The organism is Arthrobacter sp. NPDC056886 (assembly GCF_042788715.1).
In the GTDB taxonomy this organism is placed as follows: domain Bacteria; phylum Actinomycetota; class Actinomycetes; order Actinomycetales; family Micrococcaceae; genus Arthrobacter.
Genome location: NZ_JBHUBT010000003.1, coordinates 55096 through 111780 on the forward strand (window position 1 = coordinate 55096; position 56685 = coordinate 111780).

At 65.2% G+C, this 56685-nt stretch carries 56 protein-coding genes and 1 tRNA gene (2 of these 57 cut by a window edge); 38 read left to right on the forward strand and 19 right to left on the reverse strand.

The window, feature by feature from the left end; translation table 11 throughout:
- From asd to ACFRJ8_RS06045, 10 genes are all read right to left on the reverse strand, one after another.
- On the reverse strand, positions 1 to 450 hold the 5' portion of the coding sequence (asd, locus tag ACFRJ8_RS06000) for an aspartate-semialdehyde dehydrogenase (RefSeq protein WP_377985248.1). 693 nt of this gene lie to the left of the window's left edge; only the first 450 of its 1143 coding nucleotides appear in the window; its start codon is at positions 448 to 450; its stop codon lies beyond the left edge, outside the window.
- Between the two features lie 54 nt (positions 451 to 504).
- Positions 505 to 723 carry an NF038396 family protein gene (locus tag ACFRJ8_RS06005; protein WP_090575192.1) on the reverse strand — a complete coding sequence of 73 codons (219 nt, stop codon included), beginning with the start codon at positions 721 to 723 and terminating at the stop codon, positions 505 to 507.
- Positions 723 to 1316, reverse strand: coding sequence for a dihydrofolate reductase (locus tag ACFRJ8_RS06010; RefSeq protein WP_377985249.1), 594 nt, complete (start codon positions 1314 to 1316; stop codon positions 723 to 725). Before ACFRJ8_RS06010 ends, ACFRJ8_RS06005 begins: the two co-directional genes overlap by 1 nt.
- Positions 1313 to 2116, reverse strand: coding sequence for a thymidylate synthase (locus tag ACFRJ8_RS06015; protein ID WP_377985250.1), 804 nt, complete (start codon positions 2114 to 2116; stop codon positions 1313 to 1315). Before ACFRJ8_RS06015 ends, ACFRJ8_RS06010 begins: the two co-directional genes overlap by 4 nt.
- Positions 2117 to 2148: 32 nt before the next feature.
- A complete protein-coding gene (locus tag ACFRJ8_RS06020) occupies positions 2149 to 2553 on the reverse strand; it encodes a GntR family transcriptional regulator (protein WP_377985251.1) in 405 nt (134 codons plus the stop codon).
- A complete protein-coding gene (locus tag ACFRJ8_RS06025; protein ID WP_377985252.1) occupies positions 2550 to 4247 on the reverse strand; it encodes a hypothetical protein in 1698 nt (565 codons plus the stop codon). Before ACFRJ8_RS06025 ends, ACFRJ8_RS06020 begins: the two co-directional genes overlap by 4 nt.
- Positions 4248 to 4343: 96 nt before the next feature.
- Positions 4344 to 5321, reverse strand: a complete 978-nt coding sequence (locus tag ACFRJ8_RS06030) for an NUDIX domain-containing protein (protein WP_377985253.1) — start codon at positions 5319 to 5321, stop codon at positions 4344 to 4346.
- Positions 5322 to 5332: 11 nt separating this feature from the next.
- Positions 5333 to 7597, reverse strand: a complete 2265-nt coding sequence (locus ACFRJ8_RS06035) for an RNA degradosome polyphosphate kinase (RefSeq protein ID WP_377985254.1) — start codon at positions 7595 to 7597, stop codon at positions 5333 to 5335.
- 87 nt (positions 7598 to 7684) lie between these two features.
- Entirely contained in the window at positions 7685 to 8707 is a 1023-nt protein-coding gene (gene mshD, locus ACFRJ8_RS06040; RefSeq protein ID WP_377985255.1) for a mycothiol synthase, read from the reverse strand.
- Positions 8708 to 9139: 432 nt separating this feature from the next.
- Positions 9140 to 9838, reverse strand: coding sequence for a response regulator transcription factor (locus tag ACFRJ8_RS06045; protein ID WP_277526303.1), 699 nt, complete (start codon positions 9836 to 9838; stop codon positions 9140 to 9142).
- Between the two features lie 244 nt (positions 9839 to 10082).
- Between ACFRJ8_RS06045 and ACFRJ8_RS06050 the strand changes: the two genes are divergently transcribed.
- The 7 genes from ACFRJ8_RS06050 (at position 10083) to ACFRJ8_RS06080 (ending at position 16418) form a co-directional block, all read left to right on the forward strand.
- Positions 10083 to 10817, forward strand: coding sequence for a permease (locus ACFRJ8_RS06050; protein ID WP_377985256.1), 735 nt, complete (start codon positions 10083 to 10085; stop codon positions 10815 to 10817).
- A gap of 168 nt (positions 10818 to 10985) precedes the next feature.
- Positions 10986 to 11600: an FABP family protein gene (locus ACFRJ8_RS06055; RefSeq protein ID WP_277526301.1), complete on the forward strand. Its 615-nt coding sequence runs from the start codon at positions 10986 to 10988 to the stop codon at positions 11598 to 11600.
- A 68-nt stretch (positions 11601 to 11668) separates the two neighbouring features.
- A complete protein-coding gene (locus ACFRJ8_RS06060; protein ID WP_377985582.1) occupies positions 11669 to 12415 on the forward strand; it encodes a flavodoxin family protein in 747 nt (248 codons plus the stop codon).
- Between the two features lie 96 nt (positions 12416 to 12511).
- On the forward strand, positions 12512 to 13594 hold the full coding sequence (locus tag ACFRJ8_RS06065) for a YgfZ/GcvT domain-containing protein (RefSeq protein WP_377985257.1): 1083 nt from the start codon (positions 12512 to 12514) through the stop codon (positions 13592 to 13594).
- Positions 13591 to 14031 carry an ankyrin repeat domain-containing protein gene (locus ACFRJ8_RS06070; protein ID WP_377985258.1) on the forward strand — a complete coding sequence of 147 codons (441 nt, stop codon included), beginning with the start codon at positions 13591 to 13593 and terminating at the stop codon, positions 14029 to 14031. Before ACFRJ8_RS06065 ends, ACFRJ8_RS06070 begins: the two co-directional genes overlap by 4 nt.
- A gap of 160 nt (positions 14032 to 14191) precedes the next feature.
- Complete coding sequence (locus ACFRJ8_RS06075; protein WP_377985259.1) at positions 14192 to 14755, forward strand: PadR family transcriptional regulator; 564 nt, start codon at positions 14192 to 14194, stop codon at positions 14753 to 14755.
- An 82-nt stretch (positions 14756 to 14837) separates the two neighbouring features.
- Positions 14838 to 16418 (forward strand): MFS transporter, encoded by a 1581-nt coding sequence (locus ACFRJ8_RS06080; protein WP_377985260.1) that lies wholly within the window; start codon positions 14838 to 14840, stop codon positions 16416 to 16418.
- Positions 16419 to 16435: 17 nt separating this feature from the next.
- Here ACFRJ8_RS06080 and ACFRJ8_RS06085 read toward each other — a convergent pair whose 3' ends face one another.
- The 5 genes from ACFRJ8_RS06085 to ACFRJ8_RS06105 form a co-directional block, all read right to left on the reverse strand.
- Positions 16436 to 17146 (reverse strand): GNAT family N-acetyltransferase, encoded by a 711-nt coding sequence (locus tag ACFRJ8_RS06085; protein WP_377985261.1) that lies wholly within the window; start codon positions 17144 to 17146, stop codon positions 16436 to 16438.
- A gap of 123 nt (positions 17147 to 17269) precedes the next feature.
- A complete protein-coding gene (locus tag ACFRJ8_RS06090; RefSeq protein WP_277526295.1) occupies positions 17270 to 18295 on the reverse strand; it encodes a 6-phosphofructokinase in 1026 nt (341 codons plus the stop codon).
- Positions 18296 to 18504: 209 nt separating this feature from the next.
- A complete protein-coding gene (locus ACFRJ8_RS06095) occupies positions 18505 to 18759 on the reverse strand; it encodes a PspC domain-containing protein (protein WP_377985262.1) in 255 nt (84 codons plus the stop codon).
- A 3-nt stretch (positions 18760 to 18762) separates the two neighbouring features.
- Positions 18763 to 19026: a hypothetical protein gene (locus tag ACFRJ8_RS06100; protein ID WP_377985263.1), complete on the reverse strand. Its 264-nt coding sequence runs from the start codon at positions 19024 to 19026 to the stop codon at positions 18763 to 18765.
- Between the two features lies 1 nt (position 19027).
- Positions 19028 to 20518, reverse strand: coding sequence for a PspC domain-containing protein (locus tag ACFRJ8_RS06105; protein WP_377985583.1), 1491 nt, complete (start codon positions 20516 to 20518; stop codon positions 19028 to 19030).
- A 266-nt stretch (positions 20519 to 20784) separates the two neighbouring features.
- On the opposite strand from ACFRJ8_RS06105, the gene ACFRJ8_RS06110 reads away from it, so the two are divergent.
- Positions 20785 to 22182, forward strand: a complete 1398-nt coding sequence (locus tag ACFRJ8_RS06110) for a PspC domain-containing protein (RefSeq protein WP_377985264.1) — start codon at positions 20785 to 20787, stop codon at positions 22180 to 22182.
- A gap of 77 nt (positions 22183 to 22259) precedes the next feature.
- Entirely contained in the window at positions 22260 to 22892 is a 633-nt protein-coding gene (locus ACFRJ8_RS06115) for a LuxR C-terminal-related transcriptional regulator (RefSeq protein WP_377985265.1), read from the forward strand.
- Between the two features lie 84 nt (positions 22893 to 22976).
- On the opposite strand, the gene ACFRJ8_RS06120 is transcribed toward ACFRJ8_RS06115, so the two are convergent.
- Entirely contained in the window at positions 22977 to 24194 is a 1218-nt protein-coding gene (locus ACFRJ8_RS06120; protein WP_377985266.1) for a pyridoxal phosphate-dependent aminotransferase, read from the reverse strand.
- Between the two features lie 277 nt (positions 24195 to 24471).
- On the opposite strand from ACFRJ8_RS06120, the gene ACFRJ8_RS06125 reads away from it, so the two are divergent.
- From ACFRJ8_RS06125 to ACFRJ8_RS06170, 10 genes are all read left to right on the forward strand, one after another.
- A tRNA-Trp gene (locus tag ACFRJ8_RS06125) sits at positions 24472 to 24544 on the forward strand.
- Between the two features lie 79 nt (positions 24545 to 24623).
- The gene (secE, locus tag ACFRJ8_RS06130; RefSeq protein WP_028276538.1) at positions 24624 to 24908 is read left to right on the forward strand and encodes a preprotein translocase subunit SecE; all 285 of its coding nucleotides are present in this window, start codon (positions 24624 to 24626) and stop codon (positions 24906 to 24908) included.
- A 112-nt stretch (positions 24909 to 25020) separates the two neighbouring features.
- Positions 25021 to 25890, forward strand: coding sequence for a transcription termination/antitermination protein NusG (nusG, locus tag ACFRJ8_RS06135; RefSeq protein WP_377985267.1), 870 nt, complete (start codon positions 25021 to 25023; stop codon positions 25888 to 25890).
- 129 nt (positions 25891 to 26019) lie between these two features.
- Positions 26020 to 26451 carry a 50S ribosomal protein L11 gene (gene rplK / locus ACFRJ8_RS06140; protein WP_018773647.1) on the forward strand — a complete coding sequence of 144 codons (432 nt, stop codon included), beginning with the start codon at positions 26020 to 26022 and terminating at the stop codon, positions 26449 to 26451.
- A gap of 183 nt (positions 26452 to 26634) precedes the next feature.
- Complete coding sequence (gene rplA / locus ACFRJ8_RS06145; protein WP_277526288.1) at positions 26635 to 27342, forward strand: 50S ribosomal protein L1; 708 nt, start codon at positions 26635 to 26637, stop codon at positions 27340 to 27342.
- 200 nt (positions 27343 to 27542) lie between these two features.
- The gene (locus ACFRJ8_RS06150) at positions 27543 to 28655 is read left to right on the forward strand and encodes a GNAT family N-acetyltransferase (RefSeq protein ID WP_377985268.1); all 1113 of its coding nucleotides are present in this window, start codon (positions 27543 to 27545) and stop codon (positions 28653 to 28655) included.
- Positions 28656 to 28824: 169 nt separating this feature from the next.
- Positions 28825 to 29934: a GNAT family N-acetyltransferase gene (locus ACFRJ8_RS06155; RefSeq protein WP_377985269.1), complete on the forward strand. Its 1110-nt coding sequence runs from the start codon at positions 28825 to 28827 to the stop codon at positions 29932 to 29934.
- Positions 29935 to 30293: 359 nt separating this feature from the next.
- The gene (gene rplJ, locus ACFRJ8_RS06160; RefSeq protein WP_377985270.1) at positions 30294 to 30887 is read left to right on the forward strand and encodes a 50S ribosomal protein L10; all 594 of its coding nucleotides are present in this window, start codon (positions 30294 to 30296) and stop codon (positions 30885 to 30887) included.
- A gap of 76 nt (positions 30888 to 30963) precedes the next feature.
- Complete coding sequence (gene rplL / locus ACFRJ8_RS06165) at positions 30964 to 31335, forward strand: 50S ribosomal protein L7/L12 (RefSeq protein WP_028276543.1); 372 nt, start codon at positions 30964 to 30966, stop codon at positions 31333 to 31335.
- A gap of 238 nt (positions 31336 to 31573) precedes the next feature.
- On the forward strand, positions 31574 to 33433 hold the full coding sequence (locus ACFRJ8_RS06170; RefSeq protein ID WP_377985271.1) for a bifunctional metallophosphatase/5'-nucleotidase: 1860 nt from the start codon (positions 31574 to 31576) through the stop codon (positions 33431 to 33433).
- Positions 33434 to 33502: 69 nt separating this feature from the next.
- Here the strand turns inward: ACFRJ8_RS06170 and ACFRJ8_RS06175 are convergent, their stop codons facing one another.
- Entirely contained in the window at positions 33503 to 33991 is a 489-nt protein-coding gene (locus tag ACFRJ8_RS06175; RefSeq protein ID WP_377985272.1) for an aminoacyl-tRNA deacylase, read from the reverse strand.
- A gap of 102 nt (positions 33992 to 34093) precedes the next feature.
- A complete protein-coding gene (locus ACFRJ8_RS06180) occupies positions 34094 to 35293 on the reverse strand; it encodes an acetyl-CoA C-acetyltransferase (protein WP_377985273.1) in 1200 nt (399 codons plus the stop codon).
- Positions 35294 to 35744: 451 nt separating this feature from the next.
- On the opposite strand from ACFRJ8_RS06180, the gene rpoB reads away from it, so the two are divergent.
- The 7 genes from rpoB to ACFRJ8_RS06215 all read left to right on the forward strand — a co-directional run bounded on the left by rpoB (position 35745) and on the right by ACFRJ8_RS06215 (position 48599).
- A complete protein-coding gene (rpoB, locus tag ACFRJ8_RS06185) occupies positions 35745 to 39260 on the forward strand; it encodes a DNA-directed RNA polymerase subunit beta (protein ID WP_277526280.1) in 3516 nt (1171 codons plus the stop codon).
- Between the two features lie 119 nt (positions 39261 to 39379).
- Positions 39380 to 43279 (forward strand): DNA-directed RNA polymerase subunit beta', encoded by a 3900-nt coding sequence (locus ACFRJ8_RS06190; protein ID WP_377985274.1) that lies wholly within the window; start codon positions 39380 to 39382, stop codon positions 43277 to 43279.
- A 563-nt stretch (positions 43280 to 43842) separates the two neighbouring features.
- Positions 43843 to 44217: a 30S ribosomal protein S12 gene (gene rpsL, locus ACFRJ8_RS06195; protein WP_018773658.1), complete on the forward strand. Its 375-nt coding sequence runs from the start codon at positions 43843 to 43845 to the stop codon at positions 44215 to 44217.
- 1 nt (position 44218) lies between these two features.
- Positions 44219 to 44689, forward strand: a complete 471-nt coding sequence (rpsG, locus tag ACFRJ8_RS06200; RefSeq protein WP_011692813.1) for a 30S ribosomal protein S7 — start codon at positions 44219 to 44221, stop codon at positions 44687 to 44689.
- 69 nt (positions 44690 to 44758) lie between these two features.
- Positions 44759 to 46873 (forward strand): elongation factor G, encoded by a 2115-nt coding sequence (fusA, locus tag ACFRJ8_RS06205; RefSeq protein WP_091563357.1) that lies wholly within the window; start codon positions 44759 to 44761, stop codon positions 46871 to 46873.
- Between the two features lie 265 nt (positions 46874 to 47138).
- Positions 47139 to 48329 carry an elongation factor Tu gene (tuf, locus tag ACFRJ8_RS06210; protein ID WP_090575294.1) on the forward strand — a complete coding sequence of 397 codons (1191 nt, stop codon included), beginning with the start codon at positions 47139 to 47141 and terminating at the stop codon, positions 48327 to 48329.
- Between the two features lie 144 nt (positions 48330 to 48473).
- Positions 48474 to 48599 (forward strand): hypothetical protein, encoded by a 126-nt coding sequence (locus ACFRJ8_RS06215; protein ID WP_302847324.1) that lies wholly within the window; start codon positions 48474 to 48476, stop codon positions 48597 to 48599.
- Positions 48600 to 48630: 31 nt separating this feature from the next.
- Here ACFRJ8_RS06215 and ACFRJ8_RS06220 read toward each other — a convergent pair whose 3' ends face one another.
- Positions 48631 to 50055: a GH1 family beta-glucosidase gene (locus ACFRJ8_RS06220; RefSeq protein ID WP_377985275.1), complete on the reverse strand. Its 1425-nt coding sequence runs from the start codon at positions 50053 to 50055 to the stop codon at positions 48631 to 48633.
- Positions 50056 to 50536: 481 nt separating this feature from the next.
- On the opposite strand from ACFRJ8_RS06220, the gene rpsJ reads away from it, so the two are divergent.
- The 12 genes from rpsJ to rplN all read left to right on the forward strand — a co-directional run.
- On the forward strand, positions 50537 to 50845 hold the full coding sequence (rpsJ, locus tag ACFRJ8_RS06225; RefSeq protein WP_003803825.1) for a 30S ribosomal protein S10: 309 nt from the start codon (positions 50537 to 50539) through the stop codon (positions 50843 to 50845).
- 17 nt (positions 50846 to 50862) lie between these two features.
- Positions 50863 to 51513, forward strand: coding sequence for a 50S ribosomal protein L3 (gene rplC / locus ACFRJ8_RS06230; protein ID WP_377985276.1), 651 nt, complete (start codon positions 50863 to 50865; stop codon positions 51511 to 51513).
- Positions 51514 to 51517: 4 nt separating this feature from the next.
- The gene (rplD, locus tag ACFRJ8_RS06235) at positions 51518 to 52138 is read left to right on the forward strand and encodes a 50S ribosomal protein L4 (protein WP_377985277.1); all 621 of its coding nucleotides are present in this window, start codon (positions 51518 to 51520) and stop codon (positions 52136 to 52138) included.
- Complete coding sequence (gene rplW / locus ACFRJ8_RS06240) at positions 52135 to 52440, forward strand: 50S ribosomal protein L23 (protein ID WP_018773664.1); 306 nt, start codon at positions 52135 to 52137, stop codon at positions 52438 to 52440. Before rplD ends, rplW begins: the two co-directional genes overlap by 4 nt.
- Before the next feature lie 30 nt (positions 52441 to 52470).
- A complete protein-coding gene (rplB, locus tag ACFRJ8_RS06245; protein WP_091563104.1) occupies positions 52471 to 53310 on the forward strand; it encodes a 50S ribosomal protein L2 in 840 nt (279 codons plus the stop codon).
- Between the two features lie 12 nt (positions 53311 to 53322).
- Complete coding sequence (gene rpsS / locus ACFRJ8_RS06250; RefSeq protein ID WP_018773666.1) at positions 53323 to 53604, forward strand: 30S ribosomal protein S19; 282 nt, start codon at positions 53323 to 53325, stop codon at positions 53602 to 53604.
- A gap of 38 nt (positions 53605 to 53642) precedes the next feature.
- Positions 53643 to 54008 (forward strand): 50S ribosomal protein L22, encoded by a 366-nt coding sequence (gene rplV / locus ACFRJ8_RS06255; protein WP_003803798.1) that lies wholly within the window; start codon positions 53643 to 53645, stop codon positions 54006 to 54008.
- Positions 54009 to 54845, forward strand: a complete 837-nt coding sequence (gene rpsC, locus ACFRJ8_RS06260; protein ID WP_377985278.1) for a 30S ribosomal protein S3 — start codon at positions 54009 to 54011, stop codon at positions 54843 to 54845.
- Entirely contained in the window at positions 54846 to 55262 is a 417-nt protein-coding gene (gene rplP / locus ACFRJ8_RS06265; protein WP_018773668.1) for a 50S ribosomal protein L16, read from the forward strand.
- Positions 55263 to 55264: 2 nt separating this feature from the next.
- Positions 55265 to 55594 carry a 50S ribosomal protein L29 gene (gene rpmC, locus ACFRJ8_RS06270; RefSeq protein ID WP_091563107.1) on the forward strand — a complete coding sequence of 110 codons (330 nt, stop codon included), beginning with the start codon at positions 55265 to 55267 and terminating at the stop codon, positions 55592 to 55594.
- Complete coding sequence (gene rpsQ / locus ACFRJ8_RS06275) at positions 55591 to 55899, forward strand: 30S ribosomal protein S17 (RefSeq protein ID WP_377985279.1); 309 nt, start codon at positions 55591 to 55593, stop codon at positions 55897 to 55899. The genes rpmC and rpsQ overlap by 4 nt, the downstream gene beginning before the upstream one ends.
- Positions 55900 to 56506: 607 nt before the next feature.
- Positions 56507 to 56685, forward strand: the beginning of a protein-coding gene (gene rplN, locus ACFRJ8_RS06280) for a 50S ribosomal protein L14 (protein WP_003803789.1). It continues 190 nt past the right edge of the window; only the first 179 of its 369 coding nucleotides appear in the window; it begins with the start codon at positions 56507 to 56509; its stop codon lies off the right edge, out of view.

Sequence of the window (56685 nt, forward strand, 5' to 3'; positions counted from 1 at the left end):
CAGCATGCAGGACACCGTGCAGTTGCCGCCGATGAAGTCCTTCACCCCGCCGGAGAGGCCGGCGTCGATGACGTCCCGGTTAATGGGGTCCAGCACGATGATGGAGTCCTCATTCATGCGCAGCGTGGAGGCGGCGTCGATCCAGAGGCCGTCCCAGCCGCGGCTGCGGAGCTCGCCGTGGACCTGTTTGGTGTAGTCCCCGCCCTGGGCGGTCACAATAATGGGCAGCTTCGCCAGCGTGTCGAGGTCGAACGCGTCCTCGAGCTTGCCGGCCGCGTCCGCGGCAGCACCGGCGATGGCCGGGGCGGCACCGCCCGCGTTCGAGGTGGAGAAGAAGACGGGGTTGATGGTGGCGAAGTCGCCCTCGTCCTGCATGCGCTGCATCAGGACGGAACCGACCATGCCACGCCAACCGACCAGGCCGACGGACGGGGTAGCTGCTGTAGTCATGGGCCCAGTTTAGACTTCACAGCCCGCCCGGCGCAGTCGGTTACGTCACGGGTTTTATTCCCCGCGCGGCTCTTCCAGCAGCGCCGCCTTGCGCCGGCGCAGCGCAAAGACCGCCCCGAAAGTGAAAACCTGGGTGACCACCACCAGCACGATCGCGCCGAGGATCTTGTTGCCGCCCAGGATCATGGTCAGTCCCACGATGGCCGAGAGCAGCGCGAGCAGGGGCAGGAGCATGTACCCCAGGACAAAGAGTGTCTCCGGCTTGCGCAGCATTACTTGGGCTCCGTCCGGCGCCACAGCGTGATCCGGTAGCGGGTGCCGTTGGCGGAGGTCATCCAGCCGGTGGCCGGGAGGCTGGCGGAGGCGGTCCAGTCGTAGCCGAGTTCGGGAGCGAAGGTGTCCCCCTCGGCGGAGGTGTCGATGGTGGTCACGACGGCGGCGTCGGCAAGGTCCAGCGCCTGCGCAAAGATCTCGCCGCCGCCTATGATCCAGACCGTCTCATGGCCGGGCACGAACTGGGATTCGAGCAAAGCGTCGTCGAGCGACGCGACCGCGACGGCGCCAGCCGCGCCGGGGGTGTCCCGCCAGGCGGCCTGGCGGGTGATGACGATGTTTGTCCGGTCGGGCAGCGGGCGGTACTTGTCCGGGAAGGACTCCCAGGTCTTGCGTCCCATGATGACCGGGTGCCCGGAGGTGAGGCTGCTGAAGTGCTTCATGTCCTCGGGCAGGTGCCACGGCATGGCACCGGCCTGGCCGATCACCCCGGTATTTGTCTGGGCCCAGACCAGCCCCAGGCCAGTGGTGGACGCGCGGAGTTGCTCAGTGAAATCGCCGGGCTGAACGCCCGGGGTGGCTTCTTGGCTCATACGGCTATCGGGGCCTTAATCGTCGGATGGTGCTGGTAGCCGACCACTTCGAAGTCCTCGAGGGTGTAGTCGAAGATGGAGTCCGGCTTGCGGGTGATGTTCAGCTGGGGGTATTCGTAGGGCTCGCGGGCGAGCTGCTTGAGGACCTGGTCCATGTGGTTGTCATAGATGTGGACGTCCCCGCCGGTCCAGACGAATTCGCCCGGTTCCAGGCCGGTCTGCTGCGCGATCATGCGCGTGAGCAGGGCGTAGGACGCGATGTTGAACGGCACGCCCAGGAAGGTGTCCGCCGAGCGCTGGTACAACTGGCAGGAGAGCTTGCCATCGGCCACGTAGAACTGGAAAAACGCGTGGCACGGGGGCAGTGCCATGTCCTTGAGTTCGGAGACATTCCACGCCGAGACGATGTGCCGGCGCGAGTCCGGGTTGGACTTCAGGTTCTCGATGAGTTCGGCGATCTGGTCGATGTGGCCGCCGTCGGGCGTGGGCCAGGAACGCCACTGGACCCCGTAGACGGGACCGAGTTCGCCGTCGGCGTCGGCCCATTCGTCCCAGATGGTGACGCCCTGGTCCTGCATCCATTTGACGTTCGTGTCGCCGCGGAGGAACCAGAGCAGCTCCACGGCCACGGACTTGAAGTGCACCCGCTTGGTGGTGATGAGCGGGAAGCTCTTGCTCAAGTCAAAGCGGAGCTGGCGGCCAAAAACGCTGAGGGTGCCGGTTCCGGTGCGGTCTGATTTGTGCGTGCCGTGCTCGAGCACGTCGCGCAGGAGGTCTTCATAGGGCGTAGGAATGCTCACGGTTCCAGTCTACTGAGAACTCGCCGGCTCCCTTATTCGTGTGACCATCCCTGCCTCGCCCGGAGGATCTCCAGCAAGGCGGCGTCGTCCAGCCCGGCACTGCGGCCTTCCGCAATGACGCGGTCGACGGCGGCGATTACCGCCGCGGTGGCAGTCCCGCGCCCCGGGGCGACCGGACGGGCCGGCAGGGCAGGCGCCCCCGCGACCACCGTGCCGTTGCGCCGCCGGGTTTCGGTCAGTCCCGCCAGTTCGAGTTCCTTGTAGGCCCGCGCGACTGTCCCGGCCGCTAGACCCAGGTCCGACGCCAGGCTGCGGACTGTCGGCAGCCGGGTTCCCGGTGCCAGCGTCCCGACGGTGATGAGGGACGCGATCTGCGCCCGGATCTGTTCGAAGGGGGGAACGGGGGATCGCAGGTTGACGGAGATCCCTGCGCTCACGTGGCGGGCTCCTTATCCGGCCGCCGGGACTGAATGGTCCGTGCCCGGGCCAGCGTTCGGACCGGGATGACGGCGATGACCAGGGCCGCGGCGCCCAGGACGGAGCCCGCCAGGGTTGCCGGCCACCACGTTGCGGCGGCCGGATCGACGGTCCCGAACGCGTCTGGCCCGAACACTGCCGCCCACGCCTGGCTCTGGGTCAGCAGCAGTGCTGCGGCCTGGGCGGTGAGGGTGGCTGCGAGGGTGCGCACGGTCCGGTGGAGGGTGATCGCGCGCAGGGCGGCGTCCAGGCCGGGCGGGGCGTCGCGGACACCGTGGCGGGACCTGGCCGTGAGGAACGCGGGCAGGGAGGCAGCGCATGCTCCGACCGTGAGCAGCCCGGCCGGCACCCAGCCCGGGCCTTCGGCGAGGCGCGCCTGCCCCGCCGCCGTAACACTCAGGACGGCAAGGAAGGCGAGCAGCGCCAGGACAGCCGTGGTCAGCAGTGCGGGGCTCACCGGTTGCCGCGGCCAGCCGCGCGGCGCTTCGGGACTGCCGTAGTTGCGCTGCACCAGGAACTCGCCGGCGGCAATGACCAGCAGCACGGAAGCGGCGGTTAGCGCCACGACGCCCGCAAGTCCGTAGCTGCCGGCGGCCGTGAGGAGCGGGGAGAGGAAGGCGGCCGCGGCCAGCGGCACCGCGGCGGCCAGGCCCAGCAGGGCCCCGAGGGACGAGACCAGCCTGGCAGCCGGGTGCTGGCGGCCAGTGGCAACCCCTGATTCCGGCCGGTTCCGGACACCCAGGCCGGCGGCCGCGAGCCGAGGGGGGCGCCACCACCACATGACGAGGAGGACCACGGTGGCCGCGAGGCCGGCGAAGTTCGACCACGACGTCACCCCCTGTGCAGGATCGGGGCGGGACGCGAAGTTCCCCGCGATCACTGCCAGCCCGGCAGCCACCGTCGACACGGTGCGCAGCAGCCGGTTCATCGCGATGGTCCGCAGTACAGCGTTGTCGGCGGCGTCGAGGGACTCCAGCTGGCGGCGGCGGGCGATCAGCCACAAAACCAGCCACGTCCCGACGGCCAGCACCAGCAGCGCGCCGCCGAGCCAGGCGGCCTCCTCCGGTCCGGGGATGCGGCCGTCGCCGCCGCCGGTGTAGTAGTAGTCGGAGTTGCCGACGTCGTCGGAGTTGCCGCTGTTGTCGTAATTTTCCGGGCCGTCGCTGACAACGCTGGGAGCCACGGCGGCGAATCCGGGCAGCGTGGCGGTCCGGGCGATGGCCGCGGCGGCCGAGACGAAGATCGCAGCCGTGGTCAGTGCCAGCCTGCGGGGCAGGAAGTCCCTGATGCGCCGCACGGACAGCACGGCCTCCCGCCGCATCCGCCGCGGACCCGGGTAACTGACCTGGCCCAAGGCATGCACGGTCAGGCAGCCCAGGACCGGCCATGCCAGGGCCGGGACGATCGCCTCGGCGTTCACCATGGAAACTGCCGCTGACGGATTGGCAGGGATGATGCCAAGAGTCATGGCACCCTGGAGCGAGCTCGTCAACCAGCCGATCACACCCACCCACAGCCCGTGTTCCGATACGCTCTGCGGCGAGGTTCCGGCCCCGGGCGGCCAGATCACCCACCGCAGCACGGCGTAGACGAGCAGTGCCGCGATTGCCGGGCCGAGCAGCAGCATCGGCGGCAGGTAGAACAGGACCGGCATGGAATCCCCCAAGATTCAGCAGTAATGTACCAACCTATTGATACAAACTAGGCTCTTGATACAAACTAGGCTCGGGGGCCCCGGGGGTCAAGGACCTTAGTCGTCGAACGGCTTGAAACGCTCCACCGCAACCACTTTGTGCTTGCTGCCGCGCGCCACATGGCAGACCACGATCTCGCCCGGTGCCAGGTACGGGTCCGAGGACGGCAGCAGATCCCGCAGGCGGGAGTTCATGTGCTTGGCGAGTTGCTTCAAGACGGTCGGCAGCGCCGGGCGGTGCGTGCACACGGCCACGGCCCGCTGCTTGTCGAACAGCGCCTCGACCACGGCGGCCGTCTTCTGCGGGCTGCGCCCGTGCCGGTGCTCGGTGAGGGCCTCGTTGAGCTTCACCTTGGCGTCGGCCGCCTTTGCGTACGGTGCGATGGTGGCCACGCAGCGCAGCCACGGACTTGAAACGATCCGCGCGGGCTTCCACGCCTGCAGGAGCCGCCCCACCGCCTGCGCCTGCCGCATGCCGGTAGCTGCCAGCGGGCGGTCGCCCTCGGCTTTGGACCACGACGAGCGCGGCTTGGCCTTCGCGTGGCGCACGATCAGCAGCGGCCAGGTCCCCAGTTCCCCGCGGTCGTGCGCGTTCACGAGGTGCTGGAGCGGTTCGATGTCGCTCGGGTTGCTCAGGAGGCGGGCTGCCTTCTCGGGCGGGCACCACATGACGGAGTCGACTTCACTCCCGTCGGGCAACAATGCAGCGCCGTCGACGTCGACGGCCCAGTAGTGGACCACCTTCAGCCCGGCCGCCACATGATAGTGGATGGGCGGAAGCGGGATTCCCAGGGGAGCGGTGAGTCCGATCTCCTCCTCCACCTCGCGGACTGCGCACTCCGGGATGGTCTCGCCGGGGTCGATTTTGCCTTTGGGCCAGGACCAGTCGTCATACCGAGGGCGGTGGATCAGCAGGACCTCGAGCTGGTCCTGGGTGGCCGAATTGAGGCGCCAGGGAATGGCGCCCGCGGCCGTAACGGCAATCTCTTCGCCGGGATGGTCCGTCTGGTCCACAACCAGTGCATCGCTGCTCACACTCACGATCCCTACCGCAGGCTGGTCGAGCGCTGGCGGGACCGGGAAGCGAGCAGCCAGGACTGGACGTCCTTGAGGTTCTGGCCGTCTTCTGCCAGGTGATGGCGGGTCCATTCGCCCTGCCGGTCCAAATGCCAGCTGGCGGTTTCCGGATCCATGTAGCGGTTGAGCAGATCCAGGACATAGCTCGTGTCGTCGCCGCTCGCCAGCTGCACGAGGGCCTCCACCCGGCGGTCGAGGTTGCGGTGCATCATGTCGGCCGAACCGATGTAGACCACCGGGTCGCCGGCATTGGCGAAGGCGAAGACGCGGGAGTGCTCCAGGAAGCGGCCCAGCACGGAGCGGACCGTGATGTTCTCGCTCAGGCCGGGAACGCCGGGCCGCAGGGAGCAGATGCCGCGGACAATGACGTCCACCTGCACGCCGGCCTGGGACGCACGGTACAGGGAATCGATGATGGCCTCATCCACCATCGAGTTGACCTTGATCTGGACGCGGGCGGCGATGCCGGCGCGGGCGTTCCTGATTTCGGTTTCGATCCTGTCGATCAGCCCGGACCGGACCGAGCGCGGCGCCACGAGCAGCCGCTTGAATGTGGACTTCGGCGCGTAGCCGGAGAGCTGGTTGAACAGCTTCGAGAGGTCTTCGCCGACCTGTTCGTTCGCCGTCAGCAGGCCCAGGTCCTCGTAGTAGCGGGCCGTGCGCGGGTGGTAGTTGCCGGTGCCGATGTGGCAGTAGCGGCGCAGCCCGTCCACTTCCTGGCGTACCACGAGAGAAAGCTTGCAGTGGGTCTTCAGGCCCACAATGCCGTACACCACGTGGACGCCGGCCTGTTCCAGTTTCCGGGCCCAGGAGATGTTGGCCTGCTCATCGAAGCGGGCCTTGATCTCCACGAGGGCCAGGACCTGCTTGCCGGCCTCGGCGGCATCGATCAGGGCATCGACAATCGGGGAGTCCCCGGAGGTGCGGTACAGGGTCTGCTTGATGGCTTGGACCTTGGGGTCCGCGGCCGCCTGCTCCAGGAACGCCTGGACGGACGTGGAGAACGAATCGTACGGGTGGTGCAGGAGGATGTCCCGGCGCCGCATGGCGGCAAAGACGTTGGCCGCCTTGGAGGTTTCCGATTCGTTGAGGTGCCGCGAGGTGTGCGGGACGTGCTTGGGGTAGTGCAGGTCCGCCCGGTCGATCCCGGCAATCACCGAGAGCCCGCGGAGGTCCAGCGGTGCCGGGACGGAGTAGACCTCGGATTCCTCGACGCCGAGCTCGCGGATCAGCAGGGCCCGGATGTTCGGGTTGATGTCATTGGTGACCTCGAGCCGGACCGGCGGGCCGAACCGGCGGCGCAGGAGTTCCTTCTCCAACGCCTGCAGGAGGTTCTCGGCGTCGTCCTCTTCCACCTCGACGTCCTCGTTGCGGGTCACGCGGAAGATGTGGTGCTCCAGGACTTCCATGCCGGCGAACAGCTGGTCCAGGTGTACGGCGATGACTTCTTCGAGCGCGATGAACCGTGCCACACGCCCGGGAACGGAGCCGGCGCGGGCGCCGTCGATGGAGATCAGCCGCGGGAGCTGGTCAGGGACCTTGACACGGGCGAAGAGTTCCTTGTCGCTGACCGGGTTGCGGACCACCACGGCGAGGTTCAGGGACAGCCCGGAGATGTAGGGGAACGGGTGCGCCGGATCCACGGCCAGCGGCGTCAGGATCGGGAAGACCTTTTCCGCGAACATGGCACTGAGCTGGTCCTTGGCCTGGGAGTCGAGTTCCTCCCAGTGCATGAGGTGGATGTGCTCGTACGCAAGGGCGGGACGGATCTGTTCGGCATAGACCCGGGCGTGGCGCTGCTGGAGGCGGTGGGCTTCCTCGCCGATCTGCTCCAAAACCTGCATGGGGCTCAGCCCGGCGGGGGAGGGGACGGCGAGGCCCGTGGCGATCCGCCGCTTCAGCCCGGCCACCCGGACCATGAAGAACTCGTCCAGGTTGGAAGCAAAGATGGACAGAAAGCTGACCCGCTCCAGCAGGTACAAGTTGGGGTCCTCGGCCAGTTCCAGGACCCTGGCGTTGAACGCGAGCCAGCTCAGCTCCCGGTCCAGGAACCGGTCGGGGCGGATGTCGCCCTCCGGTTCCAGGTTCGGCGCGAACTCCGGAATGTCGATCCGGTCCTGGGTGGCGCGTGAGGCCGGCACTTCGGAGGAGCCAAAGCGCGCACGTACCGGACGCGCCCGCTTTTCCGGCGTTGCTGGTTCAGACGTGGATGTCCGGGCAGTATCCCGTGGCATAGGGTCTCCTCAATGCTGGCGCGATGTAGCTTCAACCTTACAAGCAATCATGGCCGGATGACCCAGATTGCGGCGCGGTCCGGGCGGTCATCCGCCGACTTGACTAACGCCGTCGGGCGCGGGGGTGACGGCCGGTGATTGCTGCTGCGGCAGCGGCGCGTACATGACATCGACATCCCAGCGCGTGAATCCGAGCCGGCGGTAGAGGGCGACGGCGGGCGCGTTGTCGGCGTCGACGTAGAGCATGACCGCCCGGAGCCCGAGGTCCTGCAGATGCCTGATGCCGGCGACGGTGAGGGCCTTGCCCAGTCCGGAGCCCTGGGCATCCGGGGTCACGCCCACCACATAGACCTCCCCGATCGCGGGGTGATCACCGTGCCGGGGGTGCACCTTGGTCCAATGGAACCCCAGGAGCCGGTCCGCCGCGTCCACAGCCAGCAGGAAGCCTGCGGGATCAAACCAGGGTTCGGCCATTCGTGCGTCCAGATCGGCGCGCGTCATGTTGCCCTGCTCCGGGTGGTGGGCAAAGGCGGCCTTGTTGGCGGCCAGCCAGGCGTCCTCGTCCCGGCCGGGCACAAAAGTGCGGAGCTGTACGCCCTCTGGGAGCTGGACCTCCGGCAGGGCCGCCGCTGCCGTCATCAGCCGCATTTTCCACAGCTCGCGGACGGCGCCGTAGCCGTAGCGGGCCGCGAGGTCCGCCGCGGCCTCGTGGTTTCCGTGGGACCAGGCTTTCAGGCCCGCGAAGCCGCGGACGCTTTTCAGTTCGCGCACCAGGCGGTCGCCCACGCCCTGGTTGCGGTAGCTGGGGTGGACGGCGATCTCGAGGATTCCCGTGCCGTCGGGTTCCCCAATGACAACGGCGACGCCGGCGAGGTCCTGCGCCGTGGCCGGATCCAACTTCTCGTCCGGGGCGTAGAGGGCCAGGGCCAAGACCGAATGCCCGCCCGCCTCGGCGGCGCGGAGCGTGACAAGGGTCTGTTCGGACAGCGGCGGATTGCCGTCGGACTCCTCCGCGGCGGCGACAAGGGCGGCGACATCCCGCAGCAGCTTGCTGTCCACGGTTCCTTTGACAGCAAGCACGGGCCAGTTTTCCGGGTGCGCAGGGCTCATGGTGCAAGGCTATCGGGTTGGCGCAAGGCTATCGGGTTGGGGCAAGGTATCGGGTGCCCGGCCACCGGCTGCCGATTTTGTTGAACTCCGGACGGCTGTGTATAGTCGTTATCTCGTCCGGCGTTGCGCCAGATGCGAGGGGGATCCACCACTGGGGTGGCCTCGATACGTTCGACCCGTATGTCCTCCACTGAGAATGCTTAATCAAATAAGTTTGTGTGCCGACCGGTGCACAAGAAGGCCCCGAACTCTGGATTCCAGTGTCAGGGGCCTTCTGCGTTAACCCCGCTTTTGTGGCAGGGTTATGCGGTCCGGGGGCACTTTGACGGGACACGCCGCGGACACCGGATCCGAGGGGCGCAGTTATGTCCGAAGGCGCCCCGGGCAGTGACCGGCGGGCAGTGCTTCCGGGTTCGTGCGGGCGTGGTGCGCTCAGGCCTCGGTGAGTTCGTCCTCGGGCTGGCGGACCAGGGTCAGGCGGTAGCCGACGTTGCGGACGGTGCTGATCAGGTTCTCATGGTCGGCGCCCAGTTTGGCGCGCAGCCGCCGGACATGGACGTCCACGGTGCGGGTGCCGCCGTAGTAGTCGTAGCCCCAGACTTCGGTCAGCAGCTGCTGTCGGGTGAACACCCGGCCGGGGTGCTGGGCCAGGTACTTCAGCAGCTCAAATTCCTTGAAGGTCAGGTTGAGCGCGGCGCCGTTGACCCGTGCGGTGTAGCTCGCCTCGTCAATGACGACGCCGGCGGCCCGGATCTCGGTCGGCACGTCCTCCTTGTCCGGCACGGCGCGCGCGACGCCGAGGCGGATCCTGGCTTCGACTTCGGCGGGGCCAGCGGATTCCAACAGGATGTCGTCCACGGCCCACGCCGAGGAGACGGCGGCCATACCGCCCTCGGTGAGGATCAGCATCAAAGGGGCGCTGAGGCCTGTGGCCTTGAGCAGCTGGGTGAGGGAGCGTGCGCCGACCAGATCTTTGCGGGCATCCAGCAGGACGATGTCGCAGGGGTCGGTCTCAAGCAGCGCGGTGGGTTCGGCCGGCAGGATATGCACCCGGTGGTTCAGCAGTTCCAGAGCAGGCAGGACGTCCACTGATGTTCCGGTGCTGTTCGTCAATAGCAGGATGTGCGACATTGTTCCTCCAAGGGGTGTCCGCGCATCATTGGGCGTCTTGTTGCTGATCCCGAGTATACCTAAAGGCCGCATTCCGGCCATGGTCCCGTCACCTCCGGCCACTGCTTTTGCGACACATATCGTTCATATAAGGCAGGATTGAATCGTCAGGGCCCGCGGCCCGTTGAAATTGAGCCGAGTCGAATTGGGGTCCGCAGTGAGCGAAGGTACGAACCATGGTGGGTCTGCCGATGGCGAGTAGACAGTGAAGCCGTGGAGCGTCGGGATCATCGGCCTGGCCGGCCTCGCGGCCATAGTTGCCGGCGCCTACGCCTCGCCCGAGGTCCTCCTGGCCGTCGCGGTCCTCTTCGCCGTCGGCATTGGTGTCGGCTGGCCTTACTTTCTTGGCATCCCCGCGAAGAAGACTCTCGCGGCCTTGATTGGCCTGCCCGGCGTGGGGTCGGCCGTGGCTGCGACCTATCTGCCGGCTCCCGGCTTCCTGGACTGGACGCCGTCGTTCATGGCGGTCGGGGTCATGGCCATCTTCGTCATGCAACTGATCCGGGGCACCGGGCAGGCCCAGCGGCTCGAATCCACCCTGGGCTCGTGCTCCGGTGTCCTGCTGTCCTGCCTGGGCGCCGGCTGGATTGCCAGCTCGCGCTTCAACGGCGTCCGCGAAATGATTCTCGTCGCCGCCGTCAGCGCGGCCATTGCCCTGCTGGCGGGGCTGATTCGCTGGCCTGACCGGATCGTGGCGCCGCTGGGCATCGTGGCCGCGGGGCTCGCCGGGCCGCTGGCAGGCCTGGTGTTCTCCGACATCGCCGTGCTGCCGGCCGCGATCGCCGGCGTCGTAGTGGGCGCGGTTCTGGTAAGTTTCCGCCGACTCGTCATCCTCAGCGGTGAGAGCCTGAACGTTTTGGCGGCCGTGGGCATGGGCCTGGGGCCGGTGTCGGCGGTCGGTTCCCTGGCCTACTTCATAGACAAACTACTCATCTACTAAGGGTTAGGATGGTCATCATGTCCGTACTTGCATATGAGATCTTCTTCCTTGTCCTGCTTGGCGTGGCCAGCCTGTCCATGGCGTGGTTTGCCGGCTTTGTCGTGTACCGCCTCTTCAAAGGCCAGAAGTAACACGTTCCAGACCCCGTAGCTTCCAGAGGTAGATGCTGTGCCGATTGAAATCCCTACTGATCTGACCCCCGAAATCGTTCCGCTGTCCTGGCTCATTGGTGAGTGGGAGGGCCGCGGCCGGCTGGGGGCCGGGGACGAGGACTCCGAGCACTTCCTGCAGCACGTGTCGTTTACGCACAACGGCCTGCCGTACCTGCAGTACCGCGCCGAGAGTTGGCTGACTGACGATGAGGGCACCAAGCTGCGTCCCCTGACTGTCGAGACCGGCTTCTGGGCCCTCGAACGCAAGCAGCGCGAGGAGGACGGCGGCCCCGGCCTGATCCCGGCGGACATCGTCCCGGTGCTCAGGAGCGCCGACGAGGTGGAGGCCCTGCGCAACAGCGACGGGGGCTTCGACATCTCGGTCTCCATCGCCCACCCCGGCGGGATCTCTGAGCTGTACTACGGCCAGATCAAGGGACCCCAGATCCAGCTCAGCACCGATATGGTGATGCGCGGCAGCCACTCCAAGGAGTACACGGCGGCCACCCGGATCTTCGGGCTGGTGGAAGGGAACCTGCTGTGGCGCTGGGACGTGGCCACCGGCAAGAACTCGGCGTCCGGCGGCGGCCTGGAAGCCCACGCCTCGGCCATCCTCGCCAAAGTAGGCTAAAGGCCCGGGTTCACTGATTTTTCCGTTGTCAGCATCGACCCAGGAGAAAAGCCGTGAGCGACGAAGCCATGAGCACAGGCACCAGAACAGCCCCCAACAGCGACGCCGGTGACGCCAGCTACGCCGACCTCAAGGCCGTGTACTTCAACGGCACCCTCAAGAAGTCCCCGGATGAGTCCAACACCCAGGGACTGATCGAGGTCAGCCGCCGGATCATGGAAAAGCAGGGCGTCACCACCCGGGTGATCCGCACGGTGGATCACGACATCGCCAGCGGTGTCTATCCGGACATGCGCGAACACGGCTGGGCCACCGATGAATGGCCGGAACTCTACCCGGCCGTCCAGGAAGCGGACATCGTCGTCGTCGCCGGGCCCATCTGGCTGGGGGACAACTCCTCGCAGACCAAGAAACTCATCGAGCGCCTCTACGCCCACTCCGGGCAGCTGAACGCGAAGGGCCAGTGGGCCTTTTATCCGAAAGTGGGCGGCTGCCTCATCACCGGCAACGAGGACGGGATCAAGCACTGTGCCATGAACGTCCTGTACAGCCTCCAGCACATCGGCTTCACCATCCCACCGCAGGCCGATGCCGGGTGGATCGGCCCCGTGGGGCCCGGACCCAGCTATCTCGACGAGGGTTCCGGCGGTCCGGAGAGCGATTTCACGAACCGCAACACCACCTTTATGACCTGGAACATGCTGCACCTGGCACGGACGCTCAAGGACGCCGGCGGCATTCCCGCCTACGGAAACCTCCCGGACGCCTGGAAGGCCGGCACCCGCTTCGACTTTGAAAACCCGGAATACCGCTAGGGCCGGCTGGCCCCACAGTCCGGCAAGACCCCGGCAACCCCCGACACTCTATGCCGGGGCCGGAATACGCGCAGAGCTAAGGACGTTCCCTTCAATATGACTATCAAAAGCCCCCTGTTGTCGCGCCCGGCCGCGGTTGAGGCCGGCGGTCCCGACGCCGGCGTCGCCGCCCACTATGGCGAGCCGCTCCGGGAGCAGCGGGCGCTGGCTGCCGGCAACGCCGTCGTGGATCTCTCAAACCGCGGCGTGGTCGCGGTCATCGGGCCGGACCGCCTCAGCTGGCTCAACACCCTGTCCTCCCAGCAGCTCACTTCCCTGGCCCCCGGCCAGTCCACCGAACTGCTGTTGCTGAGCGTGCAGGGCCGGATCGAGTTCGACGCCCGGGTGGTGGACGACGGCGCAACCACCTGGCTGATCGTCGAGGGAGCCGAGGCCGGCCCGCTCGCCGAATGGCTGAACAAGATGAAGTTCATGCTCCGGGTCGAGATCGCCGATGTCTCCGCGGACTGGGCCGTGCTCGGCTCCACCCAGCGCATCCCCGAATGGTCTGCACTGCAGGTCTGGGAAGACCCGTGGCCGCATGTCGGTGCCGGCGGCTACTCCTACGCGGTGGTGGGCGAGGACGCCCACCCCGGACTGGAACGGCCGTGGTTCGAGTACCTCGTCCCCGCGGCTGATCTGGTCGCGACGGTTGGCGAGCGCGCCCTCGCCGGCACCCTGGCTTCAGAAGCGCTGCGGATTGCCGCGTGGCGGCCCCGATGGGGCGCGGAAACCGACGACAAGACCATCCCGCACGAGCTCGACCTCCTCCGCACCGCTGTGCACCTGGCCAAGGGCTGCTACAAGGGCCAGGAGACGATCGCCCGCGTCCACAATTTGGGCCACCCGCCGCGGCGGCTCGTGTTCCTCCAGCTCGACGGCTCCCAGCACACCCTGCCCGCCGCCGGCAGTGAAGTGCGTAACGGCGACCGCAAGGTGGGCACCGTGACGTCCGTGGCGCAGCACTACGAAATGGGCCCGGTGGCCCTGGCCGTGATCAAACGCTCCGTCGCCCCGGCCGACGTCCTGACCGTGCTGGACGGCGACGAGCCCTACGCCGCGGCCCAGGAAGTCATTGTGGCTCCCGACGCAGGCCAGGTAGTGGGCCGCCAGACCGGCTTCCTGCGGGGCACCCGATGAGCGGCGAGTCCCCGCTGGACTCGTCCCAGGGCTCGTCCCCGCAGGACAGCGCTGGCGCCGCGCCCGACGACGAGACGCTGGCGCTGGCCCACACGCTCTTCGACGCGGCCCGTGAGGGCAACTCCGCGCTGTTGGGCAGCTATCTGGCCGCCGGCGCGCCGGCCACGCTGACCACTTCTTCCGGCGACTCCCTCCTCATGCTGGCGGCCTACCACGGTCACGCTGGCACCGTCCGGCTGATCCTGGATCACGGAGGCGACGCCAACGCGCCCAACGACCGCGGGCAGACGCCACTGGCCGGTGCCGTTTTCAAGGGCTACACGGACGTCGCCCGGGAGCTGTTGGACGCCGGGGCCGACCCCGACGCCGGCACCCCCACAGCGCGGGCCGCCGCGCAAATGTTCGCCCGCACGGAGATCCTGGCCCTCCTCGGCTGACGAAACCCGGACGAAACCGAGGTCCGGCCACCCCAAGGTGAGGGCCGGCCGGGACGGATTCGGGGAAGATTGCCCCCAAATACTCCACGTGGAATAATCGGTGTGGAGTAATCGCCGTTCAGGCCGACGAAAACAGTTTTAGACCGAAGAGGACAGCACCATGGCCCGGGCAACCGCACTGACACCGCTGGGTGTCGCCGCACTCTCCCTGCTCGTGGAAGAGCCGATGCATCCCTACGAGATGTACCAGCTCCTGATCGCCCGGCACGAGGACCGGCTGGTCAAGGTCCGGCCAGGAACGCTCTATCACGCCGTCGGGCGGCTCGAAGAGCAGGGCCTGGTTGCAGCGACGGGAACGGACCGGGGAGGCAACCGCCCGGAGCGGACCACGTACACGATCTCTGCAGGCGGCCGTGCGGCGTTCACGAAGTGGCTGCAGGACATGCTCGCCGCCCCGGTCAACGAATACCCGTCCTTCCCGCTGGCCATCTCCGAGGCCTACAACCTGCCCGCTGGCGTCGTCGTCGAACTCCTCGACCGGAGGCTCCAAGCGTTGCAGGAGCAGCTCGACTTCCTGGTCTCCGGCGAGGAACTGCTGAAGAAGAAAGGCGTGGAGCGCAAGTACTGGATCGATGTCCAGTTCCAGCAGTACACGCTGCAGGCCGAAATCGCCTGGATCCGCAGCCTTCAGGACCAGCTCCGCTCCGGCGAACTGCCGTGGTGAACCCTTGCAGAACCCCCGGCCGGGACCCGGCCGCCCCAACACTTAGTCCGTCCAACGTTCACGCCAGCCCCTAAGGAACCCCATGGAAAACGTAGCCCGGCCATGGCCGGCACTCTGGTCCCTGGTGATCGGCTTCTTCATGATCCTGATCGACACCACCATCGTCTCGGTGGCCAATCCGAGCATCATGGAGGGCCTTAACACTGACATCAACTCGGTGATCTGGGTGACCAGCGCCTACCTGCTCGCCTATGCCGTGCCGCTGCTCATCACGGGCCGGCTCGGCGACCGGTTCGGACCGAAGAAGCTCTACCTGTCCGGACTCGTCGTCTTCACCATGGCATCGCTGTGGTGCGGCCTCTCCGGCGACGTCCAGACCCTCATTGGCGCCCGCGTGGTCCAGGGCCTCGGCGCTGCCATGATGACGCCGCAGACCATGGCCGTCATCACTCGGATCTTCCCCCCGGACCGCCGCGGCGCCGCCATGGGCATCTGGGGCGCCACCGCCGGCGTCGCCACCCTGGTCGGCCCGATCCTCGGAGGGGTGCTGGTGGACGGCCTCGGCTGGGAATGGATCTTCTTCATCAACGTCCCGGTCGGGATTGCCGGCTTCATCCTCGCCCAGCGTTTTGTCCCTTCGCTGACCACCCACCCGCACAAGTTCGACATTCCCGGCGTGCTGCTCAGCGCCCTCGGCCTGTTCCTGCTGGTCTTCGGCATCCAGGAGGGCGAGACGTACAACTGGGGCACCATCGCCGGCCCCATCACCGTCTGGGGCCTGATCATCAGCGGCATCGCCGTGCTGGTGGTCTTTGTCCTGTGGCAGCGGTTTAACAAGGGCGAACCGCTGTTGCCACTGTCCCTTTTCAAGGACCGGAACTTCTCGCTCGCAAACATTGCGATCACCACCGTGGGCTTCACCGTTACGGCGTTCAGCCTGCCGTTGATTTTCTACTACCAGATCGTTCGCGGCCTGACGCCGACGCAGTCGGCGCTCATGATGGTGCCGATGGCGCTGATCTCGGGCGGGCTCGCACCCGTCGTCGGCCGGATCATCGACAAGGTCAATCCGAAATTCATCACCGCGGCCGGCCTGGTATTGATGTCCGTGGCGCTGTTCTGGAATGCCCTGCTGATGCACCCGGACACGCCCATCTCGCTGTTCCTGCTGCCGAGTGCAGTGCTGGGCTTCGCCAATGCCGGCATTTGGGCTCCGTTGAGCTCCACCGTCACCCGCAACCTGCCGCCGCGGCAGGCCGGCGCCGGCTCGGGCGTCTACAACACCACACGCCAGATCGGCGCCGTGCTCGGCAGCGCCGCCATCGCCGTCCTCATCCAGGCGCGGCTGGCGGCCGAGCTCCCCGCCCGGCCCGGAGAGGGCGCAGACGCCAGCCCGATGGGCTTCGGCGGTGCGTTGCCCGACGCGCTCCATGAGGGGTTCTCGACGGCGATGGCCCAATCCATCGTGCTGCCGGCGGCGGTCATCCTGCTCGGCGCTGCCGTGGCGCTGTTCTTTGCCAAGCCCAAGCCGGTCCAAGGCTGGGGCGAGCCGGGCGCGGCCGCAGCTGAGGGTAAGGAGTCAGGCGCCGATTCCGATGCAGTTTCAGGCGCCGGCGCGACTGCCGGTGCGGGCACGGAGAAGGCCGCCGCGGAGCGCGGCTAGCCTGGCGGGCATCCGGATCAGCCCAGCAGCACGCTGGTCTGGATGCCGCCGGCGGAGAAACCCAGGCTGCGGGCCAGGGCCAGCGAACCTTTGTTGCTGACCTCTGAACGCCACTGCAGCGTCAGTCCGGCGGCCAGGGCTTCGTGGGCGGCTATCGAGGCTGCCAGCTTGCCCAGACCGCGGCGCCGCCATTCGGGCGCAACGAGCACGCCCAGGTGGGCCAGGAGCCCTTCCCACTCGGTGTAGGCCCCGCAGGCCACGGGCGTGCGGCGCCCGTCTTCCAGATGCAGGACAGTGAAGCGGTGTTCGAGCTCGGCGAGGCCCACCTCATTGACGTCATCGGGCGGGCAGAACGTCTCCAGCTCGATCGCTTCCGGGTTCCCGTGCGAGACGGTCAGTTCCTCGGAGGGCTGCTGCAGGGGGAGGTCGTCGGCGAAAAAGAGTGCGGCGGCGCCCAGCCCGTGGCCGCCGTGCCCGCGGGTGATGGTCAGGAGCGTCACGTGCTGGGCCAGTTCCTCGTCGGCGAGACCGACGGCGGCGTCCAGCGCCCATTGCGGGCCCACCAGGGCGGAGTTGCCGAACAGGCGGACGAACTGCACCGTCCGGGCGCTCTCGTCCGCCCGGGTGAGCCGTACGCCGGCGGCAGCTGCGAACGCGCCGTCGTCCAACCCCAAGCGACGCGCCCATGCAAGCTGGACAATTTCAGCAGAACCGGGCTCAAGAGTCATGAATCAACCCTACCCACCAGGGGCCGGGCTACCGGCCGGATCGTGAAGTCGACCCGGTGCAGTCCACCCGATCCGGCGGCCTGATCCGGGCCGGCCTGCGAGCCGCTTGGCCGATGAGGCCGCTTAGCCGAAGAGGACAGCGGCCTCGTCGTAGCGGCTCTGCGGCACGGACTTGAGGTTGCCGAGCGCGGCGTCGAATCCGACGTGCACAATATCCGTGCCGTGCAGCGACACCATCGTGCCCCAGCGCTTTTCCACCACCGAGTCGATGGCCGCCATGCCCAGGCGGGTGGCCAGGACGCGGTCGAACGCCGTCGGGACGCCACCGCGCTGGATGTGGCCAAGGACCGTTGCGCGGGTCTCGATGCCGGTGCGTGCCTCCAGCTCGGGCGCCAGCATTTCGGCGATGCCGCCGAGGCGCGGGCGGCCAAAGGTGTCCAGGCCGCGTTCCGAGTGCGGGGACTCCTGGCCTTCGGGCACGAAGCCCTCGGCGACCACTAGCAGCGGGGCGCGGCCACGATCGTGGGCGGAGATGACCCACTCGGCGATCTGTTCCATGGAGGCCTTCTGCTCCGGGATCAGGATGGCGTGGGCGCCGGAGGCCATGCCGGCGTGCAAGGCGATCCAGCCCACGTGCCGTCCCATGACTTCAGCAATCATGCAGCGGTGGTGGGACTCTCCGGTGGTGCGCAGCCGGTCGATTGCCTCGGTGGCGATTTCCACGGCGGTGTCGAAGCCGAAGGTGTAGTCCGTGGCGTCGAGGTCGTTGTCGACCGTCTTGGGCACGCCCACGATCTTGAGGCCGGCGTCGGTGAGCCGCTTTGCGGCAGCCAGGGTGCCTTCGCCGCCGATGGCGATGATGGCGTCGATCCCGAGCCGGTCCATGTTGGCCTTGATGACGTCCGGGCCGCCGCCGTTCTCAAACGGGTTGGTGCGGGACGTGCCGAGGATGGTGCCGCCCTGCTTGGCAATGCCGCGGACCATGGTGCGGGGAATCTCCACGATGTCGCCTTCAACAACGCCGCGCCAGCCATCCTTGAATCCCACGAACTGCTGGCCGTGGACCGCGATTCCCTTGAGGACGGCGCCGCGGATGACGGCGTTCAGGCCGGGGCAGTCTCCGCCGCTGGTGAGGATTCCAATTTTCATGTCTGGCTCAAATCCTGGTTTGAAGGGGTACAGGCAGAGCGCTACGCTGAGCTCACCTAGAGTCTAGTGGCGCGTGTGGGGCAGGACACAAACGGTTACAAAAGGGTGCCCCCGCCTTCAAGCGGGGACACCCTTTCGTGGTGCGGTGCAGCTACCGGGCCCAAGGCCGCGGGGCCGGGACGGCCTGTGTTTGCGGCCTGTGATCGACGTCAGGGCCGGGAGGAACGCTTCGAGAGGAAGCTTTCGAGGACGATCGCGTTGCGCTGGTCCGGAAGGAGCAGCCACGCCACGATGTAGACCACGAATGCCGGGCCGGGGAGCAGGCTCAGGAGCAGGTAAGCGATCCGGACATAGGCCACATCAACATTGAGTTTGGCGGCAATTCCGCCGCAGACGCCGCCAAGCCAACGCTGCGGACCACGTTTCAGGCCGAAGCCCCGGATGGTGTCGAAGAATTTATCCATGGTTCAAGACTTCCCTGTCGTTGGCCTATTGTCACGCCTGCGTGCCGAGACCAGGCCGCCCACGATCAAGGCGGCACCGGCTCCGATCATCAGGCCGATCAGGACATAGGTGCCGTCGAGGGCCACGATGCCGAGCCGGGAAATAATGATCAGCGCGGCCAGTGCCACCACTGTCAGTCCCCAGACCACCGTGCCCACCCGGGCGGGGGAGCCCGCTTCCCGGTCCTGCTCGGCGGCGTCCGGCCGCGAGTCGTCATAGCTGCTCATGTCAGTTGCCTTCCTTGATGGTCACGTTGCTGACGGTGCCGGAGATCTTCAGGACCATCCGGGCGCCGGGCTGCGAGGCGTTGTAGTCGGTTTGCTGCTTCGTCATGCCGCCGCGGTCCTGGTTGCCGTCGTGGAGGTTACCCATGGTCATGTCCGCCTGGACCTGCACGGGGACGGTGGTGGGGATGACGACGGTGAGGTTGCTGGCCGTGGCGTCGATCGGAACAACGACGTCGGAGCCCAAGGGCGGATTCAGCGCCAGCTTGGTCAAGTCAACGGTTCCGGCGCCGCCGGTGATTTCGAAGCCGCCGCTGGCCTGTTCAATACTCGACGGCGTCCAGTCGGCGTTCTGGAAACGGAACCGGTCCCCGTGCGGGACCACGCTGAAGATTGCGCCGATCAGCAGGGCCACCACCGCGAAGAACCCCAGGATCCCGGAGGTCCGGCCCCGCAACCCTGCGACCAGGATCCCGAGACCCAGGATGGCCGCGCCGATGGCCCAGACCAGGGCATTGCCGGCGTCACCGAGGTCGATCACGTTGGCGGCGTCGAGGGCCTTGATGCCGCCGCCCACCAGGAGGGCGGAGCCGACGGTAATGGCGACGGCCGGGGTGCCGGGACCAGGACTGCGGGGTGCGGCGGGAGGGGGCGGAGTGGCCCCGGATCCCGGGCCATACCCGCCGGGCGGAACAGGCCCGGGCGGGATGGGGCCCGACGGCGGGGGCGGACCCCAGTCCGGGCCGGAACCGGAGACTCCGGAGCCGTCGACGGGGTGGCCATATGCCAGGCCGCCGCCCTGCGGGAAGCTGTCAGCGGACTGCTGCCCGGCGCCGGTGCGGGAGCTGCCCGCAAAAGTCGCGGCGCCGGCCGGGCTGCTGGACTCGTAACGCGATGGCATGGGAGTGGCTCCGTTCCGGATCTTATTGCGCTGGGTCAGGTAGTAGACGAGGTAGATGGCGCCGCCCACCCAGAAGACGGTCCAGACGAAGGCGCCAAAGCCGAAGCGGTCCCAGCCCCAGACACCGCTGCCCAGGCTGGGGAAACCGATAACCGAGGTGATGAGGGCGCCGGTCATGCCGGCGGTCCACCGCCCTGCCGCGGCCTCCTGGACGTGAATGCGGCCGTCAGGTTCGGGCAGCAACGCCCAGGCGAGACCGTAGGCGAGGACGCCGATTCCGGCGAAGACGGTCAGGACGATCAGGACGCCGCGAATGATCAGGGGATCGACGCCGAGCCGGTGTGCTATGCCGCTGGCCACGCCGCCGATCCAGCGGTCGCGTCCGCGGTAGATACCCTGGCTGCGGATCCAGTCGAAGAAATTCTGGGTTTCTCGGGCGGGGAACGGTCCATTAGGGTCGCCGGGCGGGTAAAGCGGCGGGGGCTCTAGCGGCGGCGGCCCCGTCGGCGACGGGCCGACCGGATCGGAGCCTGCCTGAGGTCCGGCCGGCTGGTTTGTGGCTGAACGTTCTGTGTCCGGAGCCTCTGCGTGCAGAAGTTCAGTGTCCGGACGTTCTGTGTCCGGACGTTTGGTGTCCGGAAGTTCTGAGTCTGGACGTTCTGCGGAGGTTCCATCCGTGGTCGGCCGGTCTGCGGAGGCCGGGCCTTCATCGGGGTGCGGAGTGTGCGGGTTCATACTTCGATCCTTCCCGTTCCCGGCGCGGGGCTCTACTGGGGAACACCCTGAACGGTCCCTGAGTGGCCCCCGGGTTGGGCCCTCAAACGCGTCCGGGGAACCCCGATCCGTGCTTGGATTGATGCATGACAACCGCGCCCGCCCGCCCGCCGCTGGTCCGCAGCAGCGATCGCGTGATTGCCGGCGTGTGCGCAGGCCTCGCCACGCATCTGGGCTGGCCGGTGCGCATGGTCAGGATCGGCATGGCGGTAGCCGCGCTCGCGGGCGGCGCCGGGGTGGCCTTCTACGCCTGGCTCTGGATCATGGTCCCCACGGCGGATGAAAGCGCCCGCCGCAACGCCCGTCGCCCGGCGTCGCCCATCGCCCCGGCAGTCAGCTCCCCGGACGCCCTCGGGATTCCCGGTGCCCTTGCAGCCCCCGGCACCCCCGGAGTTCCGGCAGGGTCCGGGACCGCTGGCACACCCGGGACGCCAACTCCAGGGTCCTGGTGGTCCAAGGTGCCGGGCATGCCCTTCGGTAAGGAGATCCTGCTGGGCGCAGGCCTGCTGCTGGCCGCCGGGATCCTTATCGCCCGGCTTCTCGGCGTCGACGTGCCCCTCGGCACCCTGATCCCGGTTGCGGCCATCCTGGGCGGTGCCGCGATCGCCTGGATGCAACTGGACGAGACCCGCCGGGCGGGGCTGGTGGACAAGACCAAGGCAGACCAGGCCGGCGGCTGGGCGCGCCTCGCAGCCGGGCTCGCCCTCGTGGTGGCCGGCGTCCTGGTGATGGTGTCCGGCTCGGGATCCTGGGAACAGACCTGGCTGGCCCTCCTGGCCTCGGTGGCCGTGCTCGGCGGCGTGGCCCTGGTGCTGCTGCCCTGGGGGCTGAAGTTCTGGCGCGACCTGGAGACCGAGCGCGCCGGGCGAGTACGCGCCACCGAGCGTGCCGAGATCGCCGCCCACCTCCATGACTCCGTGCTGCAGACCCTCGCCCTGATCCAGCGCCGGGCCGGCAACGAGCACGACGTCATCCGGCTGGCCCGCGCGCAGGAGCGCGAACTGCGCGGCTGGCTGTACCGCGACGCCGACAAGGAATCCGGCCAGCTGTCCGAAGGCATCACGTCCGCCGCCGCAGAGGTCGAGGACGCCCTGGGCCACGCGGTCGAAGTGGTCAGCGTGGGGGACTGCGTCATGACCCAGCGCCACGAGGCCCTCGTCCAGGCGGCCCGCGAAGCCATGCTGAACGCCGCGCGGCACGGCGGGGGTCCCGTGTCCGTGTACCTTGAAGTCACCGACGCCGCCGCAGAAGTTTTCGTCAAGGACCGGGGACCGGGCTTCGACCCGGATTCGGTTCCCCTGGACCGGCTCGGTGTCCGGGAATCGATCATCGGCCGGATGAACCGCCACGGCGGCACCGCCGACATCATCAGCAGCCCGGACGGCACCGAAGTGCGGCTCCGGCTGCCCGCCGCCGCATCCGCCGGAACGGCCGGAACTGCCGGCGCTGCCGCCAACAACGCCAACGGAGAGGCCAAGCAGTGACCAGCCCAGCAACAGGAAAACCGGCACCAGGAAACCAACCGCCAGGAAACCCGCCAGGAGGCCCGGCACCAGTTCGGGTGGTGATCGTGGACGACCACGCCATCTTCCGCTCCGGGTTGAAGGCGGACCTGGACCCGGACATCGCCGTCGCGGGGGAGGCCGGAACCGTGGAGGAGGCAATCGCCGTCATCGCAGCCCAGCGCCCCGACGTCGTGCTGCTTGACGTCCACCTGCCCGGCGGCCGTGGTGGCGGCGGACGCGAGGTCCTGGCCGGCTCGGCGCCGCTGCTGGGCACCACACGGTTCCTGGCCTTGAGCGTCTCCGACGCGGCGGAAGATGTCGTGTCCGTGATCCGGGCCGGCGCGCGTGGCTACGTGACGAAGACAATTTCCGGTGCGGAGATCAGCGGCGCCGTCCGCCGGGTGGCCGGCGGCGACGCCGTCTTCTCGCCCCGGCTTGCCGGCTTCGTCCTGGACGCGTTCGGCACGGCCCCCGCGGATATCGCCGACGACGAGCTGGACAAGCTCTCGGCCCGGGAGCTCGAAGTGATGCGCCTGATCGCGCGCGGCTACAGCTACAAGGAGGTGGCCAAGGAACTGTTCATCTCGATCAAGACAGTCGAAACCCACGTCTCGGCCGTGCTGCGCAAGCTCCAGCTCTCCAGCCGCCACGAGCTGACCCGCTGGGCCGCCGAGCGCCGCCTGCTCTAAACCAAGTAATGCGCTATCACTTAGGATCCCTCTGCCGCGGCAATAAGGACCCTAAGTGATAGCGCACCGGGGGGTTGGGGCTACCTACTTCGCTTTGCCGAGGAAGTCCTGCAGGCGGGCGACGCCCGTGGCCAGATCGTCGTCGCCGAGGGCATAGGACAGGCGCAGGTAGCCGGATGGGCCGAACGCCTCGCCGGGAACCACAGCGACCTCGACCTCATCCAGGATCAGGGTCGCGAGTTCGGCAGAGGTGGCCGGGCGCACCGGACCGTTCGCGGACGGGAACTCCTTGCCCAGCAGCGCGCGGACATCCGCGTACACATAGAACGCGCCCTTCGGCGTCGGGCAGTCAACGCCTTCAATGGCGTTCAGGCCGGCGACGATTGCCTTGCGGCGGTGGTCAAATGCCACCTTCATCTCGTCGACGGCGGTCAACGGCCCGGACACGGCCGCGAGGGCGGCGACCTGGGGGATGTTGGAGACGTTCGACGTCGCGTGGGACTGCAGGTTGGTGGCGGCCTTGATGACGTCCGCGGGCCCGATCATCCAGCCCACGCGCCAGCCGGTCATGGCATAGGTCTTGGCGACGCCGTTGAGAATGACCACCTTGTCGCCGAGCTCGGGAACCGCGGTGGCGATCGACGTGAACGGCACGCCGTCGTACGTCAGGTGCTCGTAGATCTCGTCGGTGACAACCCACAGGCCCTTGGACGCTGCCCACTGGCCGATCTCCTTGACCTGCTCCGGCGAGTACACGGCACCGGTGGGGTTGGAGGGGGAGACAAAGAGCAGGATCTTGGTGCGCTCGGTGAGGGCCGCTTCCAGTTGGTCCACGGTGACCAGGTATCCCTGTTCCGGGCCTGCGAAGACCTCCACCGGCACGCCGCCGCCCAGCCGGATGGCTTCGGGGTAGGTGGTCCAGAACGGGGTGGGAACAATGACCTCGTCGCCCGGATCCAGGAGTGTGGCGAAGGTGTTGTAGACGGCCTGCTTGCCGCCGTTGGTCACCAGCACCTGGGATGCCTCGGCCTTGTAGCCGGAATCCCGGAAGGTCTTGTCCGCGATGGCCTGCTTCAGCTCCGGCAGCCCGCCGGCGGGGGAGTAGCGGTGGTACTTCGGCTGGCTGGCGGCCTCGATGGCGGCCTGCACAATGTAGCCGGGCGTCGGGAAGTCGGGTTCCCCGGCGCCGAAGCCGATGACCGGCCGGCCGGCTGCCTTCAGCGCCTTCGCCTTGGCATCGACGGCCAGAGTGGCGGATTCGGCTATGGCGGAAATGCGCTGGGAAATGCGGGCAGCAGACATGGGCGGGTCCGTTCTTCGCTTGCAGCTGGAAGGCTGGATATGGGATTCGACGAAATCTACTCTATGCTGTTCAGCGGATCCCCCGGGGTGCCTGAACGCGAATATGACTGACGGCTGTCAGTTGGTTTGCGAAGACACGCAGGGGTCCGGAAGAGGGCCGGTTCGACGTAGGCGCAGTTGTTGCGTAGACTGGTTCTCCGGTGTTGAAAACACGATGATGGCCTGCGCCTCAGGGAAGCCTGGGGAACGCGTCGGCCGGAGCGAATTTTCACCCCGAAGGGTAGTGGCGCAATTGGTAGCGCAGCGGTCTCCAAAACCGCAGGTTGCAGGTTCGAGTCCTGTCTGCCCTGCGCATGCTGTTCCGGGTCATCCGGAACAAGCGCAGCAACCATGGTTCAGTTCAGAGCCGGGTATCCGATCATTGCGAGGATGAGTGAGGACCAGGTGACCGAAACAGCTGCCAGCAGCTCCAAAGGCCGCCCCGCCAAGAATGCCGCCAAGCCCGGCTTCTTCGCTCGCATCGCGATCTTCATCCGCCAGGTCATTGGCGAACTGAAGAAGGTCGTCGCACCGACCCGAAAAGAACTGATCAACTACACGCTCGTCGTGCTGGTGTTCGTGACCATCATGATGGTGATCGTCACCCTGCTGGACTTGGCCTTCGGGACCGCGGTCAGCTGGGTCTTCGGCGGCAGCGGCCCCACGGACAGCTAAGGCGACCGGTCCGCAGACTGCGTGGATGCCCGGGAAACCGGAGATTCCGCGGAGTGTGCGGAATTGAGTCATTTAAATACGCATGTTAGGCAATGAGGAAGCAGGAGACCAAGTGTCTGAGCAGGAGCTCGAGGTAACTGAGACTGAGCTGGATAAGAGCCAGGGCGCCGCGGTGGAAGCCGCGGAAGAGTCCGAGGCTGCGTCTGCTGCGCCCGATTCCGACGTCACTGACGAGGCCGAAGCCACGGAAGAAGTAGCCACAGAAGAGGCAGAGGCAGCAGATGCCGACGCCGTCGATGCTGAGGATACCGACGCTGAAGGCGCTGAAGACACTGACGCTGAGGACGCCGACGCGCTGGCAGCCGCGGCCGCCAAGGCCGACGTCGACCCCGCCGACGAGTTCAAGGCCAAGCTGCGCCGCCAGGAAGGTGACTGGTACGTCATCCACTCCTACGCCGGCTACGAGAACCGCGTCAAGGCCAACCTTGAGACCCGCATCCAGACCCTGGACATGGAAGATTACATCTTCGAAATCCAGGTGCCGATGGAGGAAGTCGTAGAGATCAAGAACGCTCAGCGCAAGGTCATCAACCGCGTCCGCATCCCCGGTTACGTCCTGGTCCGCATGGACCTGACGGACGCTTCCTGGGGCGCCGTCCGCCACACCCCCGGCGTCACCGGCTTCGTGGGCAACGCGCACAACCCGGTCCCGCTGCGCCTTGATGAGGTCTTCTCCATGCTCGCCCCGGTCTTCGAAGAAGAGCAGGCCGAGAAGGGCAAGCCGGTCAAGCACGCCGCCGCCCAGGTTGACGTCGACTTCGAGGTCGGCGAGTCCGTCATCGTCAAGGAAGGCCCGTTCGAGACCCTCCCCGCGACGATCTCCGAGATCAAGATCGATTCCCAGACCCTCGTGGTGCTGGTGTCAATCTTCGAGCGCGAGACTCCGGTCACCCTGGCGTTCAACCAGGTCAGCAAGATCTAGCTGTTCCCTAAGAATTCGCCCCGGGCTGCCCGCTTAGCAGCCACGGAGCGGCCGGCCGCCTTGCCATGGCGGCCACCAACCTGAGGCACGCTCCTGTGCCCCAGGACGTATTTGAGAGAAGGACCTACATTGGCTCCCAAGAAGAAGGTCACCGGCCTCATCAAGCTGCAGATCCAGGCAGGTGCCGCTAACCCGGCCCCGCCGATCGGTCCTGCGCTTGGCCAGCACGGTGTCAACATCATGGAATTCTGCAAGGCGTACAACGCTGCGACGGAAGCCCAGCGCGGCAACGTTATCCCCGTGGAGATCACGGTCTACGAAGACCGCTCCTTCACGTTCATCACCAAGACCCCGCCGGCTGCAGAGCTCATCAAAAAGGCTGCAGGCGTCGCCAAGGGTTCGGCTACCCCGCACACCGTCAAGGTTGCCAAGCTGACCCAGGCCCAGGTCAACGAGATCGCCACCACCAAGATGGAAGACCTCAACGCCACCAGCCTCGAAGGCGCAGCGAAGATCATCGCCGGCACCGCCCGCTCCATGGGTATCACCGTCGAGGGTTAATTCCCCACCGCTGATTCGCCGGGTTCGGGAAACCGAGCACGACGACGGTCAGCACCGCCGGCCAGCCGGCACCACCTAAACAATGAAAAGCGGAATTCCGGAAGATGAACCAGCCGGAATGCCGCCTGTGGCAGGGCCCAGCGCGGTCCGCAGACCACAACTGCACAAGGAGAAATAAGCAGCATGGCAAAGCGCAGCAAAGCATATGAGGCAGCCGCGGCCAAGATCGACGCGGAGAAGTTCTACGCGCCGTTCGAGGCAGTGACGCTCGCCAAGGACACCAACCCGTCCAAGTTCGACGCCACCGTTGAGGTCGCTTTCCGCCTGGGCGTTGACCCTCGCAAGGCCGACCAGATGGTCCGCGGCACCGTTATCCTGCCCCACGGCACCGGTAAGACCGCCCGCGTCCTCGTCTTCGCAACGGGCGACAAGGCTGAGGCTGCAATCGCAGCCGGCGCCGACTTCGTTGGTTCCGATGACCTGATCGAAAAGATCGCCGGCGGCTGGACCGACTTCGACGCCGCCGTCGCCACCCCTGACCTCATGGGCAAGGTTGGCCGCCTCGGTAAGGTCCTGGGTCCGCGTAACCTGATGCCGAACCCGAAGACCGGCACCGTGACCGCTGACGTCGCGAAGGCTGTCAACGACATCAAGGGCGGCAAGATCGACTTCCGCGTCGACAAGCACTCGAACCTGCACTTCATCATCGGCAAGGTTTCCTTCGACGCCCTGAAGCTGGCCGAGAACTACGCTGCCGCACTGGAAGAGGTTCTTCGCCTCAAGCCGTCCGCTTCCAAGGGCCGCTACATCCAGAAGGCCACCGTCGCCACCACGTTTGGCCCGGGCATCTCGGTTGACCCCAACGTCACCAAGGTCCTGACCGAGGTCTAGTCCCCACCGGATCCGCGGATCCAAGGTGCAGCCAGCAACACCGGCGTCACCAGCTCCAGCGAAAGGCCGTCCCGCAACTGCGGGACGGCCTTTCGCTGTTTCTGGACCTGACATCACCGGCGCCTTGGCATCATCGGCGCCTGACATCGTCGGCGTCCCGAACCCTTTGAGCCGCCGGTCTTGCCGGTTAGGCTGTCCCGGTGACTACGCCGTCGTACTTCATCGAGCAACTTTCCCTGCCCGCAAGCCTTGATGCCGCTGATGCTGACGCAGCGGAGTTCCTGGAATTCATGGAACTCTGCGATGAGCTCGTCCTGCAGACCTGGGGCAACCTTGACCGGTCGATGTCCCCGGCGGCACGCCTGCAGTACTGGCAGGATTCTGCCTACACCCGCACGCGGCTCTTCTTCGTCCGTGTCGACGGGCGCATGGTGGCCAACTCCTGGCTGCGCTGCGAATTGCAGGAGAACCTGGGCTCCGCGCTCCTGCACGTGAGCGTCCTGGACTCCTTCGCCGGCGCTGGGATCGGCCGGGCCCTGCTGGAACACGCCGAAGCGCTGGCCGCCGCCGGCGGGCGGACAGTACTGCAGACCTTCACAGAGCACCCGGCCGACTTCGACGTCGATGGCCCGGATCTCGTCAAGCCCGCCACGGGGGCCGGCGCGCTGCCGCCCGGCGCACGCGGCGTCCGCTTCGCCAGGCAGGCCGGCTACCGGCTGGAGCAGGTCGAGCGTTTTAGTTCGCTCGACGTCCCGCCCACAGCGGACCTGGACAGCCTGGAACGGGACGCCCACGCAAGGGCGGCGGAGTACGAGCTGCTGCACTGGACCGATGCATGCCCGGAGGAACATGCCGCAGGGCTAGCGGTGCTGATGTCACGCATGAGCACGGACGCGCCCACGGGCGCGCTGAGCTACGAGCCGGAAATCTGGGACGTCGCCAGGGTCCGCCACGTCGAGGACACCTGGCGGCGGGCCGGCGAGTCCACCCTGGTGGTGGTGGCCCGGCACCGGGCCACGGGTGAACTGGCCGCGTATACCGTCCTCCTGACATCAGCCGACAAACCCTGGCTGGCCAGCCAGGACGATACCCTCGTCGCGGCGAGCCACCGCGGCCACCGGCTCGGCATGTTGATCAAGATCCTCAACCTGCGGCTGCTGGGCGAGGCCTACCCAGCGGTGCGGCGCGTCCTGACCTACAACGCCGCCGAAAACGATCACATGCTCGGCATCAACATCGCGCTGGGATTCAAACCGGCGGGCTACGACGGCGAGTGGCAGCGGACCACCGCCGGCAACGGCGCCCGCAACTGACTGCAGGCGCCGAACGGAGCGGAAACGGCCGGGCGCCGAATGGAGCGAAAACTGGCCGGCGTCACCAATGGAACAGCGGCCCAAACCAGCATATGCTGGCGGTTGAAAGCCCGGTTTGAGCCGGGCCGTACCGATGGTGGATGGCACAACGGCTGGGATGATGCCCTCTATGGCAAACGAAGTACGGATTGAGCAGCTGTGGATCCCCGATTCCCTTGACGCGCCCGATGCCGCCGACTTCCTCGCCGCCATCGAAGTGGGGCGGCGGGTCCGGATGCAAACCTGGGGCACGGACGACCTCGCCTACGCGCCGCAGGAGAAGCTTCTGGAGATGGCGGACCCGTACGAACGCCAGGTGATCCTGGTGGCCAAGATCGACGGCGTGATTGTCGGGACAGCGGACATCGCGCTGCCGCTCATGGACAACCTTGACCTCGCCGAATTCACGCTCGATATCCTTCCGGAGTTCCGGCGCCAGGGCGTGGGCAGGCAGCTGCTGGAGGCCGCGGAGCACTTCGCCCGGGACGAGGGCCGCCACACGATCCTGATCGACACCAACCATCCGGGATCAACCCTGACGGACCCGGACGCCGAACAGCTCGTGCCCGGCAGCGGCGTCGGGTTTGTCCCGTTGGGAAGCCGTGACGTCGAATTTGCCCGCCACACCGGCTACACCCTCCAGCACATCGAACAGTTCAGTTCCTGCACGCTGCCGCTGGACACCAAACTCGTCGCCGAACTCGAAGCCGAGGCCGAGGAAGCCAATGGCGGCCGCTACCGTCTGCACCACTGGACGGACCGGTGCCCCGACCAGTGGCTGGAGGCCGTCGCCGCCTTGGAGAACCAGGCAGGGGAGGACGAAGTGCCGGGGCCGGATGCCCAGGAGATGGTGTTCGACGGCGGCATCCTCCGGGAAGCGGAGGAGGTCACCATTGCCCAGGGCCGCCGGACGGTGGTCACCGCCGTCGAGCACATCGCCAGCGGCACGCTCGTGGGCCTGACCACCATCAGTGTCCTGGCCCTGCGCCCGGATGTCGTCTTCCAGGACGACACTGTGGTGCTGCAGGAACACCGTGGCAACAAACTCGGGCTGCTGATCAAGGTCGCCAACATGGAACGGCTCAGCGAACAGTTCCCGGACGCCCGGGTCCTGTACACGTGGAACGCCCCGGAGAACCGCTACCTCCTGAAGGTCAACCAGCAGCTCGGATTTACGACGGCGGGCGTGACGGGTCTCTGGCAGAAAGAACTCCCCAACTTCGGGCCGGCCGTCAGCTGAGGGCGCGGCGCTGCCGCCAGCTGGGGGCGCAGGCTGACGGCCCGCTGGGCCGGTCACCTTTGCCCGATTTGGAACACGCGCGCCGCGTCCCGTAAGCTTGGAGGACCAAAGACCGTCGGTTGTTGGAAATCCACTCTCCCAAGCAAGACTCACTTCTGCAGTCGCGCCGGGAGAGCGCAGTGGATTTCCGGACGAAGGACCCTGAACATAGGGCGGCCGGCGCAGGTGAACGAAGCAAAGCTCCGCGGTCATAGACCGCGTCGAGACAAGCCCCGTGCATCTGCGCGGGGCGTTTTTTAGTTTTAGCTCTTTTTGAGCGGGGACCCGGACACACCGGCACTATCCCCGGAAGGAGGGTTATGGCAACGCCTAGCAAGGTTTCAGCAGTAGCTGAGATCACTAACGATTTCAAGGAATCGAACGCCGCTGTCCTGACCGAATACCGTGGGCTCACCGTTGCACAGCTCAAGCAGCTGCGTGTCTCTCTCGGCCAGGACACCAAGTTCTCGGTCGTCAAGAACACCCTGACCGCTATTGCAGCCAAGGAAGCTGGTGTCGAAGCATTCGACAACCAGCTCGCCGGCCCCACTGCAATCGCGTTCATCAAGGGTGACGCAGTTGCCGCTGCCAAGAGCCTGACGGATTTTGCCAAGGCTAACAAGCAGCTGGTCATCAAGACCGGTTACTTCGAGGGCAAGGCACTGAACGCCAGCGAAGTTGCTGCCCTGGCAGCACTCGAGTCCCGTGAGCTGCAGCTCGCTAAGGTTGCAGGCATCCTCAAGGCTCCTGCTGCCGCTGCTGTACGCATCATCGACGCTCTGCGCCTCAAGCTTGAAGAAGAGAACGGTGCACCGGCAGAAGCCGAAGCACCCGCCGCTGAAGAAGCTCCCGCAGCAGATGCAGCAGCCGAGGCCGAAGCACCGGCCGAAGCCGCAGCCCCCGAAGAGAACTAGTCCTCTTCTCCATAAGACTCCGGTGCACAGCGAGCCTCAGGGCCGCCGCGCACCACTATAGGAAGGACGCCACACCATGGCGAAGCTCACCAACGAAGAGCTCATTGAAGCTTTCAAGGAACTGACCATCATCGAGCTCTCCGAGTTCGTCAAGCTCTTCGAAGAGACCTTCGAAGTTACCGCTGCTGCCGTTGCCGTTGCCGGCCCGGCCGCCGCTGCTGAAGAAGCCGAAGAGAAGACTGACTTCGACGTCATCCTCGAAGCTGCTGGCGACAAGAAGATCGCAGTGATCAAGGAAGTTCGCGCCATCACCTCCCTGGGCCTCAAGGAAGCCAAGGACCTGGTTGACAGCGCACCCAAGGCCGTCCTCGAAGGCGCCACCAAGGAAGCTGCCGAGAAGGCAAAGGCTCAGCTCGAAGAAGCTGGCGCCCGCGTTACCCTCAAGTAACTCCCGCCGTCCGGATCCATCGCGATCCGCACTGCTCGAAGGAAACCCCGTCCACTCAGGTGGGCGGGGTTTCCTGCGTTTCCGGGCCTCCCGAGCCGGAAACGAATCCCGCGGGCGCCGGTGAACGGCACCCAAGGATTCGGCAAAGTTTTACTGATACCCCTGTCGCAGTTGGTGGCGCGACCCTAGACTTTGGATTTGTGCCCACCGGCCCCCAACGTTCAGGAGTTCACCCACAATGACTGACCCGAAACCTTCCCCCTCCCGCCGCGCGATGCTCGCGGCAGCCCTCGTGGGCGGGGGCGCAGCCGCCGCCGCGCTGGCCGGGGCCCCTGCGGCACAGGCGGGCGGCCAGGCCGAAGGCCAGGCCGGCGGCAAAGCAACAGCCAAGAAACAGTTCACCCTGACGGTGCTCGGCACCACGGATCTGCACAACAACGTCTTCAACTGGGACTACTTCAAGAACGTCCCCTATGCCGACGGGGCCGGGAACAAGATCGGGATTGCCCAGGCCGCGACCCTGATCAACGCCGTGCGGGCAGAGCGCGGGGCGGCCAACACGCTGACCATCGACGCCGGCGACACCATCCAGGGCACGCCCCTGGCCTACTACTTCGCCAAGATCAACCCCATCTCGGCAACCGTGAAACATCCCATGGCGCTGGCCATGAACACCATCGGCTACGACGCCGTGGGGCTGGGCAACCACGAGTTCAACTACGGCATCGAGCTCCTGCGCACCTGGGAGCGGCAACTGGACTTCCCGCTGCTGGGCGCCAACGTCCACGACGCCGTGACCGGCGGGCGCGCCTTCACCCCCTACGTCCTGAAGCGGATTAAGACGGACAACGGCTGGCTGACGGTTGGCCTGGTGGGCCTGGTGACGCCGGGCTGCGCGCTCTGGGACCGGGACAACGTCCAGGGCAAACTCGATTTCAACGGCATCGTCGAAGAGGCCAGGACCGTCATCCCTCAAGTGAAGGCCGCCGGGGCCGACGTCGTGATCGTCACGAGCCATTCGGGAGCGACTCCAGGATCGTCCTACGGCGACGCCCTCCCTTTCCCCGAGAACGCATCCACCCAGCTCGCCGAGGAAGTCCCGGGCATCGACGCCATCCTGGTCGGGCACGCCCACCTGGAGATCCCCGAGCGCTTCGTCACGAACAAGGCCACCGGCAAGCAGGTGCTCCTGACCGAGCCGCTCAAATGGGGCATGCGCGTGTCCGTCATGGACCTCGAACTCGTCAAGGAAAAGGGGCAGTGGGCCGTCACCGCGGCGCATTCGCTCCTCTTGGACGCCAAGACCGTCGACGCCGATCCCGCCGTCGTCCGGGCCGTTCAGGCCGGGCACGAGACCACGGTCAACTACGTCAACAAGGTCATCGGCACCTCCACGGCGCCGCTCAGCACGGCCACCGCCTGCTGGGAGGACTCTGCCGCGATCGACGCCATCAACTACATCCAGGCCAGCACCATCAAGGTCGAGCTCGCCAGCACTCCAGCTGCCGGGCTTCCGGTCTTGTCCATTGCGGCGGCTTTTTCCCGTGCTGTGGACGTCAAGGCCGGACCGCTGACCATCCGCGATGTCGCGGGGCTATACATCTTCGACAACACGCTGCTTGCCATTAGGGTCACCGGGGCGCAGGTCAAGGCATACCTGGAGTGGTCCGCGCAGTACTTCAAGCCGGTCACCGCCACCACGGCCAAGGCCCAGGACGTCACGAACGCCGTGACGGCCACGGCCCCGAACGGCACGCCCGACTACAACTACGACGTGGTCTACGGGCTCGATGCGCCGCTGAACTATGAGATCGACCTCGCCCGGCCGGCGGGGGACCGGATCGCCAACCTTAGCTACGGCGGCCAGGCGCTGGCGCCCGATCAGGAATTCGCCCTGGCCATCAACAACTACCGGCAGAGCGGCGGCGGCAACTTCCCGGCCGTGAAGAGCGCGCCGGTGCTCTCGAACAGCCAGCAGGAGATCCGCCAGCGCATCATCGACTACGTGGTGGACCGCGGCACCCTGGACGTCGCGGTGTTCAGCCAGGCCAATTGGCGGCTCACCGTCAACGGGGCGCCGTTGACGGTCACCGCCTAGCCCCGGCCCCAACAACTCCCGACCCCAACCACAAGGCGGGCAAACAGCAACGCTTTTAACCCGGGCGGTCTAGTTCGGTTCGGTGATGTCGGCGACGACGGCGCCCAGGGCCGCCGTCAGGGCGTCCGCGTCCACAAACGCGCTGTAGCCGTGTTCCCCGGCGCCCATGGAAATCCGCCGTCCCGCGATGGTCTGGTCGGCATAGACCGGCCAGGGGCGGGTGCTGCCGAGCGGCGTGATGGTCCCGCGCTCGTACCCGGTGGCTTGGAAGGCGGTATCCGCCGCGGGGAGTGAGAGCTTGTTGACGCCCAGCAGCGCCCGCAGCTTGGGCCAGGAGATCTGACGGTCACCCGGGACCAGGGCGAACAGGAAACTGCCGTCCTTGTGCTTTACCACGAGCGACTTCACGATGTCCGCGGGTTGGATCCCGAGGATTCCTGCCGCCTCCTCAAGGCTGCGGGCGGCGAGGCGTTCCACGATCTCGACGTCCAGGCCGCGGGCCGCGGCGTCGGCCAGGAACCGCTCGCGGCCGCCGTTGGTTGTTCCCTGCTCCGACATCCTCGTCAAACCTTTCCCTGACTCTTTGTGGCTGATCCCCGCCCTGAGGCGGTCTCCCGGCTCCCCGAATATCCGTTTTCTCCGGGTTCCAGGTTCGCCCGGTCAGTCGCGGTAGAGCAGCAGCGCCTCGCCCTGTCCGCCGCCGCCGCACAGGGACACTGCTGCCTTGCCGGTGCCCCGGCGTTTGAGTTCGTGGGCTGCGTGCAGGGCCAGCCGGGCGCCGGAGGCCCCGATCGGGTGGCCCAGGGCGATGGCGCCGCCATGGATGTTGCACTGCTCCAGCGGATAGTCGAGGTCCTTCAAGGACTGCACCGCGACGGAGCCGAAGGCCTCGTTGATTTCGATGAAGTCGAGGTCCGCGGCGGACCAGCCGGCCTTGTCCAGGGCGTTCTTGATGGCGTTCGACGGCTGGGAGTGCAGCGAGTTGTCCGGCCCGGCCACCTGGCCCGGCTTGCCCACCACCGCGAGGTAGTCGAGGCCGTTGTCTTCTGCGAACTTCCGGCTGGTCAGCACCAGGGCGGCGGCGCCGTCGGACAGGGGAGAGGAGTTGCCCGCCGTGATGGTTCCGTCCGTGACGAACGCCGCGCGCAGGCCGGCTAGCGATTCGACTGTCGTGTCCGGCCGGATGCCCTCGTCGGAGGTGACGGCGATCGGATCGCCCTTGCGCTGCTTGACGCTCATCGCGGCGATTTCGCCGTCGAAGACGCCGTCCTTGGCGGCCCGGGCGGCACGCTGGTGCGACTGGGCAGCCACGTTGTCCTGGGAGGCCCGGTCGATGCCGAGGGTCAGGTTCTTGGTCTCGGTGGACAGTCCCATGGACTGCCCGTCGAAGGCGTCGGTAAGGCCGTCGTGCGCGGCGACGTCGAGGGCCTGGACCGTGCCGTACGCCCAGCCCTGCCGGGAGCCGGGCAGCACGTGGGGTGCGCGGGTCATGGACTCCTGGCCGCCGGCCACCACCACCGTGGCGTCGCCGCTGCGGATCATCCGGGCGGCGTCGATCACTGCGGTGAGGCCGGAGAGGCAGACCTTGTTGATGGTTACCGTGGGAACGTTCCAGCCGATGCCGGCCCCGATGGCGCTCTGGCGCGCCGGGTTCTGGCCGGCTCCGGCCTGCAGGACCTGCCCCATGATCACGCTGTCCACCTGGTCGGCTTTGACGCCGCTCGCGGCAAGGGCGGCGCGGATGGCGTGGGTGCCGAGTTCGACGGCGGTGAAGCTGGCCAGTTGCCCGTTCAGGCGTCCCTGGGGGGTGCGGGCGGCTGCGAGGATGACAACATCGTTGTTGTCTGCGGGATTGCTCATGGTGTTTTCTTCCGATCTACGACGACTTATGTCTACGTTATCGTGAGCCCCGTCACCTATCCATTCGTCCCAGTCTCTGGGGCAGCACGGCGGGCCTCCGCCTCAATTCCGGCGGGCCTCCGCCAAACCTCCGCCAAACCTCCGTCAAACCCCGCCAAAATTCCACCGGAACTTCGTGCTTGCAATCCTGCCGGAAGTGGGGTAGACAAGTAGGTTGCTTTGCCGTATCGTAGATATTTGCGTCTTCCCTGTTTACCTTCAGCCTTCATATAGCGGTGGGCTTAGCCTGACAGCTGTTCCATCAATGTGCCGTCTACAACGTGCACCAGCGTGGACAGCGCGGGTCCCGGGTCATATAGCGGAACCGGATTGGTAGCGCTGCGGAGTCATTCTGCAGAGTGCATAACGGGGGAGATCTGACAACGCCTGAAGGTCTGTGGAAGGATCCCTCTTGGTCGCCTCGAGCACCTCTAATGTAAACAACGCTACCGCTATCAATGCCGACAGCACCGACGGTGCAACCCGCCGGCTCTCATTCGCAAAGATTCACGAACCTCTTGATGTTCCGAATCTGCTCGCCCTGCAAACCGACAGCTTTGACTGGCTGGTCGGAAACGAACGCTGGCAGGCGCGCGTTGCGAAGGCCGTCGAAGAAGGCGACCTCAGCGTCGCCACCTCCTCGGGTCTGTCCGACATCTTCGAAGAGATCTCCCCGATCGAAGACTTCCAGGGCACCATGTCCCTGAGCTTCTCCGAGCCGGAGTTCGCTGACCCCAAATACACCATGGCCGAGTGCAAGGACCGGGACGCAACGTACTCGGCTCCGCTGTACGTCAAGGCCGAGTTCATGAACAACAACACGGGCGAAATCAAGCAGCAGACCGTGTTCATGGGTGACTTCCCGCTGATGACCGAGAAGGGCACCTTCGTCGTCAACGGCACCGAGCGTGTCGTCGTCTCCCAGCTGGTCCGCTCGCCGGGCGCCTACTTTGAGCGCACCGCCGACAAGACCAGCGACAAGGACATCTTCACCGCGAAGATCATCCCGTCCCGTGGCGCCTGGTTCGAACTCGAAATCGACAAGCGCGACCAGGTCGGCGTCCGTCTTGACCGCAAGCGCAAGCAGTCCGTCACCGTGCTGCTCAAGGCCCTCGGCTGGACCGAAGGCCAGATCCTCGAGGAATTCGGCCAGTACGACTCCATGCGCGCAACGTTGGAGAAGGACGCCACCGAGACCCGCGAAGACGCGTTGCTGGACATCTACCGGAAGCTGCGACCGGGCGAGCCGCCCACGGTTGAGGCTGCCCAGTCCCTGCTGGACAACCTGTACTTCAACTCCAAGCGCTACGATCTGGCCAAGGTTGGCCGTTACAAGATCAACCGCAAGCTTGGCATCGACCGTTCCCTTGGCGACAAGGAAGCCTCGGTCCTGCACGTTGAAGACATCGTGGCCATGATCAAGTTCCTGGTTGCCCTGCACGCCGGCGAGAAGACCCTCACGGGCAAGCGCGACGGCCAGGACCACGAACTCCGCGTCGAGATCGATGACATCGACCACTTCGGCAACCGTCGCATCCGCGCCGTCGGCGAACTCATCGAGAACCAGGTCCGCACCGGCCTGTCCCGCATGGAGCGCGTTGTCCGCGAACGCATGACGACCCAGGACGTCGAGGCCATCACGCCGCAGACCCTGATCAACATTCGTCCCGTTGTGGCAGCCATCAAGGAGTTCTTCGGAACTTCCCAGCTGTCCCAGTTCATGGACCAGAACAACCCGCTCTCGGGTCTGACCCACAAGCGCCGCCTGTCCGCGCTTGGCCCGGGTGGTCTGTCCCGTGACCGTGCCGGCATGGAAGTTCGTGACGTGCACCCGTCCCACTACGGACGTATGTGCCCCATCGAAACTCCTGAAGGCCCGAACATTGGCCTGATCGGTTCGCTGGCTTCCTACGGACGCATCAACCCGTTCGGTTTTATCGAGACCCCGTACCGCCTGGTCGCCGAGGGTGTCGTCTCCGATGAGGTCAAGTACCTCACCGCCGACGACGAAGCCGAGGTCCTGATCGCTCAGGCCAACGCCCCGCTCGATGCGAACAAGAAGTTCGCGGAAGAGACCGTCCTGGTCCGTGCCCGCGGTGGTGGAGGCGAGCCCGTGCTGGTTCCCGCCGCCGACGTCGAGTTCATGGACGTCTCCCCGCGCCAGATGGTGTCCGTGGCTACCGCCCTGATCCCGTTCCTCGAGCATGACGATGCCAACCGTGCACTCATGGGTGCCAACATGCAGCGCCAGGCCGTGCCGCTGGTCCGTTCCGAGGCGCCGTTCGTCGGTACCGGCATGGAACGCGCCGCAGCTGTGGACGCCGGTGACGTCACCATCGCCAAGAAGGCCGGTGTGGTTACCGAGGTCTCCGCTGAGCTGGTCATCATGCTCAACGATGACGGTACGGAAACCAACTACCGCATCAACAAGTTCGCGCGCTCCAACCAGGGCAACTGCTACAACAACCGTGTCCTGGTGAACGAAGGCCAGCGCCTGGAGGTCGGCGGCATCATCGCTGACGGCCCGGCAACGGACCAGGGCGAGCTCGCCCTCGGTAAGAACCTGCTCGTGGCATTCATGTCATGGGAAGGCCACAACTTCGAGGATGCCATCATCCTGTCCCAGCGCATCGTGGCCGAGGACGTCCTGTCCTCCATCCACATCGAGGAGCACGAGATCGATGCCCGCGACACCAAGCTTGGTGCCGAGGAAATCACCCGTGACATCCCCAACGTGTCTGAGGAAGTCCTGGCAGGCCTGGACGAGCGCGGCATCATCCACATTGGTGCCGAGGTTGAGGCCGGCGACATCCTGGTCGGCAAGGTCACCCCCAAGGGCGAGACCGAGCTGACCCCGGAAGAGCGCCTGCTGCGCGCCATCTTTGGTGAGAAGTCCCGCGAAGTGCGTGACACCTCCCTGAAGGTGCCGCACGGCGAGTCCGGCACCGTGATCGGTGTCCGCGTCTTCGATCGCGACAACGACGACGAGCTGCCCCCGGGCGTCAACCAGCTGGTGCGCGTGTACGTGGCTGCCAAGCGCAAGATCACCGACGGCGACAAGCTCGCCGGCCGTCACGGCAACAAGGGTGTTATCTCCAAGATCCTCCCGATCGAGGACATGCCCTTCCTTGCCGACGGTACCCCCGTTGATATCGTCCTGAACCCGCTGGGTGTTCCGGGCCGTATGAACGTCGGCCAGGTGCTGGAGACGCACCTCGGCTGGGTTGCCAAGACCGGTTGGAAGATCGAGGGCGAGCCCGAGTGGGTCAAGCAGCTGCCGAACCTGCCGCGCGAGAGTGGCCAGACCACTGTGGCGACGCCGGTCTTCGACGGTGCGCGTGAAGAGGAAATCACGGGCCTGCTCGATTCCACCAACGTCACCCGCGACGGCGACCGCCTGATCAACTCCTCCGGCAAGACCCGTCTGTTCGACGGCCGCTCCGGCGAGCCGTTCCCGGATCCGATCTCGGTCGGCTACATGTACATCCTGAAGCTTCACCACCTGGTGGACGACAAGATCCACGCCCGTTCCACCGGCCCGTACTCCATGATCACGCAGCAGCCGCTGGGTGGTAAGGCACAGTTCGGTGGCCAGCGCTTCGGTGAAATGGAAGTGTGGGCGCTCGAGGCTTACGGCGCCGCTTACACGCTGCAGGAACTGCTGACGATCAAGTCGGATGATATCCACGGTCGTGTGAAGGTCTACGAAGCCATCGTCAAGGGCGAGAACATCCCCGAGCCGGGCGTTCCTGAGTCCTTCAAGGTCTTGATCAAGGAAATGCAGTCGCTGTGCCTGAACGTGGAAGTGCTTTCCACGGACGGAACCACAATTGAAATGCGTGACTCTGATGACGCAGTCTTCACGGCTGCGGAAGAACTGGGCATCGATCTGTCTCGTGCAGAGCCCAGTTCCGTAGAAGAGGTTTAGCAGGTGGGGTTCCGGGAAGGGCGCGCGGCCCCGCCGCGCCGTCCTTTCCGGGGCATCACCTCCCTCTTCCCGTAACCCAAGACTTCAGAATTTAGAGAACAAGAGAGAACAGGGACCATATGTCCAGCGAATCCTCCTTCGGCCTCATGCAGATCGGCCTCGCCACCGCGGAAGACATCCGTGGCTGGTCGTACGGCGAGGTTAAGAAGCCGGAAACCATCAACTACCGCACGCTCAAGCCCGAGAAGGACGGCCTCTTCTGCGAGAAGATCTTCGGCCCGTCCCGCGACTGGGAATGCTACTGCGGTAAGTACAAGCGCGTGCGCTTCAAGGGCATCATCTGCGAGCGGTGTGGCGTTGAGGTCACCCGCGCCAAGGTCCGCCGTGAGCGCATGGGCCACATCGAGCTCGCCGCCCCGGTCACGCACATCTGGTACTTCAAGGGTGTTCCCTCCCGCCTGGGATACCTCCTTGACCTGGCACCGAAGGACCTCGAAAAGGTCATCTACTTCGCCGCCTACATGATCACGAGCGTCGACGCCGACAGCCGCCACGAAGAACTGCCCAACCTCCAGGTTGAGCACGACATCGAGAAGAAGCAGCTGATCGACAACCGCGACTCCGACATCGCCACGATCGCCCGCGACCTTGAGAACGAGCTCGCCCGTCTCGAAGGCGAAGGCGCCAAGGCTGCCGACAAGAAGAAGGCCCGCGACTCCGCTGACCGCCAGATGGCGAACGTCCGCAAGCGTGCCGACGCCGAAATCGAGCGCCTCGAGCAGGTCTGGGACCGCTTCAAGAACCTCAAGGTCGCTGACCTCGAAGGTGACGAAGGCCTGTACCGCGAACTGCGCGACCGCTACGGCATGTACTTCGAAGGCTCCATGGGTGCCGAGGCCATCAAGAAGCGTCTTGAGAACTTCGACATGCAGGCCGAGTCGGACATGCTGCGCGACATCATCGCCAACGGCAAGGGCCAGCGCAAGACCCGTGCCCTGAAGCGGCTCAAGGTGGTCAACGCTTTCCTGACGACCAACAACAGCCCGCTCGGCATGGTGCTGGACGCCGTCCCGGTGATCCCGCCGGAACTGCGCCCGATGGTCCAGCTGGACGGTGGCCGCTTCGCGACCTCCGACCTCAACGACCTCTACCGCCGCGTGATCAACCGCAACAACCGCCTCAAGCGCCTGCTTGATCTCGGCGCTCCGGAGATCATCGTCAACAACGAGAAGCGCATGCTTCAGGAAGCTGTTGACAGCCTCTTCGACAACGGCCGCCGCGGCCGTCCGGTCACCGGACCGGGCAACCGTCCGCTGAAGTCCCTGAGCGACATGCTCAAGGGCAAGCAGGGCCGTTTCCGCCAGAACCTCCTTGGCAAGCGCGTCGACTACTCGGGCCGTTCGGTCATCGTCGTCGGCCCGCAGCTGAAGCTGCACCAGTGTGGTCTGCCTAAGCAGATGGCCCTGGAGCTCTTCAAGCCGTTCGTGATGAAGCGCCTGGTTGACCTCAACCACGCCCAGAACATCAAGTCGGCCAAGCGCATGGTGGAGCGTTACCGTCCGCAGGTCTGGGACGTCCTCGAAGAGATCATCACCGAGCACCCGGTCCTGCTGAACCGTGCACCTACCCTGCACCGTCTTGGCATCCAGGCGTTCGAGCCGCAGCTCGTTGAAGGCAAGGCAATCCAGCTGCACCCGCTGGTTTGTGGCGCCTTCAACGCCGACTTCGACGGCGACCAGATGGCAGTCCACCTGCCGCTGAGCCCCGAAGCCCAGGCCGAGGCCCGCATCCTGATGCTGTCCTCGAACAACATCCTGAAGCCGTCTGACGGCCGCCCGGTGACCCTGCCGTCGCAGGATATGATCATCGGTCTTTACCACCTGACCACTAAGCGTGTCGGTTCAGCTGGCGAGGGCCGGATCTTCTCCTCGGTCGCGGAAGCCATCATGGCCTACGACCTCCACGAGCTGCACCTGAACTCCAAGGTCAAGATCCGGCTCGAGGGCTTCGTGCCCTACGCCGGCTGGGAAGCCCCGGAGGGCTGGGAGCCCGGTCAGACCACATTGGTCGAGACCTCCCTCGGCCAGGTCATCTTCAACCAGACGCTGCCCGCGGACTACCCGTGGGTTGAGAACGTTGCCGACAAGGGCGAGCTGTCCACGATCGTCAACGACCTCGCCGAGCGCTACCCGAAGGTGATCACGGCGGCAACGCTGGACAACCTGAAGGATGCCGGTTTCTACTGGGCCACCCGCTCAGGCGTCACGGTTGCCATCTCCGACATCGAGGTGCCCACGGACAAGCCGCGGATCCTCGCCGGTTACGAGACCATGGCCGCCAAGATCCAGGGCCAGTACGACAAGGGCCTGATCGACGACGACGAGCGTCGCCAGGAACTGATCGAGATCTGGAACAAGGCAACCAACGAGATCGCCCAGGCGATGCGTGACAGCCTGTCGCCGATGAACACCATCAACCGCATGGTGTCCTCCGGCGCCCGTGGTAACTGGATGCAGGTCCGTCAGATCGCGGGTATCCGTGGCCTGGTGGCCAACCCTAAGGGTGAAATCATCCCGCGTCCGATCAAGTCCTCCTACCGTGAGGGCCTCTCGGTGCTGGAATACTTCATCGCCACGCACGGTGCCCGTAAGGGTCTGGCTGACACCGCCCTGCGTACCGCCAACTCGGGTTACCTGACCCGTCGTCTGGTGGACGTTTCGCAGGACGTCATTGTCCGCGAAGAGGACTGCGGTACCGAGCGCGGCCTGATGACTGCCATCGCGGTGGCAGACGCCAACGGCGTACTCGTCCTGGACGAGAACGTCGAGAACAGCGCCTACGCCCGCACCCTCGCCGTCGACGTCGTCGACTCCAAGGGCAAGGTCCTGGCCGCGGCCGGCACCGACTGCGGCGACGTCGTCATTGCCGAACTGTTCGAAGCCGGCATCACCGAGGTCAAGGTCCGCTCCGTACTCACCTGTGAGTCCAGCGTCGGCACCTGCGCCCTGTGCTACGGCCGTTCGCTGGCCACTGGCAAGACCGTCGACATCGGTGAGGCCGTGGGCATCATTGCCGCGCAGTCCATCGGTGAGCCGGGCACCCAGCTGACCATGCGTACGTTCCACACCGGTGGTGCTGTTTCCGCCAGCGGCGGCGACGACATCACCCAGGGTCTGCCCCGTATCCAGGAGCTCTTCGAAGCCCGTACTCCGAAGGGTGTCGCACCGATTGCTGAAGCAGCCGGCCGCATCACCATCGAAGAGTCCGAGCGCCAGATGCGCCTGGTCATCACCCCGGATGACGGATCTGAAGAGATCGCTTACCCGGTGCTGCGACGTTCACGTCTCCTCATCGAAGACGGCGATCACGTCAGCGTCGGCCAGAAGCTCATCAACGGCCCGGTCGACCCCAAGCAGGTTCTGCGCATCATGGGCCCCCGTGCCGCGCAGAAGTTCCTGGTGGACGAAGTCCAGGGCGTGTACCGCAGCCAGGGCATCGGTATCCACGACAAGCACGTCGAGGTTATCGTTCGCCAGATGCTGCGCCGCGTCACGGTCATCGAGTCCGGCGAATCGGATCTGCTGCCCGGCGAGCTCGCCGAACGCAGCCGCTTCGAAGACGCCAACCGCCGCGTTGTGTCCGAGGGCAAGACGCCGGCCTCCGGCCGTCCCGAGCTCATGGGCATCACCAAGGCGTCCCTGGCGACCGAGTCCTGGCTGTCCGCAGCTTCCTTCCAGGAAACCACCCGCGTGCTGACGCAGGCGGCCATGGAAGGCAAGAGCGATCCGCTGCTCGGCCTCAAGGAAAACGTCATCATCGGTAAGCTCATCCCGGCCGGCACGGGTCTCCCGCGCTACACCGAGGTCACGGTGGAACCCACTGAAGAAGCAAAGGCCAACCTGTTCACCGGCCCCAGCGCATTCAGTGACTTCTCCTACGACACGCTGGGCGGCGACGGAGCTCCTGAGTTCCACGCCATCCCGCTGGATGACTACGATCTCGGCAGCGACTTCCGCTAACGGGCACGGCGGGCCCTTACGGCCGTCATAGCCTTCCCAAGGAATGGTCCCGCACCGCAAGGTGGGGGACCATTCCCGTTTAACCCATCGACTGCTCCCCACCGGCCCCCTCGCCTCGCAAGCTCGGCCAGGGAACCCTGCCGGCGTGGGCCCACCGCCGCCCTTTTGAGCCCCCATAAGGGCGGTACCGGAGCAGTCGACAGGGGAGGGGCCCTTCCGGGCTAAACCCCGCCGATTAAGGGCTGGGAGCCGTCCGTGTTAGACTTGAGACTAATTGTTATTGTGGCAGTGGATGAGTGCGCCGGTTAGAGTCAGACAGCTTGCAGCTGAAAGGTTCAACCAGGACGACGTTTCCGGTTTGCAGGGTTCTTGTGCAACGTATGCCACATTTTCGCATGCCTAGGGGCAATTCGGGTCGAAAGTCCTTGGACCCCGGCGTGCGGTCCGACTATTAAGGCTTCGCCTCAGCTGCTCTGGAGAGAACTTCAAAGCTCGGGCGGCGAGGCGCAGCGACAAGAGAGCGGCCGCCAACGGCCGCTCCGGATAAAACGGAGAACACGAGAGTGCCTACGATTAACCAGCTGGTCCGCAAGGGCCGCACGCCTAAGGTCAAGAAGACCAAGGCTCCCGCGCTTAACGGCAGCCCGATGCGCCGCGGTGTTTGCACCCGCGTTTACACGACGACCCCGAAGAAGCCGAACTCGGCTCTGCGTAAGGTTGCTCGCGTGCGCCTCAACGGCGGCATTGAAGTTACCGCGTACATCCCCGGCGTAGGCCACAACCTGCAGGAGCACTCCATTGTGCTCGTCCGCGGCGGCCGCGTGAAGGACCTTCCGGGTGTCCGCTACAAGATCGTCCGTGGCGCCCTCGATACCCAGGGTGTCAAGAACCGTAAGCAGGCTCGCAGCCGCTACGGCGCAAAGATGGAGAAGAAGTAATATGCCTCGCAAGGGTCCGGCCCCCAAGCGGCCGCTAGTTCTAGATCCCGTTTACGGCTCCCCGCTGGTCACCCAGCTCATCAACAAGGTGCTGGTTGACGGCAAGAAGTCCACCGCAGAGCGCATCGTTTACGGTGCACTCGAGGGTGCTCGCGCCAAGTCCGGCGGCGACCCCGTTGCAGCCCTCAAGAAGGCCATGGAGAACGTCAAGCCTTCGCTTGAGGTCCGCTCCCGCCGCGTTGGTGGCGCCACCTACCAGGTTCCCGTTGAGGTCAAGCCGGGCCGTTCCACGGCTCTCGCCCTCCGCTGGCTGGTTGGCTACTCCAAGGCCCGCCGTGAAAAGACCATGACCGAGCGCCTCCAGAACGAAATCCTGGATGCCTCGAACGGTCTCGGTGCCGCTGTGAAGCGTCGCGAAGACACCCACAAGATGGCCGAGTCCAACAAGGCCTTCGCACACTACCGCTGGTAATACTTCCCGGACGCCGCCGGCTCGACTGAGCCGGCGGCGAACGTGCAGTCCATCCGAAAGGGAGACACCGTGGCACAGGACGTGCTTACCGACCTTAGCAAGGTCCGCAACATCGGCATCATGGCCCACATCGATGCCGGCAAGACCACTACTACCGAGCGCATCCTGTTCTACACGGGTGTGAACCACAAGATCGGCGAAACGCACGACGGCGCTTCGACGACTGACTGGATGGAACAGGAAAAGGAACGCGGCATCACCATCACGTCTGCCGCCGTGACCTGCTTCTGGGAAAACAACCAGATCAACATCATCGACACCCCCGGCCACGTTGACTTCACGGTCGAGGTTGAGCGCTCCCTGCGCGTCCTCGACGGCGCAGTCGCAGTGTTCGATGGCAAGGAAGGCGTGGAGCCGCAGTCCGAGACTGTTTGGCGCCAGGCTGACAAGTACAACGTTCCGCGTATCTGCTTCGTCAACAAGATGGACAAGCTCGGCGCTGACTTCTACTTCACCGTCGACACCATCATCAGCCGCCTCGGTGCCAAGCCGTTGGTCATGCAGCTGCCGATCGGCGCCGAGAACGACTTCATCGGCGTCGTCGACCTCCTTTACATGCGCGCGCTGGTCTGGCCCGGCGACGCCAAGGGTGACGTCACCATGGGTGCGAAGTACGAGATCCGCGAGATCCCGGCTGACCTCCAGGCGAAGGCCGAAGAGTACCGCGCAACGCTCGTTGAGACTGTTGCCGAGGCCTCCGAGGAACTCATGGAGAAGTACCTCGAGGGCGAAGAGATCAGCATCGATGAGCTCAAGGCCGGCATCCGCAAGATGACGATCAACTCTGAGCTGTACCCGGTGTTCTGTGGTTCTGCATTCAAGAACCGCGGCGTCCAGCCGATGCTCGACGCCGTTGTGGACTACCTGCCGAACCCGCTCGACGTCCCGCCGATGATCGGTCACGATCCCCGCGACGAAGAGAAGGAGCTTACCCGTAAGCCCTCCTCTGAAGAGCCCTTCTCTGCGCTGGCCTTCAAGATCGCCGCACACCCCTTCTTCGGCCAGCTCACCTTCATCCGCGTGTACTCCGGTCACGTGGAAGCAGGCTCGCAGGTGGTCAACTCCACCAAGGGCAAGAAGGAGCGCATCGGCAAGCTGTTCCAGATGCACGCCAACAAGGAAATGCCCGTCGAGGGCGCTACCGCCGGCCACATCTACGCAGCGATCGGCCTGAAGGACACCACCACCGGTGACACCCTGTGCGATCCGGCCAACCAGATTGTGCTTGAGTCCATGAGCTTCCCGGAGCCCGTGATCTCGGTTGCGATCGAGCCGAACACGAAGGGTGACCAGGAGAAGCTCTCCACGGCCATCCAGAAGCTCTCCGCTGAGGACCCGACCTTCCAGGTCTCCCTCAACGAAGACACCGGCCAGACCATCATCGCCGGCATGGGCGAGCTCCACCTGGACATCCTGGTGGACCGCATGCGCCGCGAATTCAAGGTCGAGGCGAACGTTGGCAAGCCGCAGGTTGCTTACCGCGAAACCATCAAGCGTGCTGTAGAGCGTCACGACTACACGCACAAGAAGCAGACCGGTGGTTCCGGCCAGTTCGCAAAGATCCAGATCGCGATCGAGCCGCTGGACACTGCGGAAGGCGAGCTGTACGAGTTCGAGAACAAGGTCACCGGTGGCCGCGTTCCGCGCGAGTACATCCCGTCGGTGGACGCCGGCATCCAGGATGCGCTGAACGATGGCGTCCTGGCCGGTTACCCGGTTGTTGGCATCAAGGCGACGCTGATTGACGGCGCTTACCACGATGTTGACTCCTCGGAAATGGCGTTCAAGATCGCCGGCCGTATGGCTTTCAAGGAAGCCGCACGCAAGGCGAACCCTGTCCTGCTCGAACCGCTGATGGATGTCGAGGTCCGCACCCCTGAGGAATACATGGGTGAAGTTATCGGTGACCTCAACTCCCGCCGTGGCCAGATGCAGTCCATGGAAGATGCCCAGGGCGTCAAGGTTATTCGCGCACACGTCCCGCTGTCCGGCATGTTCGGCTACATCGGTGACCTGCGCTCGAAGACCCAGGGCCGCGCTGTGTACTCCATGACGTTCAACAGCTACGCCGAGGTCCCGAAGGCAGTCGCCGACGAGATCATCCAGAAGAACCGCGGCGAGTAGTCCTTAGGACCAATCGCAGCAACAAAAACTCGGATGTGTCTTCGCCAACGGAGATTCATCTGGTGCAAGTGGCCGGGCTCCGGTCAGCTGTAGTCCGGCCAGGCCGGAGTTCGGCCGCCTGCACGAACAGGCTCTAGGCACTAGCATTAGTACCTGAATCTGCAATTTCACCAATCCAAAGCCCCCCAAGTAGACTTACTGGAGTTTCTGCCGCGACAAGCGCGGCCGAAGGGTAAGTCATTTGAAAACGTTCTAGGAGGAACCTGTGGCAAAGGCAAAGTTCGAGCGGACTAAGCCGCACGTTAACATCGGTACCATTGGTCACGTTGACCACGGTAAGACGACGCTGACGGCCGCCATTTCCAAGGTGCTGTACGACAAGTACCCGACTCTCAACGAGAAGCGTGACTTCGCGTCGATTGACTCTGCTCCCGAAGAGCGTCAGCGCGGCATTACCATCAACATCTCCCACGTTGAGTACCAGACCGAGAAGCGCCACTACGCACACGTAGACGCTCCGGGTCACGCTGACTACATCAAGAACATGATCACCGGCGCTGCTCAGATGGACGGTGCAATCCTCGTGGTTGCCGCCACTGACGGCCCGATGGCTCAGACCCGTGAGCACGTTCTGCTCGCCCGCCAGGTTGGCGTTCCCTACCTGCTGGTCGCGCTGAACAAGGCTGACATGGTCGATGACGAGGAACTCCTCGACCTCGTCGAAATGGAAGTTCGTGAGCTCCTCAGCTCGCAGGGCTTCGATGGCGACGAAGCTCCGGTCATCCGCGTTTCGGGCCTGAAGGCTCTGGAGGGCGACCCGGAGTGGGTCAAGTCCATCGAGGACCTCATGGAAGCTGTCGACAACTCGGTTCCGGACCCCGTACGTGACCGTGACAAGCCCTTCCTGATGCCGATCGAAGACGTCTTCACGATCACCGGCCGTGGCACCGTTGTTACGGGCCGCGCCGAGCGTGGAACCCTCGCGATCAACTCCGAGGTCGAGATCGTCGGCATCCGCCCGGTCCAGAAGACCACGGTTACCGGTATCGAGATGTTCCACAAGCAGCTCGACGAAGCATGGGCCGGCGAGAACTGTGGCCTCCTGCTCCGCGGTCTGAAGCGCGACGATGTCGAGCGTGGCCAGGTTGTCGTCAAGCCGGGTTCCATCACCCCGCACACCGACTTCGAGGCTAACGTCTACATCCTCTCCAAGGACGAAGGCGGGCGTCACAACCCGTTCTACTCCAACTACCGCCCGCAGTTCTACTTCCGCACCACGGACGTAACCGGCGTTATCACCCTGCCGGAAGGCACGGAAATGGTTATGCCTGGCGACAACACTGAGATGACCGTTGCGCTCATCCAGCCGATCGCAATGGAAGAGGGCCTCGGCTTCGCTATCCGCGAAGGCGGCCGCACCGTTGGTTCAGGACGCGTCACCAAGATCGTCAAGTAATTACTTGCTGATCTGATGCTTGACCACTGATCAGCCTGCCGTCAGGCAGCTGAACAGAGGATCGGGAACAGCCCCGCTGCACTTGCAGCGGGGCTGTTCCTTTTAAGTTCCTGATACCTTTGCAGGAAGGGAAAGGAGCTCACCATGGGCTGGTTCATTTTTCTGCTGATCGTCGTCGCGGTTGTCGTCGCCTTCTTCTGGGCGAAGAAGCACTTCCGCCAGGAGATTGACCGCGCCAAGCGCATCAACCGGGCAAACCGCGACCAGTAGCGGCCGCGCTGCGCGCGCGACCCGCCGGGACTCAGGCCCGCCGGGCCCGGGCGAGGGCCTGGTACCAGTAGTAGGACTCCTTCGGCGTTCGCTGGAGGGACGTGAAATCCACGTGCACCAGGCCGAAGCGCTGGGAATAGCCGGCCGCCCATTCAAAGTTGTCCATGAGCGTCCAGACGTAATAGCCGAGCAGGTCGACGTCGTGCGCCACGCCCCCGGGGGAGGTGGCCTCCACCGCCTGGCTGAGGTGTGCGGCGAGGTAGCGGATGCGCCCGGCGTCGGGGATGGGGCCGGTGACGTGGTCCGGCTCCGGGAAGCTCGCCCCGCTCTCGGTGATATAGACCGGCGGCAACAACTCACCGTATCTGTCCTTCAGCTCCCGCAGCAGGATTCCCAGATGGTCCGGAGCGACGGGCCAGCCGAATCCCGTGAGCTCGTACTCCGGGAACGCGGCCATGTGGAACGGTATTTTCAGCATCGCCGCCGCGGGTCCGGAGGGGCTGTCGACGCCGCGCCCGGTGGCTACCTTCACGGGGTAGTAGTAGTTCAGGCCGTAGAAATCCAGCGGCTGGTGGATCGTGGCCAGGTCCGCATCGGTGATCCTCCGCAGTGAACGGAACCACGGCCGGGCGATCAGCGGCGGCTGGGGAAAACGGCCCAGGAGGATCGGGTCCGCGTAGAGCCGGTTCAGCACGAGGTCGAAGACCGTGGCCAGCAGCCTGTCGGTTAGCGAGCCGGAAGCAGGCCGGACGGGTGAATGCAGGTTTGTGACGCCGACGGCGCCAGTCACGCCCGCCGCCCGCAGCGCCTGCACCGCCAGGCCGTGGCCCAAGAGTTGATGGCACACCGACGGCAGGGCATCGAAGAGCAGGCCATGGCCGGGCGCATGGACGTCCAGGGCGTAGCCATTGAGAGTGACCGAGGCGGGCTCGTTCAGGGTCACCCACTGCGCCACGCGATCACCGAACCGCCTGCCGGCAGCCGCGCTGTACTCGGCGAACTTCTCCGCCGTCGAACGGTTCATCCAGCCGCCACGGTGCTCGAGGGGCAGCGGCGTATCCCAGTGGTAGAGGGTGGCCATCGGCGAGATACCGGCGGCGAGCAGCCGGTCGATCAGGCGGTCGTAGAAGTCCAGTCCCGCGGCGTTGAAGCGGCCCGTGCCCTCAGGCTGGACCCGCGGCCACGAGATCGAGAAACGGTAGGAGTCGATCCCGAGCTCCCGCATCAGCGCAATGTCGTCCTCCGCCCGGTTGTAGTGGTCGCAGGCGACGGCGGGGGAGTGGCCGTGCAGGATGTTGCCCGGCTTTTCGGCGAACGCGTCCCAGCCGGAGGGTCCACGGCCGCCGGCCGCGAGGTTCCCCTCGATCTGGAACGCCGCGGAGGCAACGCCCAGGGTGAATCCAGGGCTCAGGCGGGCGGCAAGGGCCTGAACTGCTACAGAATCCTGCACAGTCATGCACCCATCATCCAATCGACGGCGATTCAGGACAATGGGCTACCCGGCAGGGATTGCACTGCCCCCGGCTGCCGGCCGTGACTGCACTGCAGTGATTGCACTGCTGTGACTGCACTCCAGCGATTGCACGGCCGTGCAGGGGGCTGATTCGCTTCTGCCCGCAAATTCCGGCATACTAGATGAGTTGTTCAAGCGCTCTTTCGCGTCCCGATCCGGATAATGCCGGGTGCCAGGGTCCAAGTGAGAGACCAAACATAACCCACTCCCCATGGAATTGCGGACGCGTATGTGTGAAAACGTACGACACGCCCGACCGCGGGGGTCGGTTACGTCGGCCGGTTGAGGAACCCGGATTCTTCCGGATTCAGCTTGTGCGGCGGATGGTAGTCACGACTTCAAATGCTTCGGCAGCCATACAACTAGTAAGTGAACAGGGCAGCCCTAATCAGGGGAAGCACAGACTGAAAGAGAGTCAGGCGACATGGCGGGACAAAAAATCCGCATCCGGCTGAAGTCATACGACCACGAGGTCATTGACGTTTCAGCACGGAAGATCGTTGAGACGGTCACGCGCGCAGGCGCAACTGTAGTTGGCCCCGTGCCGCTGCCGACGGAGAAGAACGTGTACTGCGTTATTCGCTCTCCGCACAAGTACAAGGACAGCCGCGAGCACTTTGAAATGCGCACGCACAAGCGTCTTATCGACATCATCGATCCCACGCCCAAGGCTGTTGATTCGCTCATGCGTCTCGACCTGCCGGCCGACGTGAACATCGAAATCAAGCTGTAGGGAGGTGCTGAGAGACTATGACCGCAACCCGTAACGTAAAGGGCCTGCTGGGCACGAAGCTCGGCATGACCCAGGTCTGGGACGAGAACAACAAGCTCATCCCCGTCACTGTGGTCCAGGCTGACTCGAACGTCATCACGCAGCTGCGCAATGCAGACACTGATGGCTATGTCGCCGTTCAGATCGGCTACGGCCAGATCGATTCCCGCAAGGTCACCAAGCCGCTGGCTGGTCACTTTGAAAAGGCAGGCGTCACGCCTCGCCGCCACGTCGTAGAACTGCGCACTGCAGATGCTGCCTCTTACGAGCTGGGCCAGGAGCTCTCCGTAGAGCTCTTCGAAGCCGGCCAGAAGATCGACGTCGTTGGCACCACCAAGGGTAAGGGCTTCGCCGGTGTTATGAAGCGTCACGGCTTCCACGGCGTTGGAGCTTCCCACGGTGCCCACAAGAACCACCGTAAGCCCGGTTCAATCGGTGGCGCATCCACCCCGAGCCGCGTCTTCAAGGGCATGAAAATGGCCGGCCGCATGGGCGCCGTTCGTCACACCACGCTGAACCTCACGGTCCACGCGGTTGACGTCGAGAAGTCGCTGCTCCTGATCAAGGGCGCCGTCCCCGGCGCCCGCGGCCAGGTCGTACTCGTACGCACCGCCGTGAAGGGAGCCTAGTTCAATGACTAGCACTGTCAAGGTTGACCTGCCTGCAGAGATCTTCGACGTACAGACCAACGTGCCGCTGCTGCACCAGGTTGTCGTTGCCCAGCTCGCTGCTGCTCGCCAGGGTACCCACAAGACCAAGACCCGCGCCGAGGTTTCCGGTGCAGGTCGCAAGCCGTTCAAGCAGAAGGGCACCGGCCGCGCCCGTCAGGGTTCCATCCGTGCTCCTCACATGACCGGTGGTGGCGTTGTCCACGGCCCCACGCCGCGTGACTACAGCCAGCGCACCCCCAAGAAGATGATTGCTGCTGCACTGCGCGGCGCACTCTCGGACCGCGCCCGCAACGGCCGCGTCCACGTCATTGCTGACCTGGTTGCCGGCTCCAAGCCGTCCTCCAAGGAAGCACTGGCAACCCTGCGCGGAGTTTCCGAGCGCAAGAACCTGCTCGTTGTCATTGAGCGCGCCAACGATGTTGCTGCACTGTCCGTGCGCAACCTCACGGATGTTCACGTTCTGTACGCAGACCAGCTGAACACCTACGACGTTCTCGTTTCCGACGACGTAGTCTTCACCAAGGCTGCCTACGAAGCATTTGTTGCTAACAAGGTTGCAAAGAACGAGGAGGATGCCAAGTGAGCGCAGCCACCATCAAAGACCCGCGCGACGTCGTGCTTGCACCCGTCGTCTCGGAAAAGAGCTACGGCCTGATCGATGAGGGCAAGTACACCTTCCTGGTGGACCCCCGCTCGAACAAGACCGAGATCAAGCTGGCCGTGGAGAAGATTTTCTCCGTCAAGGTCGAATCGATCAACACCATCAACCGTGCCGGTAAGCGCAAGCGCACCAAATTCGGCTGGGGTACCCGCAAGAACACCAAGCGTGCAATTGTGAGCCTCAAAGAAGGCACTATCGACATCTTCGGCGGTCCGCTTTCATAAGCGGAGACCACTTTAACGAGGAAATAAATTATGGGAATCCGTAAATACAAGCCGACTACCCCGGGCCGTCGTGGCTCGAGCGTAGCGGACTTCACTGAAATCACGCGGTCGACGCCGGAAAAGTCGTTGGTACGTCCCCTCCCGAAAAAGGGTGGCCGTAACAACTCCGGTAAGATCACGACCCGTCACAAGGGTGGTGGACACAAGCGCCAGTACCGTCTGATCGACTTCCGTCGCCACGACAAGGACGGCGTCAACGCCCGCGTTGCCGAAATCGAGTACGACCCGAACCGTACGGCTCGGATCGCGCTCCTGCACTACGTTGATGGCACCAAGCGTTACATCATCGCCCCGAACAAGCTGTCCCAGGGCGACTTCGTAGAGGCCGGCGCCGACGCTGACATCAAGCCCGGCAACAACCTTCCGCTGCGCAACATCCCGGTCGGTACCGTAATCCACGCAGTCGAACTGCGTCCGGGTGGCGGCGCCAAGATGGGCCGCTCTGCCGGCGCATCGATCCAGCTCGTTGCAAAGGAAGGCCGTTTCGCCCAGCTGCGTCTGCCTTCCGGCGAAATCCGCAACGTTGACGTGCGCTGCCGCGCAACGATCGGCGAGGTCGGCAACGCCGAGCAGTCGAACATCAACTGGGGCAAGGCCGGCCGTATGCGGTGGAAGGGCGTTCGCCCGACCGTCCGTGGTGTCGCCATGAACCCGGTTGACCACCCCCACGGTGGTGGCGAGGGTAAGACGTCCGGTGGACGTCACCCCGTCAACCCGAACGGTAAGCGCGAAGGCCGCACCCGCCGTCCCAACAAAGAGAGCGACAAGCTTATTGTTCGTCGCCGTCGTACTGGCAAGAACAAGCGATAGGAGCCTGGACACATGCCACGCAGCCTGAAAAAAGGTCCTTTCGTTGACCAGCACCTCTTTGTAAAGGTAGCCAGGGAAAACGAAAAGGGCACCAAGAACGTCATCAAGACCTGGTCCCGCCGTTCGATGATCGTCCCCGACATGCTCGGCCACACGATCGCCGTACACGACGGACGCAAGCACATCCCCGTGTTTGTCACTGAGTCGATGGTCGGGCACAAGCTCGGCGAATTCGCTCCCACGCGGACATTCCGCGGCCATGTCAAGGACGACCGTAAGGGCAAGCGCCGCTAGGCGCCTGCACTTACGTCAAAGACGAGAGAAGGAAAGCAATGGAAGCCAAGGCAATTGCGCGTCACATCCGCGTAACGCCTATGAAGGCCCGGCGCGTCGTCAACCTTGTTCGTGGTAAGCAAGCGAATGAGGCTCTGGCAATTCTGAAGTTTGCCCCCCAGGCAGCTTCGGAGCCGGTATTCAAGGTAGTTCAGTCGGCAATCTCCAACGCCCGGGTCCTCGCGGACCGCGACGGCGTGGCGTTTGACGAAGGTGACCTCATCATCAGCGAAGCGTTTGTTGATGAAGGCCCGACCATGAAGCGGTTCCAGCCGCGAGCCCAGGGTCGTGCATTTCAGATCAAGAAGCGCACGAGCCACATCACCGTGGTAGTCGCTACCCCGGAGAAAGAGGAGGCTCGCTAAGTGGGACAGAAAGTTAACCCGCACGGGTTCCGACTCGGCATCACCACCGATCACGTATCGCACTGGTTTGCTGACAGCACCAAGGCCGGCCAGCGGTACAAAGACTTCGTTCGCGAAGACATCCGTATCCGCCAGCTCATGTCCACGGGCATGGAGCGCGCCGGTATCGCCAAGGTCGAAATCGAGCGCACCCGCGACCGTGTCCGTGTGGATATCCACACGGCACGTCCGGGCATCGTCATCGGCCGCCGCGGCGCTGAAGCAGACCGCATCCGCGGCGAGCTTGAGAAGCTCACGGGCAAGCAGGTACAGCTGAACATCCTCGAGGTCAAGAACCCCGAGATGGAAGCCCAGCTTGTTGCCCAGGGCGTTGCAGAGCAGCTGACTTCCCGCGTGGCTTTCCGCCGTGCGATGAAGAAGGCCATGCAGTCCGCACAGCGTGCCGGTGCCAAGGGCATCCGGATCGCTTGCTCGGGTCGACTGGGCGGCGCAGAAATGTCCCGCTCGGAGTTCTACCGCGAAGGCCGTGTGCCCCTGCACACCCTGCGCGCGAACATCGACTATGGCTTCTACGAGGCCAAGACCACCTTCGGCCGCATCGGCGTGAAGGTCTGGATCTACAAGGGCGACGTCACTGCCAAGGAACTGGCTCAGCAGGCAGCTGCTGCTCCGTCCCGTGGCCGTGCCGGCGACCGCCCGGGCCGCCCGGGTGGCGCCGACCGTGGTGACCGCCGCCGTCGTCCCGACCGCCCCGCAGCTGAGGCAGCACCTGCTGCCGCTGAGGCTCCGGCTGTCGAAGCAGCAGCTGCACCGGCAGTAGAAGGAGGACAGGCTTAAATGCTTATCCCACGTCGAGTAAAGCACCGTAAGCAGCACCACCCGGGTCGTTCCGGCGCTGCTACGGGCGGTACCCAGGTCTCCTTCGGTGAGTGGGGCATCCAGGCTCTGAGCCCGGCCTACGTCACGAACCGTCAGATCGAGTCTGCCCGTATCGCGATGACTCGCCACATCAAGCGTGGCGGAAAGGTCTGGATCAACATTTACCCGGACCGTCCGCTGACGAAGAAGCCGGCCGAAACCCGCATGGGTTCCGGTAAGGGCTCTCCGGAATGGTGGGTCTCAAACGTCAAGCCGGGCCGAGTTCTCTTCGAACTCTCCGGTGTCAGTGAAGAGGTAGCTCGCGAGGCCCTGCGCCTGGCAATCCACAAGCTGCCGTTGAAGGCACGCATTGTGCGTCGCGAAGGTGGTGAGTAGAAATGGCAGTAGGATCCAAGGAACTTGCATCCGCACAGCTGGACGGTTTCGACAACGAGCGTCTCGTTGAAGAACTCCGCAAGGCCAAGGAAGAGCTGTTCAACCTGCGTTTCCAGTCCGCCACCGGTCAGCTGGAGAACCACGGTCGTCTGCGCGCGGTAAAGAAGGACATCGCCCGCATCTACACCGTTCTCCGTGAGCGCGAGCTGGGCATTCGTGCCGAGGTTGCCGCACCGGTTGTGGAAGCCAAGGAAGAGAAGAAGTCCAAGAAGGCTGCAACCAAGAAGGCCGACAAGGCTGAAACGGTTGAATCCGAGGAGGATGCCAAGTGAGTGAAAAGGACGAGAACGTGACGGAAACTGTTTCCGGCGCAGCCAAGGCTGACGAGCGCGGTTACCGTAAGACGAAGCGCGGCTACGTCGTCTCGGACAAGATGGAAAAGACCATCACTGTCCAGGTCGAAGACCGCGTGAAGCACGCCCTCTACGGCAAGGTCATCCGCCGCAACGCCAAGATCAAGGCACACGACGAAGAGAACAGCGCCGGCATCGGCGACCTCGTGCTCCTCGCCGAGACCCGCCCGCTCTCCGCTACCAAGCGGTGGCGTCTGGTCGAGATCCTCGAGAAGGCCAAGTAACACCTGCACTTAGCTGCCTGGTGATACAGCAGAAGCCCTCGTTTCCCTTTGGGGGAGCGGGGGCTTCTGCGTTGCCTGCGGTCGGCGTAGGAGCCGTTGCAGGGGGCTGAGGGGTCGGACGCCGTGCGAACGTCCTTGTCACGCAGGACAGGCTTTGGGGAGGCTCAGGACGCCGGCGGGCCGGGTTTCCGGGGGTGCGCTGCGGCAGGCGGGGCCAAAGCCTGTCATGAGTGACGCCGTCGTCGGCAGCTGCGGTGTCTTGCCGTGCTGCGGTGCTGCGTAGCGCCGTCGGGAGTGTTGGCCGGCGTGTGCTGGCGCCGCGGCTGTGATATGGGGATACGCCCGAAACGTGCTAAGATTTTGAGTTTGTATGGCGCCTTTAGCGCGCCGTCATCAACCTCGTAAACAATCGTGCCACGGCATAGTGCCCCCTCGCGCCCCGACTCGTCGGGAACCTCCTGGGAAGCAAATGTTTTTGGCACGGGCGTTTAGGCCTGGTCTGGCAAAATCCAGGCAGGTCAAGAGACACCCCGATCAACCGTTCCGCAAGGCTCATTCCGTAGGAAGATTTTCGGTCTGAGAACCAGCGCGACGCAAGGAGTAAATAGTGATTCAGCAGGAGTCGCGACTCAAGGTCGCCGACAACACGGGTGCTAAGGAAATCCTTACCATTCGCGTTCTCGGTGGATCTGGCCGTCGCTACGCAGGCATTGGCGACGTAATCGTCGCTACCGTCAAGGACGCAATTCCGGGCGGCAACGTAAAGAAGGGCGACGTCGTCAAGGC

What these genes read in the sequence shown, in the direction of transcription:
- ACFRJ8_RS06215 (WP_302847324.1), top strand. Translation starts at nt 48,474, where the DNA reads ATGGGCTGGTTCATTTTTCTGCTGATCGTCGTCGCGGTTGTCGTCGCC.
- rpsJ (WP_003803825.1), top strand. Translation starts at nt 50,537, where the DNA reads ATGGCGGGACAAAAAATCCGCATCCGGCTGAAGTCATACGACCACGAG.
- rplP (WP_018773668.1), top strand. Translation starts at nt 54,846, where the DNA reads ATGCTTATCCCACGTCGAGTAAAGCACCGTAAGCAGCACCACCCGGGT.
- ACFRJ8_RS06100 (WP_377985263.1), bottom strand. Translation starts at nt 19,026, where the DNA reads ATGAGCAGCTATGACGACTCGCGGCCGGACGCCGCCGAGCAGGACCGG.
- ACFRJ8_RS06005 (WP_090575192.1), bottom strand. Translation starts at nt 723, where the DNA reads ATGCTGCGCAAGCCGGAGACACTCTTTGTCCTGGGGTACATGCTCCTG.
- rplA (WP_277526288.1), top strand. Translation starts at nt 26,635, where the DNA reads ATGGCAAAGCGCAGCAAAGCATATGAGGCAGCCGCGGCCAAGATCGAC.
- ACFRJ8_RS06010 (WP_377985249.1), bottom strand. Translation starts at nt 1,316, where the DNA reads ATGAGCCAAGAAGCCACCCCGGGCGTTCAGCCCGGCGATTTCACTGAG.
- ACFRJ8_RS06180 (WP_377985273.1), bottom strand. Translation starts at nt 35,293, where the DNA reads ATGAGCAATCCCGCAGACAACAACGATGTTGTCATCCTCGCAGCCGCC.
- ACFRJ8_RS06220 (WP_377985275.1), bottom strand. Translation starts at nt 50,055, where the DNA reads ATGACTGTGCAGGATTCTGTAGCAGTTCAGGCCCTTGCCGCCCGCCTG.
- ACFRJ8_RS06025 (WP_377985252.1), bottom strand. Translation starts at nt 4,247, where the DNA reads ATGCCGGTCCTGTTCTACCTGCCGCCGATGCTGCTGCTCGGCCCGGCA.
- ACFRJ8_RS06155 (WP_377985269.1), top strand. Translation starts at nt 28,825, where the DNA reads ATGGCAAACGAAGTACGGATTGAGCAGCTGTGGATCCCCGATTCCCTT.
- ACFRJ8_RS06120 (WP_377985266.1), bottom strand. Translation starts at nt 24,194, where the DNA reads ATGTCTGCTGCCCGCATTTCCCAGCGCATTTCCGCCATAGCCGAATCC.
- ACFRJ8_RS06065 (WP_377985257.1), top strand. Translation starts at nt 12,512, where the DNA reads ATGACTATCAAAAGCCCCCTGTTGTCGCGCCCGGCCGCGGTTGAGGCC.
- ACFRJ8_RS06170 (WP_377985271.1), top strand. Translation starts at nt 31,574, where the DNA reads ATGACTGACCCGAAACCTTCCCCCTCCCGCCGCGCGATGCTCGCGGCA.
- ACFRJ8_RS06060 (WP_377985582.1), top strand. Translation starts at nt 11,669, where the DNA reads ATGAGCACAGGCACCAGAACAGCCCCCAACAGCGACGCCGGTGACGCC.
- ACFRJ8_RS06070 (WP_377985258.1), top strand. Translation starts at nt 13,591, where the DNA reads ATGAGCGGCGAGTCCCCGCTGGACTCGTCCCAGGGCTCGTCCCCGCAG.
- rplL (WP_028276543.1), top strand. Translation starts at nt 30,964, where the DNA reads ATGGCGAAGCTCACCAACGAAGAGCTCATTGAAGCTTTCAAGGAACTG.
- rpmC (WP_091563107.1), top strand. Translation starts at nt 55,265, where the DNA reads ATGGCAGTAGGATCCAAGGAACTTGCATCCGCACAGCTGGACGGTTTC.
- rplD (WP_377985277.1), top strand. Translation starts at nt 51,518, where the DNA reads ATGACTAGCACTGTCAAGGTTGACCTGCCTGCAGAGATCTTCGACGTA.
- rplV (WP_003803798.1), top strand. Translation starts at nt 53,643, where the DNA reads ATGGAAGCCAAGGCAATTGCGCGTCACATCCGCGTAACGCCTATGAAG.
- rpsS (WP_018773666.1), top strand. Translation starts at nt 53,323, where the DNA reads ATGCCACGCAGCCTGAAAAAAGGTCCTTTCGTTGACCAGCACCTCTTT.
- ACFRJ8_RS06080 (WP_377985260.1), top strand. Translation starts at nt 14,838, where the DNA reads ATGGAAAACGTAGCCCGGCCATGGCCGGCACTCTGGTCCCTGGTGATC.
- ACFRJ8_RS06035 (WP_377985254.1), bottom strand. Translation starts at nt 7,597, where the DNA reads ATGCCACGGGATACTGCCCGGACATCCACGTCTGAACCAGCAACGCCG.
- rplC (WP_377985276.1), top strand. Translation starts at nt 50,863, where the DNA reads ATGACCGCAACCCGTAACGTAAAGGGCCTGCTGGGCACGAAGCTCGGC.
- rplB (WP_091563104.1), top strand. Translation starts at nt 52,471, where the DNA reads ATGGGAATCCGTAAATACAAGCCGACTACCCCGGGCCGTCGTGGCTCG.
- ACFRJ8_RS06045 (WP_277526303.1), bottom strand. Translation starts at nt 9,838, where the DNA reads ATGTCGCACATCCTGCTATTGACGAACAGCACCGGAACATCAGTGGAC.
- ACFRJ8_RS06090 (WP_277526295.1), bottom strand. Translation starts at nt 18,295, where the DNA reads ATGAAAATTGGAATCCTCACCAGCGGCGGAGACTGCCCCGGCCTGAAC.
- secE (WP_028276538.1), top strand. Translation starts at nt 24,624, where the DNA reads ATGAGTGAGGACCAGGTGACCGAAACAGCTGCCAGCAGCTCCAAAGGC.
- mshD (WP_377985255.1), bottom strand. Translation starts at nt 8,707, where the DNA reads ATGAGCCCTGCGCACCCGGAAAACTGGCCCGTGCTTGCTGTCAAAGGA.
- ACFRJ8_RS06075 (WP_377985259.1), top strand. Translation starts at nt 14,192, where the DNA reads ATGGCCCGGGCAACCGCACTGACACCGCTGGGTGTCGCCGCACTCTCC.
- ACFRJ8_RS06085 (WP_377985261.1), bottom strand. Translation starts at nt 17,146, where the DNA reads ATGACTCTTGAGCCCGGTTCTGCTGAAATTGTCCAGCTTGCATGGGCG.
- rpsG (WP_011692813.1), top strand. Translation starts at nt 44,219, where the DNA reads ATGCCTCGCAAGGGTCCGGCCCCCAAGCGGCCGCTAGTTCTAGATCCC.
- rplJ (WP_377985270.1), top strand. Translation starts at nt 30,294, where the DNA reads ATGGCAACGCCTAGCAAGGTTTCAGCAGTAGCTGAGATCACTAACGAT.
- ACFRJ8_RS06190 (WP_377985274.1), top strand. Translation starts at nt 39,380, where the DNA reads ATGTCCAGCGAATCCTCCTTCGGCCTCATGCAGATCGGCCTCGCCACC.
- ACFRJ8_RS06175 (WP_377985272.1), bottom strand. Translation starts at nt 33,991, where the DNA reads ATGTCGGAGCAGGGAACAACCAACGGCGGCCGCGAGCGGTTCCTGGCC.
- ACFRJ8_RS06095 (WP_377985262.1), bottom strand. Translation starts at nt 18,759, where the DNA reads ATGGATAAATTCTTCGACACCATCCGGGGCTTCGGCCTGAAACGTGGT.
- ACFRJ8_RS06110 (WP_377985264.1), top strand. Translation starts at nt 20,785, where the DNA reads ATGACAACCGCGCCCGCCCGCCCGCCGCTGGTCCGCAGCAGCGATCGC.